This window comes from Sphaerisporangium sp. NPDC051011, from assembly GCF_040653595.1.
GTDB lineage: Bacteria > Actinomycetota > Actinomycetes > Streptosporangiales > Streptosporangiaceae > Sphaerisporangium.
In genome coordinates, this window is record NZ_JBFAGG010000003.1 from 513958 (window position 1) to 571628 (window position 57671).

The following is a 57671-nucleotide window of genomic DNA, read 5'->3' on the forward strand; positions in this document are numbered from 1 at the left end:
GGCTTCGCCACGCAGGCCGGAGCACCAGGATGTGAGAGGTGTTGTGCGATCGTTTCTTTCCGGTAATACCCCAGGTGACCAGGTGCGGGACCATGGCCAGGGTTACGGTAAGTTAACTTAACTCCGACATGCAGCTAAAGAGGAGGACGTTGTGGTCTTTTGGTCCAGGCGTCGCCGTATGACATCAATCGGGGCGGTCGCGGTGGGCGCCGCATGTCTTCTCTCGGCCTGTGGTGGTGGCGGTTCCGACACCAGCGCGAGCAGCAGCGCGGGCGCGCCCGCGGGCGGCACCGACGCCTCGGGGATCAAGCTGATCAACCCTGGCAAGCTCACGACCTGCACGAACCTGCCCTACGAGCCCTTCCAGTTCAAGGAGGGCGACAAGGTCGTCGGGTTCGACGTGGACATCGTCGACCTCGCCGCCAAGAAGCTCGGCGTGACACAGGACGTCGTCGACATCGACTTCGCGGTGATCAAGAGCGGCGCCGCGCTGAACGCCGGCAAGTGCGACGTCGCCGCGGCCGGCATGACGATCACAGACGAGCGCAAGAAGAACATGCTGTTCTCCGACCCGTACTTCGACGCGACGCAGGCGCTGCTCGCCAAGAAGGGTACGGGCGTGAAGTCGCTCGACGACGTGAAGGCGAAGAACCTCAAGCTGGGCGCGCAGGCCTCCACCACCGGCCTCGACTACGTCAAGGGCAAGGGCTTCAACCCGACCGAGTTCGCCGACTCCCCGAAGGAGCTGCTCGGCCTGCAGTCGGGACAGGCGGACGTGATCGTCCAGGACCTGCCGGTCGTGCTCACCTGGCTGAAGAAGCCGGAGATCGCCGACAAGTTCGAGCTGGTCGCCAGCCTCGACACCGGTGAGCAGTACGGCATCGGCATGAAGCTGGGCAACGACGCGCTCGCCAAGACGATCAACGACGAGATCGCCAAGGCCAAGTCGGACGGCACCTACGAGCAGATCTACGTCAAGTGGTTCGGCAAGAAGCCCGGCGAGCTTGGAGTCTCCTGACCTCATGACCGATCAGTCCATGGCGGCCGGTCCCGCCGGTCCTGCCGGGCCCGTACCTGACAGGACAGGGCCCGGCAGGACCCGGATGAGCCCCCGGAAGCGGCAGCGCGTCAGCCGCGGCGTCCAGTACGTCGTGCTGATCGCCGCGGCGGTCGCCATCGCCCTCCTCACCAACTGGGAGGGGCTCGCCCAGAACTTCGCCAAGTGGGACGTGGCGAAGCAGGCGTTCCCCGACGTGTTCACGGTCGCGCTCAAGAACACGATCATCTACTCCGTCGGCGGCTTCGTCTTCGGTTCCCTGGGCGGCCTGCTGCTCGCCCTCATGCGCATGTCCTCCGTGCGGCCCTACCGCTGGATCGCGACGATCTACATCGAGATCTTCCGCGGCCTGCCCGCCCTGCTGATCTTCCTGCTGATCCTGTTCCTGCCGCTGGCCCTGCCCGGCTTCCAGGTGCCCGGCGGCATCTACGGCCAGGGCATCCTCGGTCTCACCGTCGTCAACGCCGCCTATATGGCCGAGACGCTGCGCGCGGGCCTGCAGGCCGTGCCGAGGGGCCAGACCGAGGCGGCCCGCTCGCTCGGCATGTCCCACTCGCGGGCCATGATCTCGGTGGTCATCCCGCAGGCCATCCGCATCGTGATCCCGCCGACGACCAACCAGTTCGTCGCCCTGCTCAAGGACTCCTCGCTCGTGCTGTTCCTCGGCGTGAGCAGTGAGTACGTCGAGCTCACGAAGTTCGGCAACGACCTCGCCTCGACGACGGCGAACGCCACTCCGATCATGGTGGTCGGCCTGACGTACCTGCTCGTCACCATCCCGCTGGGGTACCTGGCGAGACGCCTCGAAAAGCGTCAGGCGAAGGGACGGTGAGCCCGATGGCGCACGCGGTCGAGATCAAGGACCTGCACAAGTCGTTCGGTTCCCTGGAGGTGCTCAAGGGCGTCGACTTCACCGTGGACGAGGGGCAGGTGGTCTGCGTCATCGGCCCCTCGGGCTCGGGCAAGTCGACGTTGCTGCGCTGCGTGAACCTGCTGGAGCAGCCCACCAAGGGCAAGGTCACGGTCGGCGGCGTCGAGCTCACCGACCCCGACGTCGACATCGACGCCGCCCGGCGCAGGCTCGGCATGGTGTTCCAGTCGTTCAACCTGTTCCCGCACATGACGGTGCTGCAGAACGTCATGATCGCCCAGCGCCGCGTGCTCAAGCGCGGCAAGGCGGAGGCGGAGCGGATCGCCCGGGAGAACCTGGACAAGGTGGGCGTCGGCGCGAAGCGCGACAACTACCCGCCGCAGCTGTCCGGTGGCCAGCAGCAGCGCGTGGCCATCGCCCGTGCCCTCGCCATGGACCCCGCGCTGATGCTCTTCGACGAGCCGACGTCCGCGCTCGACCCCGAGCTGGTCGGCGACGTCCTGTCGGTGATGCGCAAGCTGGCCCAGGACGGAATGACGATGCTGGTGGTCACCCACGAGATGAGCTTCGCGCGCGAGGTCGCCGACCGCGTGGTGTTCATGGACGGCGGGGTGATCGTCGAGGAGGGCCCGCCCGAGCAGGTGATCGGCGACCCGCAGCACGCGCGCACCCGCACGTTCCTGCGGCGCGTGCTCGATCCGACGCATTCCGACGACGACGGCGCGGCGGGCGCGGACGGCGGGGGCAGGGCGACGGCGCCCGGGTCCGCCGGAGGCTGAGCCGCGGATCGCGGTCGCGCCGGGGACCTCCGGCGAGGCATGCGAGGCGTTCACGACCCCCGCCGGCATCCCTGCCGCGGGGGTCGTCCCGCGCCGACCGCCCGGCGCGCCAGGCCAGGTCGGCGCGAGGAGCCCGCGGGTGATCTTTGGGGCCATGTAGGGCTTCCCCGGCCGCACACGTTGTCTACTCGATCACCCACGGGCTCTGGCGTCACAACGCTAGCGAGCCGGGACGCCCCCGTGCAAAGAGAGTGCTAAATCGTGCCCCGATACGGGGCGAATTTCACGGCGTGTCACGGATCATGCACGTAAGCCGGGACGTGCACACCAGTCGTCCCTCGTCGTCGGTGATCGAGATGTCGTAGGTCGCCAGGCTCCGCCCGCCGTGCAGCCACGTGGCCACGCCCGTCACGTACCCGGCCCGCGCGGAGCGGTGGTGGGTCGCGTTGATCTCGATCCCCACGGCCACCCGCCCCGGCCCGGCGTGCAGGGCCGCGCCGGTGGAGCCGATCGTCTCGGCCAGGACGCACGAGGCGCCCCCGTGCAGCAGGCCGTACGGCTGGGTGTTCCCCTTGACCGGCATGCGCGCCACCACGCGCTCGGCCGTGACCTCGAGGAACTCGATGCCCATGCTCTCGACCAGCGCCCCGTAGTGGTCGCCGCCGTGCAGGGTGGCCGGCCGGGTCAGGTCCCCGGGGTCCGGCTCCGGGTTCGGCCCGGGGTTCTGCATGGTCAAGGCAAGCCCTCCAGTCGCACATCGAGGGGAGTTCTGTCGTACATGGAGACTAGGCTGCGGGTGTGCCGAAGAAGGAACCGACCCCCACACGTCCCTGCCTGCTCCTGCTCGACGGGCATTCACTGGCGTACCGGGCGTTCTACGCGCTCAAGGAAGCCAACCTGATGACGACCGAGGGCCAGCACACCGAGGCGGTGTACGGCTTCACCTCGATGCTCATCAACGTCCTGCGCGACGAGAAGCCCACCCACGTCGTCGTGTGCTTCGACCGGTCGGAGCCCACCTTCCGGCACGAGGCGTACGAGCACTACAAGGCCAACCGCCAGGAGACCCCGGAGGACTTCCGCGGCCAGGTGAGCCTGATCTTCGAGGTGCTCGACGCGCTGCGCATCCCCTATCTCTCGCTCGCCGGCTACGAGGCCGACGACCTGATCGCCACGCTCGCCCACCGCGCGTCCGAGCAGGGCATGAACGTCCTGATCGTCACCGGCGACCGCGACGCCCTCCAGCTCGTCGACGACCGCGTCACGCTGCTGATGACCCGCCGCGGCATCAGCGACATGACCCGCTTCGACCCCGCCGCCGTCACCGAGAAGTACGGCCTGACCCCGCGGCAGTATCCCGACTTCGCGGCGCTGCGCGGCGACCCGAGCGACAACCTGCCGAGCATCCCCAGCGTGGGCGAGAAGACCGCCACCAAATGGATCCAGGAGTTCGGCTCGCTCACCGAGCTGGTCGACCGCGTCGACGAGGTCAAGGGCAAGGTCGGCGACAAGCTGCGCGAGCACCTCGGCCAGGTCATCCACAACCGCCAGCTCACCGAGCTGCGGCGCGACGTCCCGCTGGAGGCCGACGTCGAGGGCCTGAAGATGGGCCAGTGGGACCGCGACGAGATCCACAAGCTCTTCGACACCCTGCAGTTCCGGGTCCTGCGCGACCGGCTGTACCAGAGCATCGGCACCGCCGAGCCCGAGGCCGAGGAAGGCTTCGACGTCGAGGTCGTGACGCTCGGCCCCGGCGAGGTCGAGGCCTGGCTGGCCGAGATGCCGCAGGGCCGGGCCGGCATCGCCGTCAAGGGCGCCTACGGCAGCGGCACCGGCAGGCTGGACGGCCTGGCGGTCGCGGCCCCCGCCGACTCCGAGGGGCTCCGCCGTGCGGCCTACATCGATCTCACCGAGCTGACCCCCGCCGACGAGGCCGCCCTCGGGCGGTGGCTCGACGACGAGTCCGCCCCGAAGGCCCTGCACGACGCCAAGGGCCCCCTGCTCGCCCTGTGGGCCCAGGGGTTCGACATGCGCGGCCTGACGTGCGACACCGCCCTGGCGGCCTACCTCGCCATGCCCGGCCAGCGCTCCTTCCCCCTGGACGATCTCGTCCTGCGCTACCTGCACCGCGAGCTGCGAGCCGAGGCCGACACCGGCGGCCAGGCCGCCCTGTTCGACGACCCCGAGGAGAACGCCGGCCAGGAGCTCGGGGTCCGCGCCCAGGCCGTCCAGGAACTCGCCGACGCGCTGGAGGCGCACCTGGAGCCCCGGGGCGGCATCCGGCTGATGCGCGAGGTCGAGCTGCCGCTCGTGCGCGTGCTCGCCGAGTTGGAGCGCGCCGGCATCGCCGCCGACCACGCCTACTTCACCGGGCTCGAGGCCGAGTTCGGCGCCGCCGTCAAGCAGGCCGTCGAGGAGGCCCACCGGGTGGTCGGCGAGCAGTTCAACCTCGGCTCGCCCAAGCAGCTCCAGGAGATCCTGTTCGTCAAGCTCGGCCTGCCGAAGACGAAGAAGATCAAGACCGGCTACACGACCGACGCGGACGCGCTGGCGACGCTCGCCACCCAGACCGACAACGAGCTGCCCACCATCCTGCTGCGCCACCGCGACCAGACCAAGCTCCGCGTCACCGTCGAGGGTCTGATCAAAGAGGTCGCCGACGACGGGCGCATCCACACCACCTACAACCAGATCATCGCGGCCACCGGGCGTCTGTCGTCGGAGAAGCCCAACCTGCAGAACATCCCCATCCGTACGGCCGAGGGGCGGCGCATCCGCCAGGGCTTCATCGTGGGGGAGGGGTACGAGAGCCTGCTCACCGCCGACTACAGCCAGATCGAGCTGCGCATCATGGCGCACCTGTCGGGCGACGCGGCGCTGATCGCCGCGTTCGAGTCGGGGCACGACTTCCACCAGGCCACAGCCTCGCGGGTGTTCGACATTCCGCCGGAGCAGGTCGGCGGCGAGTTGCGCGCCCGCATCAAGGCGATGAACTACGGCCTGGCGTACGGCCTGTCCGACTTCGGGCTGTCCGGCCAGCTCAACATCCCGGTCGCCGAGGCCCGCGCGCTCAAGAACGAGTACTTCGAGGAGTTCGGCGGCGTCCGCGACTACCTGGAGGCGATCGTCGCGCAGGCCCGCCACGACGGCTACACCGAGACCATCCTCGGCCGCCGTCGCTACCTGCCCGACCTCACCAGCGACAACCGGCAGCGCCGCGAGATGGCCGAGCGCATGGCGCTCAACGCCCCGATCCAGGGGTCGGCCGCCGACATCATCAAGGTCGCCATGCTGAACGTCCAGCGGGCCCTGCACGAGGGCGGGCTGCGCTCGCGCATGCTGCTGCAGGTCCATGACGAGCTCGTCTTCGAGGTGGCGCCGGGCGAGCTGGAGGCGCTGCGCGAGCTGGTCGTGTCCCAGATGTGCGCGGCGTACGAGCTGCGCGTCCCGCTGGACGTCTCGGTGGGCGTCGGCCGCACCTGGCAGGACGCCGGACACTGACCCGCGCGGCCCGGGTCGCCACGGCCGACCCGGGTCCCGGGGGCGGCGGCTCCACGGGCCGGCGTCGCGCACCCGCTGCCGTGCGGCCGGCGGCTCCACGGGCGGGCGCGCGACGCGGGCGGCGGGTCAGTCCGCCGGGGATGACAGGACGGGGGAGTGGCGGCCGCTGATCGTCTGGTTCAGAGCGGCGGTCTCCACCTCCAGCAGGCTCGTCTCGTGGCGCTCGGCCTCGTGCGCGGCGTGCCCGCCCCGCAGGCCGAACAGGCGTTTCGTCAGCAGGATGTACGCCACCGCCGCCAGGTTGATCATCAAGACGACGATCCTCAGCCAGGTGACCTTCTCGACGATCTCGTAGATCTCGATCGGGACGAACAGCGACGTCGCCACCACGGCGAAGTACTCGCCCCAGCGCTTCAGCAGCCACAGGCCGAAGCCCTCGGCCATCAGCAGCGCCCCGAACACCAGCAGGCCGGTGACGATCCACGTCAGCGTCCGGGTCTCGGCGGCCAGCACCGTGCGCAGCGTGTGCACCACGCCCGACTCCTCCAGGTTCCACCCGATCTTGTCGGCGAGCGGTTGCAGCAGCGGCAGGTCCTCGTTGAACGCCAGGTTGATGGCGTCGTGGTGGGCGCGGAAGCGCCAGACGCCGAACGCCGCCGCCAGCACGAGCAGCCCCTTGCCCCAGCGGAACACCGCCAGCACGCGCAGGATGGTCGCGTCGCGCAGCGCCTTGCCGCGCAGGACGATGGGGGCGTCGGCGGCGGGCCCCGAGCCGTGCGGCGCGCCCAGGGTGAAGTCGCCGCACCGCAGGCACCGCCACGCCTCCCCGAGCGCCGTCTCGGCCCTCAGACGCTCGCGAAGCGCCTCCTCGGCCGGGGCATAGGTTACGTGGCCGTGCCGGCCACAGGCGCGCAGACTCCAGTTCACGGTCAAATTTCAACACATGCTAGACGTGTACGCTGGCTCCAGACGAGGCCGAACGTGCTGTCCTGGCAGAAAAACGACCTGCCGCCGATCCTGGAGATAACTAGTGCGCCCCACGCCCGGCCTGACACCCGTCATCGCCATCGTGAACGTCGGCGTCGTGATCGTCGCCGCCGTGGTGCTGCTGCTGGTGTACCCCCTGGGAGGCGACGACGGCGACGCCCCGGCCACCGACCTCGCCGGGCCCGCCGCTTCGCCCGCCCCGCCCCCGTCCCCATCCCCGTCCGCCCCGCCGCCGGCGACCCCCGAGTCGGCGCGCCAGGCCCGGGCCAACGAGCTCGGCATGATCCCGGTGCTCATGTACCACCGCATCCTGAAGAAGCGGCTCGCCTCGATCGACCGCACACCCGACCAGTTGCGGCACGAGCTGGAGAGACTCGCCCGGAGCGGCTACGTGCCGATCACCGCGGCGGAGTTCGCCGAGGGCGCCATCGACGTCCCGGCGGGCGCGCACCCGGTGGTGCTCACCTTCGACGACGGCCACCCCTCGCACTTCGCCCTCGGTTCCGACGGCCGGCCCAAGCCGGGCACCGCCGTGCGGATCATCTTCGACGTCGCGGAGAAGTTCCCCGGCTTCCGGCCGGTGGCCACCTTCTGGATCAACAGGGCCCCCTTCGGCCTGCGCGACCACGCGCGCCAGGCGGCGGCCGTCCAGTGGCTGGTGGAGCACGGCTTCGAGGTGGGCAACCACACCCACTCCCACCCCGATCTTCACCGGCTGACCGCCAAGAAGGTGAGCGAGGCGATCGTCCGCCAGCAGCGGCTGCTCGACTCCCTGGGAGCTCCCCGCACGCCGACCTTCGCCCTGCCCTACGGCAGTCGGCCGAAGAAGCGCTCGGGTGCGCGCGAGGGGAAGTGGGACGGCACGAAGTACGACTTCGACGCGGTCTTCCTCGCCGGGGCCCAACCCGCGATTTCGCCGTACGCGAAGGACTACGACCCCTATAACATCCCGAGAATCCAGTCCAACGGTAAAAAGGGGGAGTGCCGCAAGTGGTGCTCCGAGTACTGGCTCGGGTGGCTCGACAAGCATCCGGGCAGGCGGTACACCTCGGACGGCGATCTCACACACGTCTCCATGCCCCGTCGATTTCAGGGTAAGATCCAGGCAAAGCTCCGCGGGGTGGCGATCGCTTACTAGGGGTTGACGGGGTTGTGCGGGTGGGCGCCAGATTGACCACGCCCGCGTACTCTCATATGCTGATCGCTGCGCTGTGGGCTCGCGTGCCTCGGACGGAGCGGGCTCGCGCTCGGTCATGTCGACCACGGGTCATCCGACCATCCTCGGCTTGAACGATGAAGGGCCTGCCGCGCGTCCGCCACATCGACACCTGTCCGCGTTCGGAGCAATTCCACACATGACGAGCAGCACCGAGGCCACCTCGAACACCCCGCAGGTAGCGGTCAACGACATCGGTTCCGAGGAGGCCTTCCTCGCCGCGATCGACGAGACCATCAAGTACTTCAACGACGGCGACATCGTCGAAGGCACCGTCGTCAAGGTCGATCGAGACGAGGTCTTGCTCGACATCGGCTACAAGACCGAGGGCGTCATCCCCTCGCGTGAGCTCTCGATCAAGCACGATGTCGACCCGGCCGAGGTCGTCGAGGTCGGGGAGCACGTCGAGGCGCTTGTTCTCCAGAAGGAGGACAAGGAAGGCCGTCTCATCCTGTCCAAGAAGCGCGCCCAGTACGAGCGCGCCTGGGGCACGATCGAGAAGATCAAGGACGAGGACGGCATCGTCACCGGCACGGTCATCGAGGTCGTCAAGGGTGGTCTCATCCTGGACATCGGCCTGCGCGGCTTCCTCCCGGCATCTCTGGTGGAGATGCGGCGGGTCCGCGACCTGCAGCCGTATGTCGGGCGCGAGCTCGAGGCGAAGATCATAGAGCTGGACAAGAACCGCAACAACGTGGTCCTGTCCCGCCGCGCCTGGCTGGAGCAGACCCAGTCCGAGGTTCGCCAGACCTTCCTCAACACCCTCCAGAAGGGGCAGGTCCGCAAGGGCGTCGTCTCTTCGATCGTCAACTTCGGCGCCTTCGTCGACCTCGGCGGTGTGGACGGTCTGGTCCACGTCTCCGAGCTCTCCTGGAAGCACATCGACCACCCCTCCGAGGTCGTCGAGGTCGGCCAGGAGGTCACCGTCGAGGTGCTCGACGTCGACATGGAGCGCGAGCGGGTCTCCCTGTCGCTCAAGGCGACGCAGGAGGACCCCTGGCAGCAGTTCGCCCGCACGCACCAGATCGGCCAGGTCGTCCCCGGCCGGGTCACCAAGCTGGTGCCGTTCGGTGCGTTCGTCCGCGTCGAGGAGGGCATCGAGGGCCTGGTCCACATCTCCGAGCTGGCCGAGCGCCACGTCGAGATCCCCGAGCAGGTCGTCCAGGTCGGCGACGAGATCTTCGTCAAGATCATCGACATCGACCTCGACCGCCGTCGCATCTCCCTGTCGCTGAAGCAGGCGAACGAGGGCGCGATCGGTGCCGACGTCGAGTTCGACCCCACGCTCTACGGCATGGCGGCCACGTACGACGATCAGGGCAACTACATCTACCCCGACGGCTTCGACCCCGAGACCGGCGAGTGGCTGGAAGGCTTCGAGAAGCAGCGCGAGGAGTGGGAGCGGCAGTACGCCGAGGCCCAGACCCGCTTCGAGGCCCACAAGTCGCAGGTCGAGAAGGCCCGTCAGGAAGAGGCTCAGGCGGCCGGCGCGTCCACCTACTCCGGTGAGACGGCTCCGGCGTCGAGCGGTGGCGGCGCGGCCCCGGCCGCGGGCGCCCTGGCGTCCGACGAGGCCCTGGCGGCGCTCCGCGAGAAGCTCGCGGGCGGCCAGAGCTGACGCTCCGACAGCACCACGAGAAGGGCTCCACCGATCGATCCGGTGGGGCCCTTCCCCGTTTCCGCCCTAAAGTGGGCGGGTGACGCGGATCGAGCGGGCCCTGCCCGAGGACGCCGGAGAGATCCTCACCCTCCAGCGCGCCGCCTATGTGACCGAGGCCCAGCTCTACGGCGACCCGTTCATCGCGCCGCTGGTGGAGTCGCTGGATCAGATGCGCGCGACGATCGGCTCCTCGACCGTCCTGAAGGCCCTCGGAGGGGCCCTCGGAGGCGACCGCATCGTCGGCGCGGTGCGCGGGCGGCTCGCCGACCGCACCGGCGTCATCGGGCGGCTGGTGGTCGCCCCCGACCACCAGGGCCGGGGCCTCGGGACGGCGCTGATGGGCGAGATCGAGCGCGAGCTCGGCGCGGAGGCCGAGGCGTTCGGCCTGTTCACCGGCCACCTCTCGGAGGGCAACCTGCGGCTGTACCGCCGCCTCGGCTACCGCGAGACGCGGCGCGAGCGCGTCCACGAGCACCTCACCCTGGTCCACATGAGGAAGCCCGCCTGACGGCACCTCGGGGAGGCCCCGGCCAACCGCGTTGGCTACCCTTCCGTGCATGCTGAAGATCGGGCTCACGGGCGGGATCGGATCGGGGAAGAGCGAGGTGTCCCGGCGCCTGGCCGGCCACGGCGCGGTGGTCATCGACGCCGACAAGATCGCGCGGGAGGTTGTCGAGCCGGGCACGAGCGGCCTGGCCCTCGTCGTCGAGGAGTTCGGCCCGGGTGTGCTGCGCGAGGACGGCACGCTCAACCGGGAGAAACTCGGCCAGATCGTGTTCCCCGACCCCGAGAAGCTCAAGCGGCTCAACGCGATCGTCCACCCGAGGGTGGGGGAGCGCATGGCCGAGCTGCAACGGCGGACCCCGGCGGACGCCGTCGTGGTGTACGACGTGCCGCTGCTCGCCGAGAACGGCCTGGCGCCGATGTACGACCTGGTGATCGTGGTGGACGCCCCCGACGAGGTGCGCCTGGAGCGCCTGGTGTCGCAGCGCGGCATGGCGCGGGAGGACGCCCTGGCGCGGATCAGGGCCCAGGCCTCCCGGGAGGACCGGCTCAAGATCGCCGACATCGTCGTGGCGAACGAGGGCGGCCTCGGCGATCTGGACGCGCGCGTCGCCGAGGTGTGGGAGGACCTCCAGGCCCGCCGCGACCGCCCCGCCTGACGCTAAAACGCGCGGGCCGCACCGGACGGACGCCGGACGGAGGCCGGACCGACACCAGATGGAGGCCGGACGGACGCCGGATGGGCTCACGGCTCGGGCCGGGCTCGGGACTGCGGGCGGCCTCAGAATTCGGCGTCGAGGGGAATCTGGCGCACGTTCGGGAGGTAGGGGTCCAGCTCGCCGGGGTCGAACCGGCACATGCCGGCCACGAACCAGAACTGCCCGGCGACGTCCCCCTCGGTCTTGTACCGGCCGTCGGGGCTGAACGCCGCCCACCCCTCGGGCAGGCCGAGCAGCGTGGCCCGCCGGACCGGCGTCTCGCCGGTGAGGTCCCAGAGGATCACCACGCCGTCGTCGCCCGCGCTGGCCAGCCGGTCGCCCGAGGGACTGAAGGCCACCGAGCCGATCCGGCGGGTGTGGCCGACCAGCGTGTGCAGGTGGGAGCCGGAACCGGCGTCCCACAGCCGGACGACCAGGTCGTCCCCGCCGGTGGCCAGCATGGCGCCGTCGGGGCTGAAGTCCAGCGTCCACAGCCGCCCGGTGTGCCGCCGTAACGTGTGCAGCGGGTCGGCCGACCAGGCCCCGCCCTCGGCGCCGAGCCGCCAGACGCGGGCCGTCCCGTCGTTGCCGGCGCTGGCGAGCAGCCTGCCGGCCGGGTCGAACCGCACGGCGTACACGCGGTCGGAGTGCCCGTCCAGGGTGGCCAGGCGCATGCCGGTCCCGGCGTCCCACAGCCGCACCATGCGGTCGTCGCAGCCGGTGGCGATGGTGGCGCCGTCCGGGCTGAAGGCGATCGCGCGCACGCGCCCGCGGTGCTCGGCGAGGCTGCCGACCTCGCGGCCCGAGGTGCGGTACCACAGGCGGACGCTGTCGTCGTCGTTGGCCGTGGCGAGGATCTCGCCGTCAGGGCTGAACGCCTCGGCCCAGACGTGGTCGGTCTCGACGTCGAGCTCGCGCTCGAAGGCGGGGGAGGACAGGTTCCACAGGTAGATGCCGCCGTCGTTGCTGGCGGTGGCCAGCAGCGGGCCGGCCGGGCTGAAGATGGCGGAGATGAGGCGGTCGGCCGAGCCGGTGAGCTCGCGCAGGCGGCGTCCGGTGCGCGGGTCCCACAACCGGACGTAGCCGTCGTTGCCGCAGGTGGCGAGCATGGTGCCGTCCGCGCTGAACCGCGCGGCGGTGATGCGGCGGCCGTGGCCGCGCAGCGTGTGCCGGCACTGGCCGCTGCCGGGGTCCCAGAGGCGGGCCGTGCCGTCGTTGCTGGCCGTGGCGAGCTGGCGGCCGTCCGGGCGGAAGGCGAACGGCCACACCGACCCGCGGTGCCCGGCCAGTTCGGCGCGCCGGCGGCCTGTCTCCGGGTCCCACATGCGCACGACGCCGTCGCTGTCGCCGGTGGCCAGCACCCCGCCGTCCGGGGAGAACAGGACCTGGTAGACCGCCCCGGAATGCCCGTGCAGCACGCTGACGGCCTGCCCGTGGCGGGGGTCCCACAGCCGCACCCCGCCCGAGGTGTCGCCCGAGGCGAGCAGGTTCCCCGACGGGTGGAAGTCCAGCGCGTACACCCGGCCGGTGTGGCCGCGCAGGTCGTGCAGCGGCTCGCCGGTGAGCGGGTCCCAGACGCGCACGACCCCGGTGTGGTCCCCGGCGGCCAGCATGCGGCCGTCCGGGCTGAGCACCAGCCGGTACACCGTGCCGCGGTGGCCGGTCAGCGCGTGGACCAGGGTGCCGGTGGCGAGGTCCCAGACGCGGATCGCGCCACCCGCGTCGCCGGTGACGAGCCTGCCGGGCAGGAAGACCACGGTGTAGATCGGCGCGGTGTGGCCGGGCAGCGTGGCGACGTGCGCGCCGGTGAGGGCGGACCACACGTTGATCACCCCGTCGGCGCCGCCCGCCGCCACCAGGTCGCCGGCGGGGCTCACCACGACCGGCCAGACCCCCTCGGGGTGCCCGGCGCGCGCGTGGCGCACCTCCCCGGTGAGCGGGTCCCAGACGCGGACGGCGCCGTCGGCCGCGCCGGTCACCAGCACGTCCGGGCCGTACGCCACCGTGTACACCCGGCCGCGGTGGCCGTGCAGGGTGCGCAGCGGCGCGCCGGTGACGGTGTCGCAGATCAGCACGCCGCCGTCCTCGCTGCCGAGGGCGAGCAGCCCGCCGTCGAGGCTGTAGGCGACGGGGCTGGGCAGGCGGCTGCTCTGGTAGTGGTACCCGTAGGGCACGCCGATCTGCGGCGGCGCGAGCTCGGGGGTCACCGGGTGGCCGGGGACGATCGCCGCGCCGTGCAGCGCGGGGTCCGACGCCAGGCCGGGGGAGGCGGTGACGTCGATGAGCGCCGCGCGGTTCCAGCGCCCGCCCTCGACGGAGACGTCGCGCAGGTCGGCGCGCGAGAGCCGGGCCCGGCCGAGGTCGGCGCCGCGCAGGTCGGCCCCGGACAGGACGGCCTCGTCGAGCCGGGCGCCGGCGAGGCGGGCGTCGCGCAGGACCGCCCGGGACAGGTTGGTCCCGACGAGCCGGGCGTCGGTCAGGTCGGCCCCGGTGAGGTCCACCCCGGCGAAGTGGCGGTAGGACAGGTCCTCGCCACTCAGGCGGGCGCCGCGCAGGTCCGTACGGGCGGGGGTGCGCAGCCGGGTGGTGACCTTGATGGCGTTGGCCCGCCCGGTGTCGTCCGCCTCCGGGTCGCTGAGCGTGGCGCCCGCCCACGCCTGCAACCGCGCGGTGTCGGCGAGGTCGCACAGGAAGTCGACGATCAGCGCCGACAGGGGCCGCCGTGACAGGTTCTCGTCCAGGAGGCCGGCCAGGTGCCGGGCGACCAGCCACTCCATCACCGAGGCGTGGATGAAGCCGAACAGCCCCTCGTCGGTGCGGACGAGCAGGCTGCCGGTCCCCATCGCGTGGGCGGTCTGCCCTGCCGACAGGCGGCTGCCGGCGAGCTCGGCCAGCGTCTCGGCGACCTCGGCGAGGTCGGCGGGTTGGAGGTAGGCCTCGCCGCTCTCCCACAGGCGCAGCGCCAGCGTCGTCGCCGCCCGCCACAGCTCGCCGGCGGTCAGGCCGCCCGGCGCCCCGGGCACGTGGGTGCGCAGTTCCTCGAACCGCAGCCAGTGGTCGAGGATCTCGGCGTACAGCCCGGCCGCGCTGAGCGTGTCGCCCGCCTGGGCCGCCGCGCGCAGGCGGTCGTCGGGCAGGTCGGCGATGAAGCTGAGCATGCGCGGGTTCTGGGCCAGGCCGAGCAGGTCGCTGATCCCGTTGATCATGCTCATGCGCTCACCGGCCGCGTCCGCGTCCCCGCCGTACCGGTTGAGCAGGTACGCCCTGACCTGCGCGGGGGTGAACTCCTCCACGCTGAGCACCCGCCGGTGGGGCAGGGTGCCGACCCGCTCGCCGAGCGCCGTCAGCACCTGGGCGTGCGACTTGAAGTGCTGGGTGCGGCTCGCCACCACGATCTTGGCCTTGTCCTCGGCCGCCTGGAGCAGCGTCTCGAGATGGTCGGCGGCGCGCTCGTAGGTGACCCGGGTGACCAGCTCGTCGAAACCGTCGAACAGCAGGACGATGCGGCCCTGGCGCAGCATGTAGTGGAACGCCTTGAGGTCGATCAGCTCCTCGCCGTGGTTGGCGAGGTGGGCCGCGACCAGGCCGTCCACCGAGTGCGCCTTGTCCAGGGCGCGCAGCTCGATGAAGATCGGCGTCAGGTGGGGGAGTTCGGAGGGGATCCTGCGCGCCACCTCGCGCAGCGCGAACGTCTTGCCGCGCCCGAAGTCGCCGAGCAGCAGCACGAACCGGCCGTGGTCGGCCGCCAGCAGCCGCATCAGCTCGCCGGCGAGGTCGTCGCGCACCCCCGCCACCGCGCGGTCGACCTCGCGGAACCGCTGCGGGACGTACAGCGCCGGCGGGTAGCGGCGGTCGTCGCGCAGCCGGGCGCTCTGCTCGGCGACGTGCTCGGACAGGTCGAGCAGCCCCTGGAACTCGGTGAAGCTGCGCAGGCGCACGCCGAGGCGCAGCGCGTCGTCGCGGACCTGCCGGGACGGGGCCGGCCCCTGGTACACCAGCTCGGAACCGTGCTCCAGCCCCGCCGCGTGGACGTGCCGCAGGAAGGACGTGACGTCCTCGCCGGTCAGCGGCCCGGCGTGGGCCCCGATGAGCTGCTGGCGGACGAAACCGTCCTCGGCGAGGGTGACGAGCAGGTGTGGCGGGTCGCCTTGCACCTTGCGGATGCGCGCCCGATCGCTGCGCGTCTCGCACACCTCGGCGATCCTGTCGAGCAGCAGGCCGGCGGGGTCGGCCTCGCGGGCGTGCTCGCCGCCGGTGTCCGGCGGGGCCTCCAGCGGGTCCAGCGCGGCCCGAGGGGCGGCGGCCGGAGGGAACGTCCCCCGGACCGCGCGCCGGTCGTAGGAGAGCTCCTGGGGCGGGGAAAGGGTGGGACGGTCGCGCGCCCAGCGGCGAAGGCCCGCGGGACTCACCTCGATGATCTGGTGGCGCCCCGGCGCCAGGGACGGCACGCACGGCACCTCGCCGATCCAGCCGACCTCGTCGGGGCCGCCGCCGTGCACCAGCAGGTTGAGCCGGGGCCCGAGCAGTTCGGCGAGCGTGTCGGCGTCGCGCAGCGCGGCGGGGGGATGGCCGAGGACGCCCACGCGCAGCCAGCCGGTCTCCTCGAAGGGGCGCAGGCGCTCGGCGAACCACGCGGCCTGGGCCTGGCCGAGCCAGCCGTAGGAGTCCTCCTCGCGATGGCTCATCGCCATGGTGGAGTTCAGCCCGGCGGCGACGACCCGCAGGCCGGGCTCGGCGAACAGGCTCCAGGGCTGGGCGCTGTCGAAGTCGAGGTCGGTGAGCCCCTGGTAGACGTCCTTGAACAGGCCGGAGAAGTGGCGCCATTTGGGCCAGTACGGCGGCTGCGGCGCCACGTCGTCGGCCTCGCAGGTGGCGAAGTAGGCGCGGCTCGCGGCCTTGGTGACGTCGCGCGGCCCCGGGACGATCACCAGGCGCCGCGGTTCGAGCCCGAGCAGCACGCGCAGCCCGGTCAGGAACGCCAGCGCCTCGCCGTACTCGCGGATGCTGCCGGACGCGGTGAGGTCGCCGGTGACCAGCAGCAGGTCGGGACGGGGGACGCCCGCGTCCGCCAGGCGGGTCAGGTCGGCCCAGATGCTCGACTGCAGCTCCCCGGCGCCGAGCGGCTCGTCGGCCTCGGCCAGCCCGCGGCCGAAGCGGGGGCCGGCGACGTGCAACAACGTGATCGCCTCGCGCTCGCCGCTCGCCGGGCCGTCGGAGGGGAACGCGGGCGGCGTCACGGGAGTCCTGCGCGCCGCCCGGACGCCGGCCGGCTCGCCGCGCGGCGCCACCGCCGGGGCCGCGACCCGGCCCGCGCCGTCGCGCACCACGGTGCCCGGGATCGTCCTGGCGGGCACGGCGGGGAAGCCGGGCTGCTCGGCGGGCTTGGCCCGTCCCGCCAGGGTGTGGCGGATGCGGCTGAGCAGCAGCGACCTGGCCTCGGCCGCGTCGGAGACGCCGACCATGTCCACCCAGGTGATCGTGGAGAGCAGGCCCTCCAGCGGGCAGTCCTCGATGCGGATCGTCACCAGCCGGTTGCCGGGATTGTCCGGGTCGGCGCGGAACGCGGTGAGCCATTCCTGCCGCCCGAACCGGGAGCCGAGGTAGTTGCGCGACAGGACCGCGACGATCAGCCCGGCCTCGCTGACCCCGCGGTCCATGAAGTCCACGAAGTTCGTGCCCGGCACGAAGTCCCAGGCCTGGAGCATGGTGCGGTACCCGGCGGACTCGAGCTGCCAGGCGATCCACGACGCCCAGCGCTCGTCGGCGGGCGAGTAGCTCACGAAGATGTCGATCCGCGTGCTTTCCCGGTCGTCCACTGCGCACCCCTCGCCTGGTCCCGCCGTCGCGCCGCCCTCGCCGGCCGCGCGCCCGGCCCTCCGCCCGCCTCCGGTCCGGGGGCCGGCGCCCGCGAACCCGCCCGCGGCGGTCACGAGGCCGTGGTGAGGCCCCTCCCGTATGACATCCACGCCGGCGCGCGGGTTCATCGGCGTCATTATCTCCTCTGCGGCCGGGGCTTTCGAGGGTTCGGATCATTCGAGCGGTGTTGCATCGGTGTGGGATCATGGCACGCGTGAAGTGGCGGCCGAGCGTCCTCGACTGGGTCAGGATCGGCGTGCTCGCCACGGGCCTGCTGTGCGTTGCCACTGGCCTGCTGCCCGCCGCCGAGGCGTCCGCCAACGTCCGGCGCATCGGGCCGTTGCTGCTGTTCCTGGCCGCGGTGATCATCTTGGCCGAGCTGACCAAGGAGGCGAACGTCTTCGACGTGCTCGCCGGGCGGCTGGCGATCATCGGCCGCGGCAACTACGCCGCACTTTTCGTGCTTTGTACGGCTTTCGCGTCATTTGTCACGATATTTCTGAATCTCGACACGACGGCGGTGCTGCTGACGCCCGTCATGCTCGCCCTGGCGCCCCGCGCCCGCATCGCCGCCCTACCGCTCGCCATGACCACGATCTGGCTGGCCAACACCGCGAGCCTGCTGCTGCCGGTCTCCAATCTCACCAACCTGCTCGCCATGGGCCGGGTCGGGCTGTCCACCCAGGACTTCGCCGCGCGCATGTGGGCCCCGCAGGCGGCCTCCATCGCGGTGACCATGCTGCTGCTCTGGATCTTCTACTGGCGGCGCGGGGAACGCGGCGAGGACCGGTACGTCCCGCCGCCGCCCGCCCCCGTGGGGGACCCGGTGCTGTTCGGGGTCGCCGCCGGGGCCTGCCTGCTGTTCATCGCGGCCATCCTCGCCGGCGTCCAGATCGGCGTCGCAGCCGCCGTCGCCGCGGTGATCGTCATCGCCGCCTTCGCCTGGCGCGACCCGTCCAAGCTGACCTGGGCGCTGTTCCCGTGGCAGCTCCTGGTCTTCGTGACCGGGCTGTTCCTGGTGGTCCCCACGCTCAGCCGCTACGGCCTGAGCGACCTGATGCGCGGGCTCATCGGCGACGGCGGCGGGGCCCTCGGCGACTACCGGGCCGCCGCCGCCGGGGCCGGACTGTCCAACGTCGTCAACAACCTGCCCGCCTACGCCGCGGGCGAGGCGGTGGTCCCCTCGGGCGACCACCGCCGGCTCCTGTCCCTGCTCATCGGCACCAACGTCGGCCCGGTCATCACCCCGTGGGCGTCGCTGGCCACGCTGCTGTGGTTCGAGTGGTGCCGCCGCCGCGGGGTCAGGGTGCCGATGCTCAAGTTCGTCCTGACGGGGGTGTGCCTGGCCGTGACCGGGCTCGCCGCCACGATCGGGGCCCTCCTGCTGACCTCCTGACCGGGCTCAGCGGGTGGCCGCCGCCACGAGGTCGAGCAGGTCGTCCACCAGCGCCGGGTGCGCGGCGACGAAGCTGCGCCGCTCCGCCGGCAACCCGGTGCGCCCGTCGAACCGGGACCCGTCGAAGCCGCGCACGGTGAGGCCGGCCTCCTGGGCGATCAGCAGGCCGCCCGGCAGGTCCACCGCCTCGGCGCGGTAGCCGACCACCGCGTCGATGTCCCCGCGCGCCAGCATCACCCAGCCCAGCATCGGCGCCCAGAGCTGCAGCACCCGCCGCGCGCGTACGTCCAGCGCCGACTTCAGCGCGCGCAGGGCGGGGTCGTCGCGGGCCACGCCGTGCCCCTGCGTCCAGGCGAGCACCGGCCCGCGCGGGTCGTCGTCGTAGCGCGGGCAGGCCAGCGGCCCCTTCGGCCCGGACGCGCCCGCCCCCCGGACGGCCGACCACGTGCGCCGTCCCACCGGGTCGTGGACGACGCCGAGCCGCGGCAGGCCCTCGTGGCACAGGGCGACCCCGACCACGTACAGCGGGAGCCCGAGCGCGACGTTGCTGGTGCCGTCCAGCGGATCCACCAGCCACGTCCACGCGCCGTCCGGATCGCCCGACATGCCCGACTCCTCGGCGATCACCCGATGATCGGGGAAGGCGCTCTGGAGGCGTTCGAGCAGCAGCTTCTCCGCCGCCACGTCCAGGTCGGTGACGATGTCCCCCCCGGCCTTGGCACGGACCTCCAGCACGCCCGAGACGCGCTCCCTGAGCAGGTCCCCCGCAGCCTCCACGGCCGCCACCGCCACCCGGCGGGCGTGATCGAGATCCATCGGAACCTCCTAGGTCCGGGGGTCCGGGCCGGCCGGTGCCGGTCCGGGCTGGTCGGCGCTAGGTGCGCGCCAGGTGGTCCGCCGCCAGCCGGGCGGCCCGGGCGGTCTCCTCATCGTCGCAGCGTTCCCTCGTCACGCGGTGCGAGCGCGTGCCGAGCGGGCCCAGGGACAGGTCGGCCGCGCCGGGGCGCCCGTCGCCCAGCGCGATCGTCGCGGTGTCGGTGCCCTCGGGGATCACGCTGCGGTGGAACACCCCCGCGGGCAGCGTGTAGACGTCGCCCGTGCGGTACACCCCCGCGGCGCCCTCGGTGTAGGTGACCGTGCGGCCCGTCGGGTGGATGTCGTCCACACCGCCCGCGCTGACCACCTCCAGCACCCGGTGGGTCGCCCCCGTCTCGCGGTCGGTCACGCCCACCAGCTCGTTGCGCACCTGGCCGTACAGCACGTAGCTCACCAGATCCCAGCTGTGGCAGTGGACCTCGGAGGTCGTGTTGCCCGCGCTCGGCAGGTCGCCCGACCACAGGTGGACGCAGACGCCGCGCGCGCCGCCGCGCTCCACCGGCAGGCAGACGAAGCCGAGCGGGTGCCGGACCGCCCTGACCGCGGAACGGCCCGCGGCGACGTCCTCCAGCAGGCGCGTCGCCCAGCGGAGGATCGACCTGGAGACGACGCCCGAGGTCAGCTCGTCGTGCAGCTCCTGGTACCTCATACCGAATAAGGATTCTTCGCGCGGATGGCCTTGCGGATGATCTCGACGACGTCGCGGTCCCCGTACGACTTCGGCAGGCCGAGGCCGAGCACCTCGAACAGCTTGCGCGTCTCGTCGACGGTGGGCTCGTCGCTGAGGGGGGCGGCCTTCGCCGCCTCGATGGGGACCCGCCGCGTCTGGTCCAGGCTGGACATCAGCTCGGTGGCGCAGTGGTCATAGTAGAAACTGCCCCGCCTGCTCATGAGCGCGCGGTTCGGGTCCTCGACGGTGATGATGACGAAGCCCGCCGACAGGTCCCAGCGGAACGTCGTCATCGTGGACGACAGCCCGAGGTCGATGTCCAGCAGGCTGAACCGCTGGCGGTGCCAGCACGCCGCCAGGATCGTCGCGTACGACTCCTTGCGCGTGCGGTCGACCGTCCAGTACTCGCCGGTGCCGTCGGGGGCCTCGGACACCGACCGGCGGAAGCGCACGTACGCCTCGCACACGCCGATGTGGGTCGGGTCGATGATCTCCAGGCGCATGAGCAGCGCCCGGCGCTCCCTGCGGGCGGCGACGACCAGGTCGGGCAGCGTCACCGCGCGCACGTAGGTGCCCGTGCCGCCCTTGAAGCTCCAGCGGTCGGTGGCGCGGCGAGCCTCGGCGTGCGCCTCGGCGATCTCGTCGGCGCCGTTGAGCACCTGAACGGCCTGCAGGTCGTCCAGCACGCGGCGTGCGCTCTCGACGACCGCCTCCAGGCGGTCCAGGCGGTCCAGCCGCGCGGGGAGGTCGGCGAGGGCGCCCGAGGTGGTGCGGAAGTTCTCCTTGATCGTCTCTTCCATGGGCTCCTGACGCCAGCGGTCGCGCAGGATCGCGGCGGTCAGCAGGCCCAGCACCAGCAGTGTCACGCCGTTGATCAGATCGCTCTTGTCCTGACCCAGGATGCGGTCGCCGGAGGCCAGGCCGAGGAAGGCGATGAACACGGCCAGCAGGAGGGCGATGACGCCGTCGGCGTTCTTGCCCAGCCATGCCACGAACTTCCCCATGCGCCCCACAGCGCCCGCCCCGCCTCGACGATAAGTCAGCCCCGCCGTCATGGTAACGACATGGTCAAAGTTGGACCAGTAGCGCATGGGATAGCCAGTGTTGACGGGTGTCCCGCCGCGCCGGGCGCGCCCGCGCGGGGGACCGGCCGGGGCGGTCCGGCGAGCGCCCCGGAAATGTCGGTGGCTCGGCGTAGGTTATGGAGGTGTGAGGCCGGTAACAGATTTGCAGCGCAGGGTGGCGCCCTTCGAGGTCGTCACCGACATGACCCCCTCCGGTGACCAGCCGACGGCCATCGCCGAGCTGGAGCGCCGCGTCAAGGGCGGAGAGAGGGACAACGTCCTGCTCGGCGCCACGGGCACCGGCAAGACGGCGACGGTGGCGTGGCTGATCGAGCGGCTGCAGCGGCCCGCCCTGGTGATGCAGCCCAACAAGACGCTCGCGGCCCAGTTCGCCAACGAGCTGCGCGAGATGCTGCCCAACAACGCGGTCGAATACTTCGTCTCCTACTACGACTACTACCAGCCGGAGGCGTACGTCCCGCAGACCGACACCTACATCGAGAAGGACTCCTCGATCAACGACGAGGTCGACCGGCTGCGCCACTCGGCGACCAACTCGCTGCTGACGCGCCGCGACACCGTCGTGGTCGCCTCGGTGTCGTGCATCTACGGACTCGGCACGCCGCAGGAGTACGTCGACCGCATGGTCCGGCTCAAGGTCGGGCAGGAGGTCGAGCGCGACCGGCTGCTGCGCCGCCTGGTCGACATGCAGTACGCGCGCAACGACCTGTCGTTCACCCGCGGCACCTTCCGCGTGCGCGGTGACACGATCGAGGTCATCCCGCAGTACGAAGAGCTCGCCGTGCGCATCGAGATGTTCGGCGACGAGATCGAGAAGCTCTCCACGCTCCACCCCCTCACAGGCGAGGTCATCACCGAGGACCAGGAGCTGTACATCTTCCCGGCCTCCCACTACGTCGCCGGCCCCGAGCGCATGGAGCGCGCGATCCGCGACATCGAGACCGAACTCGCCGCCACGCTCGCCACCATGGAGAAGCAGGGCAAGCTGCTGGAGGCCCAGCGGCTGCGCATGCGCACCACCTACGACATCGAGATGATGCGCCAGGTCGGCACCTGCTCCGGTATCGAGAACTACTCGCGGCACATCGACGGCCGCGAGGCCGGCTCCGCGCCGAACACCCTGCTCGACTACTTCCCCGAGGACTTCCTGCTCGTCCTCGACGAGTCCCACCAGACCGTGCCGCAGATCGGCGCGATGTACGAAGGCGACGCCTCACGCAAGCGCACCCTCGTCGACCACGGCTTCCGCCTGCCCTCGGCGATGGACAACCGGCCGCTCAAGTGGGAGGAGTTCCTCGGCCGCATCGGCCAGACCGTCTACCTGTCGGCGACGCCGGGGCCGTACGAGCTCGGCCGCAGCAAGGGCGAGGTCGTCGAGCAGGTCATCCGCCCGACCGGCCTGGTCGACCCCGAGGTCGTCGTCAAGCAGACCAAGGGCCAGATCGACGACCTGGTCCACGAGATCCGCGAGCGCGCCGACAGGGACGAGCGCGTCCTGGTCACCACCCTCACCAAGAAGATGGCCGAAGATCTCACCGACTACCTGCTGGAGCTCGGCATCCGCGTCCGCTACCTCCACAGCGAGGTCGACACGCTGCGCCGCATCGAACTGCTCCGCGAGCTGCGCATGGGTGAGTTCGACGTCCTGGTGGGCATCAACCTGCTCCGCGAGGGCCTCGACCTGCCCGAGGTCTCCCTGGTCGCCATCCTCGACGCCGACAAGGAAGGCTTCTTGCGCAGCGAGACCTCGCTGATCCAGACGATCGGCCGCGCCGCCCGCAACGTCTCGGGCCAGGTCCACATGTACGCCGACCGCGTCACCCCGTCCATGGAGCGCGCGATCGACGAGACCAACCGGCGCCGGGCCAAGCAGATCGCCTACAACGAGGCCAACGGCGTCGATCCCAAGCCGCTGCGCAAGAAGATCGCCGACATCCTCGACTCGCTCGCCCGCGAGGACGCCGACACCGACCGCCTGCTCGGCGCGGGCCGCCAGCAGAGTCGCGGCAAGGCCCCCGTCGCCGGCATGGCCCCCGCCCGCCAGGTCGGCCAGCACGCCAAGACCATCGCGGGCGAGATGCCCCGCGCCCAGCTCGAGTCCCTGGTCCAGTCCCTGACCGAACAGATGCACACGGCCGCCGCTGACCTGCAGTTCGAGGTGGCTGCCCGCCTCCGCGACGAGATCAAGGAACTCAAGCGCGAACTCAGGGACATGCGCGAAGCCGGCGTCCACTGAAAGCCACCCGGTTCCGGCCAGTGAGCACTCGCCTTACAAGCGAGGGGCCACCCGCCCACGTACGCACAAGGACGTCTCTGGGGCAACCCATCTCGGAAATGGTCCTCGCCTCCGGCTCGGGCTGTTTTCCTCGGGCCTCCGGCGCGCGTAGATCTCACCCTGCACTCATCCGGCATCGCGGGCGGACCCGTGCAGAAAGAGACCGTTACGCCGCGCTTCGCCCTGAGATTGCTCATCCAGCCGTACCGCGAGCTCGGCCAGGGTGTCGGCGCCTAGGACGTTACGGATGCCGAACCGCTCGGCGCGAGCCGACCAGGAATGACGCCGGATGGCGATCCACCCGCCGAAGAAGTCCATGATCTGCCAGGTACGCCCGTGACGCTGCTGAAGCTGGTCAAGGCTCGGAGCGCTCACCGCGTCAACTGCCAGTCCTTGGCTCGGCCCAGCACAAAGGCCAGCGCCAAAGCACCCTCAGACACCGGGAACAGGTAGTACCTGTCACCGTCTGCCGGGCGCACCGAGTAGGCCGGCTCACTCGCCCCCCGGACGACCGTCACCGTCGCTCGCACCCGCCCATCGGCCCCGCGTACTTCGAGCACCGGAGGGACGTACTCAGGTGCTGAGTAGTCCTCGAACCGCAGTCGGAGCCGAATGACCCGGACTACCCGGCCGATGATGCCGTGCTTCCGGAGTGCGTCACCGAGCCCGCCCAGCAACGCGCCGTAGTAAGCGGCGGTGGACTGCTCGACAGAGTCGTATGTGGTCGCCATGACACCGACGTCCCTTCAGCCGGGAGGATTGAGATTGAGTTCGTTAAGCCGCTTCACTGCGAGGACCGTGACAGTCAAAGCACTCCACCCGCCGCAGCTCTACCGGCCGGCCGTCCAGCCGAACCGCACCATTTGCGCGATGCGCCCGGATGTAGCGCCAGCCCCTACTTCTGCATGCACGGCACTTTTCTGGTGTTTGCTCCTCGTGAAGAGACATGGCATCAAGAATGTGCAACCGAGTTAGCGCGATACATCCCACAGGGGCATCCACAAGCGGGATGCTGGTATCCCGTCGCGGGATAGCCGTCAGCACATATCGTCGAAATTGCCCAGTAGATGCACCCTCCGACCTGAAAGGAAGTCACCGGATGCCCGCAGGCTCGGCAGACCCCCGCAAGGTCCCCGCATCCGTCTGGCAACTACCTGCGATGATCGCCGCTCTACGCGCCCGCGACATGGGCCATGTCTTGCGGTTGGTGCGGCAGTACGCCGGTATGAGCCAGACAGCTATAGGTATCGCTACCGGCTTCAGTCAGGGCAAAGTCAGCGAAATCATGAAAGGCGCGATACAGGTCAGCCGTCTGGACGTCTTCGAGCGGATCGCCGCTGGTCTGGCCATGCCGGACCCCGCGCGGATCTCCCTCGGGTTGGCGCCCGTCTCCGCAGAGGCAGGCGCCATGACGGGCCGTCCCCTCAGCCCTTCCCCTACGCCCCCATCTGATCAACCGTCCGAAGTGGATGCCGACCCGGGTCTTACGGCGCAGCACATCAGCCTGAGAAGCCTGACCAGCGCCACGAGCGCTCCAATCGTGACGGGACTGCGCCGCATCCTCACCGCGCAGATCGAGGCCGAGGCGATGATGGGCCCTCAGCTCCTCATGCGATCCATCATCGGACAAGTACCGATCATCGAACGCGTCTGCCAAGTGGCCAAAGGCACCGATCGTCATGAAGCACTCAGCTTCGGAAGTGAGTTCCTGGAATTCTTCGGATGGCTATACCAGGACTCCGGAAACTACATCGAAGCCATGAGATGGACGAACAAAGCGCTGGACTACGCGATGGAGATGGGCGATCACCATGTCATCTCCTACATCCTCATGCGCAAGAGCAACATCGCCGCAGAATCAGGCGACCACGCCCACGGCCTTGGTCTGGCAAACGCGGCTCTCACCAACGCGGGCGCGCTCACCCCGCGATTGAGAGCGGTAGTCCTACGCGCCCGCGCGAACGCTCACGCCCACCTCGGCGATCTCAGTAGCTTCGCCGAAGACTCCGAAGCCGCACTCTCCGAAGCCATCGCAGGTGTGAACCAGGAGGAGTCGGACCGCGCCCGCTACTGCACGCCCGCGTACATCGAGATGGAAGCCGGGGCCTCCTGGCTGCTGCTGGGCCGGGCCGCGAACGCTCTACCGATCTTCGAGGACAGCCGATCGCGCTGGATCGAGACCTCGCAGGTACGTGACCAAGCCCTTTGCCTCGCCCGCCTCGCCACTGCCTACGCCGTCGCAGATGAGCCGGAGCGGGCATGTCTGGCCACCGACGACGCCCTCACCTTGACCCACGTCCTCGGTTCAGGCCGGGTATTGTCGCAGCTCAAGACCCTGCGCCGCCGTCTCGCCAAATGGTCGGCACAAGACGATGTGGCAGACTTGCTCACCAGGCTCGACATCGTGACCGCACCCCCGAGTGCGCCCACCACGTCGGAAGGACCCTGGTGAACCACCTGCTGACCACAGCCACCACGACCGATGAGCAAGCACGAAACGCATCGCTTGCCATCCTCCCCGTAGGAAGCTTCGAGCAGCACGGTCACCACCTCCCGCTCATCACGGACACTGTCGTCGCATCCCTGATAGCGCGAGAAATCGCCGACGCCTACAACGTTTTTGTCCTTCCGCCAGTGACCATTTCCTGCTCGCATGAACACAGCAAATGGCGAGGCACCGTCAGCATCTCGTCTCAGACGCTCTACGCCATTGTCAACGACGTATACGACTCGGTCACCCGATCAGGTATCTCAGCCTTGGTGATCGTGAACGGCCATGGCGGAAACTACGTCCTGGGCAACGTCGTACAAGAAGCCAACGCTGCAGGCAAGAACATGGCCCTGTTCCCCGCCAAGGAAGATTGGGCCGAAGCCAGAGACGCGGCCCAGCTCACCACGAGCATGTACGAAGACATGCACGCCGGCGAAATCGAAACTTCCATCCTGCTCTACGCACACCCAGAGCTGGTACGCGAAGGCTACGAGTCCGCCGACTGGACCGCCCCCGACCGCCGGCATCTCCTCATCAGCGGCATGCAGGCCTACACGACCAGCGGAGTCATCGGCCGCCCATCCCTCGGCACCGCCGAAAAAGGCAAAACCGTACTCGATTCCCTCACCCGCAGCTTCGCCGCCGTCTCGCACCTGCTCGACAACCGCTGAGCAATCACCGAGATCACTGCCGAATTGTTCGTGTGAATATCAAGGCGGCAGCGCGGCCCGTCGCCCGCTCGCCGGCCGCGCACGCGGCCTGGGGGCCGCTCCCGGCCGTCAGCAGCTCTGGCCGCTCACCATTCGCTGGCACCGCCTTGGCCCCTATGCCTGGCCACTGGCAGTGACAGGGCATCGCAAAGTGAGCCGCTCTTTCGGCAGCAGCTACGCTCCAGTAGGTGGCTTCCTAAACCAAGGCATGCAGAAGCTGGTACTGCGTTGTGGTGTTGCACAGCACACAGCCTCTGTGTCGCTAGGCCGCGATCCGTGGAGATCGCTGAATCGCAACAAACAGCCCTACCGCCAGTGCTGCGCCCATCATGAGCACGACAAGGCGGCCGGTACCGTGCCAGCTCTCTATAGCCTGCCGTACCGTTTGCCCTACCTCGGCCGCAATCCCTTCCACTACCTCTTCCACCTCCTCCCAATAAACGAAAACGCCAGGTCTCCCTCTTAGGTGACCCGGCGCGCCTGTTGCTCGTAGGCGTTGAACCTGGGGTGTCGCCCGAACGCTGGCCGCGCTCCTCTGCCCAGAGGTGTGCCAGGTCCGATTTGACAAGTGCGACCCTACATGTCGGGTCTTAGCTCGCGGGGCGAGAATCTCGAAATTCATGCCTCCGGCGGGGGCGCTCCGGCTCCGGGATGCCTCCGAGCTGAAGAGCGCGGGCCATAGGTGGCTGATATAGAGCCCGCGCATCCCTCCTGCCATCGACCCGGGCAAGCCCAGCAGGCCAGCTCCTACGGCTCAAGCCCGTCTGTGACCCTTGGCGTCCAATGCCCGTGGAGCGGCGACCGGCTGACGTATGTCAACGGCGGCTGAATGCTGACCCCCTGGCGTCGTCTGAATTCTGACCCCTCCGTTGCGATTGATCGTTACTGGTCGTTGCTGTGGTCGGCCGCGGGCACGCGGCCCAGGTCGCGGTTCTTGAGGCGGTAGCTGTCTCCCTTCAGACTGATGACCTCGGCGTGGTGGACGAGGCGGTCGATCATCGCCGCGGCGACGACGTCGTCGCCGAACACCTCTCCCCAGCGTCCGAACGGTTTGTTGCTGGTGACGATCAGGCTGGCCCGCTCGTAACGGCTGGAGACCAGTTGGAAGAACAGGTTGGCGGCCTGGTGCTCGAACGGGACGTAGCCGACCTCGTCCACGATCAGGACCGGGATCCGCGACAGCCTGGTCAGCTCGTCTTGGAGTGTCCCCCGGATGTGGGCGTCGGCGAGGCGGTCCACCCACTGGCCGGCGGTGGCGAAGGCGACCCGGTGGCCGGCCTGGCAGGCGCGGATACCCAAGCCGATCGACAGGTGGGTCTTTCCGGTGCCCGGCGGGCCGAGGAACACCACGTTCTCACGGGCGGCGACGAAGTCCAGCGTGCCCAGGTGCGCGATGACGTCGCGTTTGAGGCTGCGCTGGTGGTCGTAGTCGAAGTCCTCCAGCGCCTTGCGGGCGGGGAAACGGGCCGAGCGGATCCGTGCTTCACCGCCGTGCGATTCCCGCGCTGCGACCTCCCGCTGCAGGCAGGCGGCCAGGAACCCCTCATGGCTCCAGGACTCGGCCCGGGCCCGCCCGGCGAGCCGTTCCACCGCCGCCGCCAGCGATGGCGCCTTGAGTACCCGGGTGAGATACGCCAGTTCGGCATGGAGGTTGCGTGAGCCACCGGCGGCCGCCGTGGTGGTCGTGGCCGGCGCGCGTGCCATCAGGCCACCCCCTCGGCCGTCAACAGGGCGTCGTAGTCGCTGAGCGGGCGCTGCTCGACCTCGACCTCGGGAGGGCCGGTGGTGGGAGCCCGCAACCGCGCCCCGCCGCGCAACGCGGCGGCGGCCTTGGCATGCGCTGGATCGGTGATGGTCTGATGGGACGCCCAGCAACGCCGGTGCCGGGCCACCGGCCGGCCACCGCAGGTCACGCTGACCTGCTCCAGATCGGCGATGACCTCCACCAGCCGGCCGATCGCCGAGGGATGCACCGAGTAATCGTTGGAGGCGATCCGCACGTAATGATCGCGCGGGAGCCGGGTCGAGGTCCGCCACCCGACCGTCGGCGCGACCGGCGGCAACGCCACCATCGCCGCCAGATCGGCGTGCAGCCGGTCGGCCGGGCGGCACTCCAGACGGCGATGACGGCGCGCGTTGGCCTTGCCCAGCCACTCGGCCAGCTGCGCGTTGAAGTCGTGCGGGGAGCCGAAACCACGCCCCGGCAGGAACGAGGTCTCCAGATAGCCGTTGGCCCGCTCCACCAGCCCCTTGGCCTCCGGATCGCCCGGGCGGCATTGCCAGATCGCGATCCCCAGTACTCCGCGGAACGCCTGCGCCTGCGCGGTCAGCTGCGCACGGCCCGCCTTCCACTGACCGATCGCGCTCTCGTTGTCCCACACCAGCGTCCTGGGCACGGCGCCAAGCCCCGACAGCAGCGCCCAGTGGCCGGCAAACAGGTCCCCGGCCTTCCGGGAGGGCAGCATTCGAGCCATCAGCCACCGCGAATACCCCAAGACCATGACCAGCACCGGCGGGCTGCCGCGATGCCCGGCTCCCAGCGGCACCTTCACCGGCGGGAACCACAGATCGCATTGCGCCAGCTCGCCGGGCTGGTACGTCGTCCGCGACGCAGGATCCACCGGCTGGTAGACCGGCCGCAGCAGCCGGATCCGATCCTTGAGCACGGTCATCGAACGTTCCCAGCCGATCCGCTCGGCGATCACCGTCGCCGGCATGCGCGGGAAGTCGGCCAGCAGCGCCCGGATCTGCGGTTCCACCGCGTCGACGATCGACCCCTTACCCGCCCGCCGGTACTTGGGCACCTCATCGGCCGCCAGCGCCCGCTTGACGGTGTTCTTCGACATGCCCAGCCGCCGAGCTATCGCCTTGATCGGCATCTGCTCGGCCCGGTGCAACCGGCGGATCTCCGCCCAGTCCTCCACCTTGATCACCCTCCAGAGTGGACTGAAGGGGGTCAGTTTTCGGCCGTCGCCACAGGGTCAGTTTTCACCCGTCGTCGACAGGCGGACAAGCCGTTCTATCGGGGCTCCGCTTCCCATGTCCGGCGGTCCATCAGATCGAGACCGTCCCTTGCCACCAGCCCTAAGGCCTTAACTTCACGGCCTTGCCCTAAGGGGTTATTTCCGGATTTTCACGGAGATCGGCAGTGATGCGGCCAGTCCAAGCAGGCCCTCGCCCTGATTCAGTGGACAGGAAGGAGGGGCGCCGTGCATGATGGCGCCGCCCGGCGCCGAAGTGCCCTCCGTCCGGCCGGCTGTTCTGGGGTCGGTATTCGTTTGCCCGATGGGTGCCAGAGCCGAGATGCTCGCCGCATGGGATGGTGGGCATGCGGTTGAGGTTGCGGCGGTTTCAGGGGCGGATCGGCGCGTCGGAGTGCCGGGTGGTGCGGCCCTGGGCGCCGCTGCGGCATACCGCGCTTGCGGATCCGGCCGGGTACGGCTGGTTGGTCGGTGACCACGACGGGCTGTCGCGTCTGGCTGGCCTGTTCTCCTTGGCCGCCTACTCGCGTCACACGGTCGTGCACGTTCCCCTGCGCGACGGCGTGCCCATCGACGGGGAAGAGGATTTCCTGCTGGGCTGCGGCGGGCGGGTCGACCTGGTGCTGATACACCATTCGCTGGGGCTGCGGGTCACGAAGTGGCCGTCGCTGCGGCGGGGACTGACCGGGGGCACGGCGCTCACGGTGCGCACGGACGAGGGGCGGACCGCCCGGGACGCCGCCGCGTGGGAGAAACGCGCCGGTCACGCGGATATGAGGGACTGGCTCAAGCCCGTTACCCACGAACGCACGCTGTTCCTCGTCGGGAGCATGGGCGTCTTCGCGGCCGCCGCCATGGAACTCGCGGTCGCGGCGGGATGGGGGCCGATGGAGAAGGGCGTGGCCAAGGGCCAGCCCGCCCTGATCACGACGCTCACCGGTCACCTGAGAGCCGACCCCGCCGCACGCGGGCCGGAGATCGACATCTCCTTCAAGGCGTATCCGCCCTACAGGCACTTCAGAAGGCCACGTTAGTCCCCCTGACACGATTGGTCCCCGTGCTCGACGACCTGAGCGCTCGGCGATTCCGTGCGTGGCAGAACTTGGTCGCACGCGGCCACTGCCCAAGCCTTTGGACGCGGCCGTGAACCGGACGGTCCCTGAGGCCAGGTCCTTGATCAGCCGTGCCTATTTGGGCCGCGCCGCCCCGCGGCGTGCCGCTCGAATCGCCGGGCGGAATGCATTCCGCCCGGCGATATGTCCCGGCCGTCCGGCGCTATGCCCGCTCGGCCGATCGGGTGTCGCTCATCGAATGGTGACGCGGTCGCCGCTCGGCGCGTGGACCGGGGAATTCTTCACCAGGTAGGACGCCAGCGCTCCCTGGTCGTCCTGCCCCCCGAGGTAGACGGTGGTGCTTCCCTGCCATCTCGGGAAGCCCTGCCAGCCGCCCATCAGGATGTAGGTGGCGGCGATTTTGATCACCTGGATGTCGGTCACCGGCGCGCCGTTCAGCGTGATCTCGGTGACCACACCGCCCTCCACCGTGTAGCGAAGTGAGGACGAGGGAGTGAGTACCCAGCCCGAGGGATTCTGGTACGCCAGCAACTGCTTGAGCTGCGCGCCGGTCATCGCGTTCACGTCCACGGCGAGCCCGGACGACTGGGTGGCACACACCTCCTCGTAGGTGACCGGCCCCGCGTTCAGGTCCGCGTGGATCCCGTACTTAGTGACCAGGGCGACCTCCGCGCCGGACATGTCCTTGACCGCGTCCAGGTAGGCATCGGCGACCAGCTCGGCCAGCGGGCCGCCACTGGCGGTCAGCGGGATGGTCTCGGCGGTCTCGCCGAACGTCTCCTCCTCGCCGGGCATCCCGCACTTGAAGTAGTAGAGGCTGTTGGATCTGAGGCCGTCCGGCTGCCTGATCTCGATCTGCACCGAGTACTTGCCCGGCCTCTCCCAGTCCCACTCCCAGTAGAGCGTCTCCAGTACGGTGCTGAACACGGCGCCGTGGTCGGCCGGCACGTTGACGGTCTTCCACCCATCGGTGCCGACGAGGCGGTACTGGACGACCTGCGCGCCGTCGGGAAGCCCCTCGAACGAGCCGTGGACCTTGAAGGTCACCGGGCACTTCGACGGGTTGGTCCGCTCGAAGAGGATGGTGACCTTCCCGACGAGGTTCTGCGCCGGCTCGTCACCCTCCCCGGGCGGCGGCGTGACGTCCTCCGCCACGGAGGCGGACACGGCGTTCCGGATGTCGCCCTTTTCGAGCGCACCTGCGGCATCCGCCGCCGGAACAAACACACCCGACATCAGGGCGATGACCGCCACCAGACCCGTGATTCGGCGGCCGTTTCCACGTAACAATCCCACTGTTTTCCTCTCCGGTGACCTGCGACAAGGAATAACGGTTCGGCCCGCTCCTTGGATGACCAGAGGCTAGCCTGGCCGACCGACAATTCCGCAGGAGCCGCAAGATGTGGAAGACGTGGGAGTAGGGGCGGCAAGCGGCGGCGGTTTTGTCGTACTCGGCTGCTATAGGGCAGTCGCGTCCTATGCGTCAGATGACATCACCGGCACGCATACAAGAGATTTTCCGCGGCGAGGGGCGAGCAGCCCCTCGCGGTGGAGGCGCGGGCAGGGTGGGCGGGAACCTCCTGCACCGATGATCCCTCGCACTGACCAGCCTGGCGTCCTTTTAGCGTGCATGAGAGCGGCAACATCGGCGCATACTGATAATGGCCCTGCGAACTTCGCGGCGGGCACATCGAAAAGCAGTACGAGTGACGCTTCCGCAAATCGGCAGGGCCCGCTAGAGGGACGCCGTGCGCGACGCGTATGCGCCCCGATGTTCATCCGAAAGTGTGCATCCAACAGGGAATGTCGCCGCGGACGCGAAATAGCCCGGCACCCGGCCACTGTTCCGGGCGGCTCCCGCCAGAGAGCGGCGGCGCGCACAGGGCTATGGGCCGGACGTGGCGTGCGGTGGTTCGGACGTGGGGGACGCGGCGGTGAGCTTGGCCGGATTCATCATCCACAGCACCTGGTCGATGCCCTGCGCCGAGGCGGTGACCGTGAGGACTGCGAGCACCTCTCCGTCGCGGCTCAGCAGCGCGGAGGTCTGCCCGTTCGTGCTCGCCCACGTCACCTCGACGCCGGCCCAGAAGCGGTCCGCGAACGCCCTGACGTACCTCGCCACCCGCGACGCCCCCACCACGGGGAAACGGGAGGCGCGCACGGCGCCGCCGCCGTCGGAGTAGCTGATCACGTCCGCGGCGAAGAGCTCTTCCAGCGCGGCTAGATCCCCGGCCCGGGCGGCGGTGACGAACGCCGTCAGCAGCCTGCGTTGGTCGGCCCTGGCCACGGGCGTGCGTCGTTCGACCAGTACGCGCTTGCGGGCCCTGCTGACGAGTTGGCGTACGGCCGCCTCGTTGAGCCGGGTGATGTCGGCGATCTGCCGGTAGGGGTACTCGAACGCCTCCCGTAGCACGTAGGCCGCCCGTTCCGTGGGCGTCAGCCTCTCCAGCAGAAGCAGGACCGCGAACTCCAGAGCCTCACCACGCTCCGCGCCGAGGTACGGATCCGCGGCGGTGTCGACCGGCTCGGGCAGCCATGGGCCGACGTAGGTCTCGCGGCGGGCGCGAGCGGACTGCGCGGCGTTGATCGCCAGCCGCGTGATCGTCGTCGCCAGGAACGCGGCCGGATTGTCCACCGTGGCGCGGTCGTAGGCCTGCCAGCGCAGCCAGGCGTCCTGCACCAGGTCCTCGGCCTCGGTGGCGCTGCCCAGCATCCGGTAGGCGATCCCGAACAGGCGCGGCCGTACTCCGGCGAAGACCTCCGCGGCCTGTTCGAGACCTTCCGGCCCGCCCGATCCGGCGTCCGCCACCGCCATCGCCCCCTGTCCCGCCGCCGCGCGCTCTCCGTCGATGGTCCCACCGGCGGGACCCCGTCCTGGACGGGCCCCGCCGCTGCGCGGTGCGTGGCGCGGGAGGATCAGCTTTGGATGGACTTGGTCTCGAGGTACTCCTCCAGGCCGTACCGGCCGAACTCGCGGCCGTTGCCGGACTGCTTGTACCCGCCGAACGGGGCGAGAACGTTCCAGTGGGCGCCGTTGACGTCGACCTGGCCGGTGCGCAGCCGGCGGGCGATCGCCATCGCGCGGTCGTGGCCGCCGAACACGGCGCCGGTGAGCCCGTACATCGTGCCGTTGGCGATCTCCACGGCCTGGTCGTCGGAGGTGTACGGGATGATGGTCAGGACGGGGCCGAAGATCTCCTCCTGCGCGATCACGGCGTCCGGCGCGACGCCGGCGAAGATGGTCGGCCGTGCGTACGCGCCTTCGGGGAGCCCGTCCGGCCGTCCGGGACCGCCGAAGACCAGTCGGGCGCCGTCGGCGACGCCCCGCCCGATGTACTCGTCGACGCGCCGCCGGTGCTGCTCGGAGGCCATGGGGCCGACCTGTGTGGCCTCGTCGGTGGGGTCGCCGACGACGTAGGTGGCGGCGGCGGCCACGGCCAGTTCGACCGCCTCGTCCTGCCGCGCGGCCGGGACCAGCATGCGCGGCCACCCACCGCAGACCTGGCCCCCGTTGGAGAAGGCCATGGCCACGCCACGGGTGACCGCCTCGGTGAGGTCGGCGTCGTCGAGGATGACGTTGGCGGACTTGCCGCCGAGTTCGAGCGCGACCCGCTTGACCGTGTGCGAGGCGGCGGCGGAGACCTGCCTGCCCGCACGGGTCGAGCCGGTGAACGACACCATGTCGATGCCGGGATGAGCCGCGATGGCGGCGCCGACGGTCGCACCCCTGCCATGGACGATGTTGAGCACGCCGGCGGGCAGCCCCGCCCCGGCGGTGATCTCGGCCAGGATCGCCGCCGTCAGCGGCGCGATCTCCGACGGCTTGAGGACCATGGTGTTGCCGGCCAGCAGGGCGGGCGCCATCTTGGCGACGACCTGCTGGAGCGGGAAGTTCCATGGCGTGATGGCTCCGACGACTCCGATCGGCTCGCGTACCACGAGCGAATGGCCGATCTGTTCCGTCCAGTCGAAAGTGGGGGCGAGCGCGGCGAAGGACTCCGCCACCGCGACCGGGAACGCCGCCTGTGCCATCCGGGACAGGGCGATGGGGGCGCCCATCTCGCTGGTGATCGTGGTGGCGATCTCGTCGGCCCGGCTTCGCAGCCCGTCCGCGACGCGGCCGACGATCCGTGCGCGTTCGGCGGGGTCGGTGGCGGCCCAGCCGGGGAAGGCCGCGGTCGCCGCGGCCACGGCCCGGTCGACGTCGGCCGCGGTGCCCTCGGGCACCTGGGCGATGACCTCATCGGTCGCCGGGTTCACCACGTCGATCATGAGGGTGGACCCGGCCACGGCCCGGCCACCGATCCAGTGGGCTTCTGCGTTCAGCGTTGATGTGCTCATGCGACGACCGTGGCAGCGGGGCGCGGCCGGAGGAATGTTCCCCCGGTCCGGGGCTCCGGCCGGGCTCCGGCCCCGCTTCGCCGATCCAGGGATCGGCGGAACATGGCTACGGGCTGCCTGCCCCGTGATATTCGATGGGGAAACATTCCTGGTCAGAGGGTGTTCTCCGAGCAGGAACGCCCGGGCGGTTCCGTGGCGCTCGCGCGGACCGCCGCCCGGGTGCCGGCGGTCGTACGGGTGGCCTCCCGCAGGCAGGTCCGTGTCCCGTTCGCCCGCTTCGACCACGCCAGAGGAGAACGACCATCGTGGACAGGATTCGACTCGCCGAGTTCCTGCGAAGCCGCCGGGAGGAGTTGCAGCCCGAGGACGTGGGGCTCCCTCGTGGCGGGCGGCGGCGTACGGGCGGGCTACGCCGGGAGGAGGTCGCCGTGCTATCCGACATGTCGGTCGACTACTACAGCAGGCTGGAGCAGCGACGCGGGCCCCACCCGTCGGAGCAGATGCTCGCCGCCCTCGCCCGCGGACTGCGCCTGTCCCTCGAGGAACGCGACCATCTGTTCCGGCTCGCCGGCTACGCCACCCCGCGGCGAATCCCGAGCGCCGATCACATCAACCCCGGCATGATGCGCATCTTCGACGGCCTGGAGGACGCCGCCGCCCAGGTCGTGAACCACCTCGGAGAGACGCTGAGGCAGACCCGGCTGTCGAAGGCGCTGATCGGCGATGAGACCCTCCGTACCGGGATGGCCCGCAGCGCGCACTACCGGTGGTTCACCGACCCCGCCGCGCGATCCATCTATCCCGACGACGACCACCCGGCGCACAGCAGGCTGATCGCGGCGAACCTGCACGGCATGTACACACGCGACCGCGAGGACCCGCGAGTGGCGGCGATCGTCGAGGCACTGCTCGCCGAGAGCGCCGAGTTCGCCGCGCTGTGGCGCGAGCACCCAGTCGCCGGCCTGTACTGCCCGCCCAAACGTGTCCGGCACCCGCGGCTCGGCCTGCTCGAACTGCACTGTCAGACCCTGGTCGATCCCGACCAGTCCCAGTCGCTCGTCGTCTACACCGCGCCCGCGGGCAGTGAGAGCCACGAGAAACTGCGCCTGCTGTCCGTCATCGGCGAGTACCCCGTTCAGGCAGGTCGGGGGAGTGATTTCGCCGGGCCTGTCACAGGCCGGAGGGCCGTCCTGCCTTAGTCGGCGGCCGAGGGCGACCAGGCGCCCCGGCGGGCGGGAAGGCTCGTCACGAAGATCGTGACAGTCGGCGGGACCGGCCTGATCGGGTCGAAGGTCGTGGCGAAGCCGACAGAGCAGGGTCACGAGGTCCACGTCCCGGGTGTCGGCGAAGGGCACGGCCGCGGTGGCGCTCTGCCGGATCCGCAGCGGCGATCGGCCGCGAGCCACGGGCAGGCGGGGGTGCTGGTTGCAGATTTTCTTAATTCTCTATAATCGCAACAACGGTGACGTGTCGGTGAGGAGGCGATGCCGGGTGGGACGTGGTCGTGCCAAGGCCAAGCAGGTGAAGGTCGCCCGTGCGTTGAAGTACAGCGGTGGCGGTGATCTGGAAGCGCTGCGGCGGGAGCTGGGCGTCGATGCGATGCCCGCCGCACACGCGGAGCCGGACGACGGCGTGAGCGAAGCGGACGCGGACCTGGACGCGGACGTCAACTTCGGCCTGGACGCGGAGCCGGGCCCGGATCGTGGAGGGAAGCCGGGCGCATGAGTGCCTTCGAGGAGAGCCTCCGGCAGCGGCTGGCGGCGGCGCGCCAGGCATCGGCCGCGGCGGAACGGGACGGCGATGACTTCGGCGTGCGGACGCATGCCGCGGAGGTGGAGGAACTGGAACGGCTGGCCGCCGCCCATGGTGTCGTCTTGGCACCCGAACCGGCGGCCGAACCCGCCGGCGAGAACGTCGAGGGCGTCGAGGGCGTCGAGGGCAGGGCCGTGTGATGCCGGTCCCGCTCTACCAGGCCAAGGCCGAGCTGTTCAAAACGCTCGGCCATCCGCTGCGCATCCGGGTGCTGGAACTGCTGTGTGAGGGACCGAAGCAGGTCCGGGAGCTGCTGGCCGCGATCGACGTGGAGGCGCCGAATCTGTCACAGCAGCTGGCGGTGCTGCGACGGGCGGGCCTGGTCACCGCCCGGCGGGACGGGACGACCGTCGTCTACGAGCTGGCCGGGGCGGACGTGTCGGAGATGATGCGGGCGGCCCGGCGGATCCTCACCGAGTTGCTGGCCGACCAGCATGAACTGCTCGCCGAGCTGGAGCAGGCGACGTGAGGCCGCAGGAAGTCGTGCGGCGGCTGCCGGACCTGCTGCCTGGACGGTCGGATTGGACCGCCGCGCGCCGCTCACCGGGTCGGGACCTGGTGGCGGGGCTGATCGTCGCGGTGGTGGCGTTGCCGCTGGCGCTGGCGTTCGGGGTCTCCTCCGGGCTCGGCGCCCAGGCCGGCTTGGTGACCGCCATCGTCGCCGGCGCGCTCGCGGCCATTTTCGGCGGCAGCAACCTGCAGGTGTCCGGCCCGACCGGTGCGATGACCGTCGTACTCGTCCCGATCGTGCACACCTACGGCACCAACGGCGTGCTGATGGTCGGGCTGCTGGCCGGGCTGCTGTTACTGGCCTTGGCCGCGCTGCGGGTGGGGCGCTTCGCCCAGCTCCTGCCGACCTCGGTGATCGAGGGGTTCACGGCCGGAATCGCCGTGGTCATCGCGCTGCAGCAGGTCCCCGCCGCGCTCGGCGTGGCGGCCGGAGGCGGTGAGAAGGTGTGGCAGGTCGCGGCCTCGGCCTTCGCGCGCTTCGCGGCCGATCCGACGCCGGTCGCGCCCGTCATGGCGTTGTCGGTGGCCGCTTTGATGCTGGCCGGCGCCCGGCTGCGCCCGGGTGTGCCGTTCTCTCTGCTCGGGGTCGCCGCCGCGACGCTGGGCGCTCAGGTGTTCTCGCTCGACGTCGCCCGGATCGGGACGCTGCCGGCCGGGCTGCCCGCCCCCTCGCTCGGTTTCCTCGATCCCGGCATGGTGGGAACGCTTCTGCCGTCCGCGCTGGCGGTGGCCGCGCTGGCGGCGCTGGAGAGCCTGTTGTGCGCCACCGTCGCCGACGGCATGAGCGTCGGCGAGAAACACGACCCCGACCGGGAACTGTTCGGGCAGGGCATCGCCAACCTCGCCACGCCCATCCTGGGCGGCGTGCCGGCGACCGCCGCGATCGCCCGAACCGCGGTGAACGTGCGCGCCGGGGCCCGGTCCCGGCTGGCCGCGCTCACCCACGCCGCCGTCCTCGCCGGCATCGTGCTCGCCGCCGGACCCCTGGTCGGCCGGATCCCGCTCGCGGCGCTCGCCGGGGTGTTGCTGGCCACCACCGTCCGCATGATCGAGGTCGGCTCGTTGCGCGCGCTGGCCCGCGCGACCCGCGGCGACGCCGTCGTGCTCGCCTTGACCTTCATCGTGACCGTCGTATTCGACCTCATCACCGCGGTGGCCGTCGGTCTCGGCCTGGCCGTGGTGCTCGCGCTCCGCGCGGTCGTCCGGACGTCCCGGCTCGAGCAGGTCCCGCTCGAGGCCGGTGACCACAGCGCGGAGGAACAGCGGCTGCTGAGCGAGCACATCGTCGCCTACCGGTTCGACGGGCCGCTGTTCTTCGCAGCCGCCCACCGCTTCCTGCTGGAGCTCTCCGAAGTCGCCGACGTCCGCGTGGTCATCTTGCGGATGTCACGGATCACCACCTTGGACGCCACCGGCGCCCAGATCCTCGGCGACGCCATCACCCGCATGGAACGCCGCGGCATCACCGTCCTGATCTCCGGCATCAAACCCGGGCACACCCAGGTCCTGGCCGCCCTCGGCATCGCCGACCACCTTCACCGCGACGGTCTGGTCTTCCCCGACACCCCCACCGCCATCACCCACGCCCGCACCCTCCTGCACCACCACGGATTGCTCCCCGCCTCCACCCCGGGAACCGATCGGACGGCCGTCAAGGCCGATCTCGGCCCGTAGGCGAGGCAAGGCCCGCCCGTGGCACTCAGTCCGGGGGCTCAACAGGGCGTCTCCTGGCCGATGTAGGCCAGGACGAGGAGGTGTCGCAGGTCGAGGGCGAGGTCGTACGGCCCCCAGATGGCGACCAGGATGAGCAGCGCGATCCCCACCGGCATGGCCGGCCACAAGCGCCGCCGCGGCCACCAGAGGCTGGTCTGCGCTCCCTCGCGGAACCGCTCCAGCGGCAATCCGGCGTAGGCGGCGAAGCCCCGCGAGCTGTGGCCGAAGACCTTCCGGCCACGGGCACGCTTGCCGCGCCATTCTTGCTTAGGTTAGGCTCAGCTAACTTCTACAGCACTGTAGTCGGAGTCGTGGCCAGGCTCCTCTTCTTTACTTTTATCAGGAGATCAGAAATGCGCAGGATTGGCCGGGCTCTGCTGGTCGCACTCGCCGCAACGCTCGGCGTGGCGGGCTGCGGAGGAACGGACGGCTCCAGCACGGCGAGTGCGCCCGCCTCCCCGGAAAAGGCCACGATCACGCTCTACAACGCCCAGCATGAGGACCTGATGAAGCTCATGGTGGACGCGTTCACCAAGGAGAGCGGGATCAAGGTGGACATGCGGTCGGGGGAGGACCCCGACATGGCCAACCAGATCGTCCAGGAGGGCTCGGCGTCCCCGGCCGACGTCTTCGTCACCGAGAACTCGCCGGCGATGACGCTGGTCGCGAGCAAGGGCGGCTTCGCCAAGGTCGACCCGGCGACGCTGGCGCAGGTCGGCAAGCAGTACGCCCCCTCGACCGGCGACTGGGTCGGGTTCGCGGCACGCTCGACGGTGTTCGCCTACAACTCCCAGCAGCTCAAGCAGGACGAGCTGCCCGCGTCGATCATGGATCTGGCCGATCCGAAGTGGAAGGGCAGGTTCGGCGTCGCCGCGGGCGGCGCGGACTTCCAGGCCATCGTCAGCGCCGTCCTCGCGGTCAAGGGCGAGGCCGCGACCGCTGAGTGGCTCAAGGGACTGAAGGCGAACGCGAAGATCTACCAGGGCAACGGGGCGGCGATGCGGGCCGTCAACGCCGGTGAGATCCAGGCGGCCGTTATCTACCACTACTACTGGTACCAGGACCGCGCCGAGGCCGGCACCAACAGCAAGAACGTCGAGCTGCACTTCTTCCCGGCCAAGGACGCCGGGGCGTTCGTGGGCGTCTCCGGCGCCGGCGTGCTCAAGTCCAGCAAGCACCCGGCCGAGGCGCAGGCCCTGGTGAAGTTCCTCACCGGCAAGAACGGCCAGCAGGTGCTGGCGGACAGCGACGCGCTGGAGTACTCGATCTCCTCCGAGGTGCCCACCAACCCGAAGCTCAAGCCGCTCGGCGAGCTCAGCCCGCCCGACATCGAGCTGTCCGCGCTCAACGGGCCCAAGGTGATCGAGCTGATGCAGCAGGCGGGCCTGCTCTGACCCGCACCGCCCTACGCGGGATCGCACGACGGAGGGTACGCCACGACGGGCCGTGCCCTCCGCTCCTGCTCGCCCTGTGCGCCTGGCGGCGTGTGCCATCGTTCTGGGCTTAGCCGACCAATTGGTCGTGGCGGCCTCATACCCGGCGATGCGGCATGCCCGAGCCGGAGGCCCTCACCCTCTCCAGGCGGACGGCCGAACGGGTGGTGCCTCGGGAACGCCCTTGGAACTTCTCACGCGATGAGGTGAGGGTCCGCGCATTACGTCGGGAGGCCGGTGAGCAGGAACGTCCGCCGGCCGCCCGGACCCCGACCGGCGAGGTGCCCGGGGGCACCTCGCCGGTGTGACCATCGACGCCGGCTCAGGTCAGGACGGTCTCGCCGATCCAGCCGTCCGGCCCGCATCCCGGCGGGATGACGAAGACGGCCGAGCCGATCGGCGTCGCCCAGGCGTTGAGCAGGTCGGCCTCGGCCAGGCGGCGCTGGATCGGGACGAACTGGCGGGCGACGTCGGCCTGAAAGGACGCGAACACCAGCCCGGAGTCCGCCACGCCGTCCCGGGTGACGCCCTCGTCGTAGTTGTAGACACGGCGCAGGATGCGTACGGCCGGATCCTCGGGACGGGCGCGGCGGATGTGGGCGTACTCCGAGATGACGGGGAACCCCGCTGGGCTGAGCCGCGTGAAGTCCGGTTCGTCGTGTTCGAGCCGCCCGGTCAGCGGAGCGCCGTCGGCCAGCTTGCGGCCGATGGTGAACTCCTTGGCGACGGTGTCGGCCTCGTCCCACTTCTCGAGGTTCGTACGGATCCGCCGGAGGACGAGGGTGGTGCCGCCGTCCGGTGCCCACACGATTCTCTCGAACTCCGGTGTGCCGGGGACCGGGTTGCCCGTCCCGTCGAGCTGGCCCATCACGTTGCGCTGGGTCAGGCCCGGTTTCTGGGAGTGCGCCGCCTGGCGGAAACCCCGCTGGGTCCAGCGGACCGTCGCGAACGAGCGGGCGTCCTTGACGATCATCCGCAGGGTGTGCGCGACGGTCAGCGGATCGTCCGCGCAGATCTGCACGAGCAGGTCGCCGCCGCTCCAGCGGGGTTCCAGCCGGTCGACGACGAACGCCGGCAAGCTGGCGGGCCGTCCGTCCACTTTCGCCGCCCCGTACAGGCCGGGGCCGAAGCCGAAGGTGACGGTCAGCCGCGCGGGCAGCAGCGCCAGGTGCGGCTCGGTGTCCGCCAGCGCCGGTCGGCCCTGGGTGAGCCGCCGGGCGTCGTCGGTGAGCAGCCGCAACAGCCGTGAGATCCCGTCCCGGTCCACTCCCTTCCGCAGGTCGAACCCGGCGAAGACGGCGTGCGCCTGGGGCAGGGTGGAGATCCCGGCCTGCCGAGGGCCGTGGAACGGCTCGGTGGCGGTGCCGTCGGTGACAGGGGTGCCCTCGGCGGCGTGCGCCCTGGACGTGGTGCCCGCGGCGACCGCGCCCGCCGCCATCGCGGCACCTCCGGTGAACAGGCGACGTCGCGTCAGCGCGGCCGTGGGGGTGATCCGGGCCGGTTGGTCAGCCATTGCCGCCGCCCATGTCCATGCCGCCCTGGTAGTCCTCGTTCCCGCCGGCGAAGTCCTTGCCGATGGCGGTGAAGGCGAAGGTGCCGCCGTCGGCGAGGGTGAGGGTGAAGGGGATCTCCGCGCCCGGCTTCACCTCTTCTGCGACGTCCATGAGCATGATGTGGTCGCCGCCGGGCTCCAGGACGTGGGTGCCGTGCGCGGGGATGACGAACCCGCCCTTCTTCGGCTGCATGACCATCTTGCCTTTGGACTCGACGACCTCGTGCAGTTCGATCTTGGGGGAGAGCGGCGTCGCGCCGGAGAGGACCGTGATGTCGGCGCCGGTGTTGTTGACGATGGTGCCGAACGCGGCGCTCATCCCCTTCTTGGCGGTCTTCACCCAGGGATCGGTGATGCTGAGCGCCGCGGTCGCCGAAGGGGAGGGGGCCGGGGTCGAGGAGGCGGCCACGGCGGGCGTCGTCGTCTCTGGGGAGGCGGTCTGGTCGGTTCCGCAGGCGGCGAGGACCACCAGACCGGCGATGACGACGATGGTACGGGAGAACATGGAAAAGGCCTTTCTGGTGCTGTGACACGATGTCGGGTCGGCGCGCACGCCGACGGCACCCCGCGGGCAGGCAGGGTGAGAGGAATCGTGAGTACCGCGCCGGAGCAGGCCGGAACAGGAAAGATCGGTAGGATCTCGCCGGATCTGGCAGGCTCAGGCGGAAGCGGTACGGACAGCGCCAGGCGGGCCGCGCCGGCCCATCTCATGGCCGAGCAGAACCGAGCGCACGACGATGCGCCGCTCGACTGGACGGACGACGACCGCGCTGTGGACGGGGTCGGGCGGAGCCGCGAAAGCGACGAGCAGCCGGACGGCGAGCCGCCGCAGCAGCGCCCACAGGACCGCCTCGCCGCGGGACAGCCACAGGGCCGTCAGCGCGACGGCCCATCCGTGCATGAGCAGCATGCCGAAGCCGGGCATCAACCCCGAGTGGGCATGGCCGTGATCGTGGGAGAGGACGGGGTCGACGGTGTGCGCCAGGGAGAACAGGGCGTGCAGCGCCGCCTGCGTCACGGCCAACGCTGAGATGATCACGACCTGCGTCCGCTCACGCCCGGCGAGGAACCACGCGGGCAGGAAGGACGTCCCCCAGGCGGCGAGCATCGCAAGGCTCGAGACGGATCCCCCCGCGAACCTGTGCGCGCCGATGCCGAGCATGATCGAGACCATCGCGAAGACGGCCGCCCTGAGGGCGCGAAGCGGGATCATGGCTGACATGGCGCCGCAATCATCCCATGCGACGATACCGCCCCCGATTCCGGTGTGGCCCGACCGTGAAGTCCGCGCGGGCCGACAGATGGCCGAGGCGGACATTTCGACGAGATTCGGCCCCGCGCCCGCGTACCGCGCGGCCTGAACGCCACACGTGGTGACCGCCCGCGGGCGCGTTCGTCGCTACAACGCGCGAAGCGCAGGGTCAGCCGGTCAGTTTGCGTAGGTCGAGGTCGATGTCCACCTCGAAGCCGATGTCGGTGCGCAGGTGGCCGCGGTGGATGCCTGTGGGGACGTACGCCCTGATGGCGGGGTCCAGCTCATAGGTGTACGCCACAGCGTCGCGCTCTTCCAGTTCGATGCGCCAGAGGAACTTGATCCCAGCATTCGAATACTTGATCGGTTTGGCGCTTCGATCCCGCTCTTCGGAGTCCGGCGAGACGACCTCGACGACGAGGTGAACCTCGTTGGGAGAGTACGAGGTCTTCGAGAGGTCTTCCAGCGCCTCCCTCTTGACCACCAGCACGTCGGGCTCGGGGCGCTGCCTCAACCCGAGGGTCACCGACATCTCGCGGGCGACGGCCAGGTCTTCCGGAGGCCGGATGCCGAACTCTCGGTCGATGAGCAAGTTGATCATCAGCATATGGAACTGCGTCTGGGGGGACATCACGATGAGGGACCCGTCGATCAGTTCGACGCGCCGGGGGGCGTCTGGGGGAAGGTGATCCAGCATGTCGGCGGTCCACCCGTCCTTCGGCCCCGGGTAGAACCACTCGGGGAAAGCCGTGGTCATCCGGTGATCTCCTTCCTGCTGACGATCGGACCTTACGCGACACCCCTATCTTGCCACTCTCTGTAGTCTCACCGTGACGACCGGGATGCCCCACGTTCCCACGATCAACCGCGCAGGCCCGCAAGGCGGTCGTCCATGGGAAGAAGGGCCCGGAACGGGGAGGGCTGATAGGGGCAGGCTCCTCCGAAACGTGGACCGGTCCTTCCGCACTTCAGAGAGGTGCCGGGTGAAGTGTTGAGCTCTAAGGTGCGGGTGCGCAGGTGAGGGCTCGGGAGGTTCTGTCGCTGCTTCGGGAAGTGGGGGTGCGGGCGGGGTGGGGTCAGGCGCCGGGGCGGAGGGCTCTGAGGGGGCCGGGGTCGGTTATCAGCGGGGGGTGCCAGCCCATGTCGGGGGTGTGGCGGCGGACGATCTTGGCAGGGACGCCCGCGATGACGCAGTGGTCGGGGAACTCGCTGTTCACGACGGCGCCGGCCGCGACCACCGACTGCCGTCCGATGCGCGTGCCGGGCAGGATGATGGCGCCGGTGCCGAGCCATGAGCCGGCCCCGATGGCCACCGGCTTGTTGCGTGGCCACTGCCGTCCGATGGGCGTGTCGGGGTCGTCGTAGACGTGGTTCTGGTCGGTGATGTAGACGTACGGGCCGGCGAAGACGTCGTCGCCGATGTCGATGGAGTGGTGGCCGACGATGTGGCTGCCCCGCCCGATCGAGCAGCCGCCGCCGATGCGGACGATCGAGTCCGGGCCGAGGTCGACGCCCGGACCCATGCCCGCCGAGATGGAGACGCGCTCGCCGATCAGCGTGTGGTCGCCGATCTCGATCCACGCCTCGCCGAAGATCGCCCCGGGGGGAAAGGAGATGCACGCGCCCTCGCCGAGCCGGCGGAACCGATACCCGGCGGGGGTGCTGGGGGTGATCGTGCCGGAGACCCGTACGGCGGCCCACGCGCGGTGGACGAGACCGCCGAAGATCCGGCGTACAGCATCACGGGGTGACATAACCGGAAAAGTTACCGCTTGGTTAGCATGCTGGGAACGGACGCCCGGGTGATGTTCGGGCACTTCGCAAGCGCGCTTTGATATTCTGAGAGCCCGTGGACACGCGGTCGCCCGTCGGACGGCCACGCCTACAACGGACCCACGGGAGAACCTCCTTGCGCAGCGCCGCAAACACCAAGCATCTGTTCGTCACGGGAGGCGTCGCCTCCAGTCTCGGCAAAGGGCTCACTGCCTCGAGTCTGGGGCGTCTGCTGAAGCTTCGCGGCCTGCGGGTCACCATGCAGAAGCTGGATCCCTACCTCAACGTCGACCCCGGAACGATGAACCCGTTCCAGCACGGTGAGGTGTTCGTCACAGACGACGGCGCCGAGACCGACCTCGACGTAGGCCACTACGAGCGATTCCTCGACACCGAGCTGCACGGCTCGGCCAACGTCACCACCGGCCAGGTGTACTCGAACGTCATCGCCAAGGAGCGCCGCGGCGAGTACCTCGGCGACACCGTCCAGGTGATCCCCCACATCACCAACGAGATCAAGGACCGTATCCGCGGCATGGCCGGCCCTGACGTCGACGTGGTGATCACCGAGGTCGGCGGCACCGTCGGCGACATCGAGTCGCTGCCGTTCCTGGAGGCCGTGCGCCAGGTCCGCCACGAGGTCGGCCGCGACAACGTCTTCTTCCTGCACGTCTCGCTCCTGCCGTACATCGGGCCGAGCGGCGAACTGAAGACCAAGCCCACCCAGCACTCCGTCGCGGCGCTGCGCAGCATCGGCATCCAGCCCGACGCGATCGTCTGCCGCTCCGACCGTCCCATCACCACCTCGCTCAAGCGCAAGATCAGCCTGATGTGCGACGTGGACGAGGACGCGGTGGTGTCGGCCGTGGACGCGCCGAGCATCTACGACATCCCCAAGGTGCTCCACTCCGAGGGCCTGGACGCCTATGTCATCCGCCGTCTCGGCCTGCCCTTCCGCGACGTCGACTGGCACGAGTGGGACCAGCTCCTGCGCCGGGTCCACCGCCCGGCCAAGGAGGTCACGGTCGCGCTGGTCGGCAAGTACATCGACCTGCCGGACGCCTACCTGTCGGTGACCGAGGCGCTGCGGGCGGGCGGGTTCGCGTGCGACGCGCGGGTCAACATCCGCTGGGTCCAGAGCGACGACTGCGAGACCCCCGAGGGCGCCGCGCGCGAGCTGGACGGCGTGGACGGGGTGCTGATCCCCGGAGGGTTCGGCGTGCGCGGCATCGAGGGCAAGGTCGGGGCGATCCGGCACGCCCGCGAGCGGCTGATCCCGCTGCTCGGCCTGTGTCTGGGCATGCAGTGCATGGTCATCGAGGCGGCCCGCAACCTCGCGGGCATCGAGGGCGCCAACAGCGCCGAGTTCGACCCGGAGACCCCGCACCCGGTGATCTCCACGATGGCCGACCAGCAGGACGTCGTCGCCGGTGAGCGCGACATGGGCGGCACCATGCGGCTCGGCCTGTACCCGGCCAGGCTGGCGGAGGGGTCGATCGTCCGCGGCCTGTACGGCACGGCCGTCGCCGACGAGCGCCACCGGCACCGCTACGAGGTCGGCAACGCCTACCGGGAGCCGCTGGAGCGGGTCGGGATGGTCTTCTCGGGGCTGTCGCCCGACGGCCGCCTGGTCGAGTACGCCGAGCTGGACGCGGAGACGCACCCGTTCTTCGTGGGCACCCAGGCGCACCCGGAGTTCCGCTCGCGCCCGACCCGCCCGCACCCGCTGTTCCGCGGCCTGATCGAGGCGGCTTTGACGTACGCCGACGTGCGCGAGAGGGTCACCAAGGTCGGCCGTACGGCGTGAGCGGCGGCCACGCCCCGGCGGGAAACCGGGGCACCATCGACGGCGGAACTCGATCATGGGGGATGGCAGCGTGAGCGCAGTGGACGGCGAGACCTCGCGACCCACCGCCGAGGACGTGCGGGACGTCCCGGCGTCGTGGGAGGTCGTCGAGGGCACGGAGCACTTCAGGGCACGGGTGATCACCGTGCGCACCGACCGGGTGCGCATGCCCGGAGACCAGATCGCCGACCGCGACTACATCGTGCACCCCGGCTCGGTGGCCGTGGTCGCCCTGGACGAGCAGGACCGGGTGCTGCTGCTGCGGCAGTACCGCCACCCCGCCCGGCGGCTGCTGTGGGAGCTGCCGGCGGGCATCCGCGACGTCCAGGGCGAGCCGCTGGTCGACTGCGCCGCCCGGGAGCTGGCCGAGGAGGCCGGCTACCGCGCCAAGAACTGGCACACCCTGATCGACATCTACACCTCGCCCGGCTGCAGCGACGAGCGCATCCGCGTCTTCCTCGCCCGTGACCTGGAGGAGATCCCCGAGGAGGAGAACGGGTTCGTCCGCATGCACGAGGAGGTCGACATGCCGGTCGTCTGGGTGCCGCTGGCGGACGCGGTCCACCGGGCACTGACCGGAATGATCCACAACGCACCGGCCGTCGCGGGTATTCTCGCCGCGTACGCCGCTTTGCCGGACGGCTTCGCCTCCTTGCGTCCCGCCGACGCCGAGGAGGCCTGACAGGAGGTTCCGTCCTGCGCCCCCACGCCGACCCCGAGGCCGTGATCGCCGGTTACCTCGCCCACCTCGCGGCCGAGCGGGGGCTGGCGGTCAACACGCTGGCCTCCTATCGGCGTGACCTGCGGCGCTACCGGGACCACCTGCGGTCGCGCGCCCGCGCGTCCGTCTCCGAGGTGGACGAGGCGGACGTGCTGGCCTTCCTGACCGCGCTGCGGGAGGGCGACGGCGACCACTCCGCCCTCGGGGCCGGCTCGGCCGCCAGGGCCGTCTCGGCGGTGCGCGGCCTGCACCGCTTCGCCGTCCGCGAGGGGTTCGCGGCCCACGACCCCGCGCGGGGCGTGCATCCGCCGAGCAGGCTGCGCCACCTGCCGAAGGCGATCGGCGTGGCCGAGGTCGAGCGGCTGATCGCGGCCGCCGGGCCGGACGACGGGCCGCTGGCCCACCGCAACCGCGCCCTGCTGGAGGTGTTGTACGGCACGGGCGCGCGGATCTCCGAGGCCGTCGGGCTGGCGGTGGACGATGTCGAGGCCGGGGTCGGGGGCGGGGTCGAGGGCGGCCAGGTGTGGCTGCGCGGCAAGGGCGGCCGGGCGCGGGTCGTCCCGCTCGGCAGGTTCGCGGGGGAGGCCCTGCGCGCCTACCTGCACCGGGGCCGCCCGCTGCTCTGCCCGCGCGGGCGCGACACCCCGGCACTGTTCCTGAACGCCCGGGGCGGTCGCCTCACCCGCCAGGGGGCCTGGGAGGTCCTGCGGTCGGCGGCGGAGCGCGCCGGACTCGACGGCGTGTCCCCGCATATGTTGCGTCATTCGTTCGCAACTCACCTCCTTGACGGAGGAGCGGACGTTAGGGTTGTCCAGGAACTGCTCGGCCACGCCTCGGTGACGACCACCCAGGTCTACACCCTGGTCGGGGTCGACAGGCTCCGAGAGGCGTACGCGGCGGCCCGTCCGGGGGCTCGGCAGCCAACTTCATAGCTCTAGGGCGCGTCGCCTTGCCGCATACGTGCCGACCCCATAGTGTCCGTCCGGACGGTCCGGTTCGGGGCCGTCAGGGAGGTTCAACTGGTGACGACCACAGACGCTTCAATCCGGGGGATCGCCGCCCCTGCCGTCCCCGACGGCTCCTGGGGCGACACCAGGAACGAGGGGCTCCTCGGTCCCACCGGGCGTCCGCGTCCCGTCTTCCCGGAGCCGGTCCCGTCGGCCACGCACGGTCCCGCGCGGGTCGTGGCGATGGTCAACCAGAAGGGCGGGGTCGGCAAGACCACCACGACGATCAACCTCGGCGCCTCGCTCGCCGAGTGCGGCCAGCGCGTGCTGCTCGTCGACTTCGACCCCCAGGGCGCCCTGTCGGTCGGGCTGGGCATCGACCCGCGCCCGCTGGAGGCCACGGTCTACGACCTGATCATGGAGGAGCCCGACGTCACCGCCGAGGACGTCCTCCTGGCGACCAGCGTCGAGGGCATGGATCTCCTGCCGAGCAACATCTTCCTGTCCGGCGCCGAGATCCGGCTCGTCAACGAGGTCGCCCGCGAGTACGCGCTGGGCCGGGCCCTGGAGCCGCTGCTCCCGCACTACGACATCTGCCTCATCGACTGCCAGCCGTCGCTCGGCCTGCTCGCGGTGAACGCGCTGACCTGCGCCCACAGCGTGATGGTGCCGCTGGAGTGCGAGTTCTTCGCGCTGCGCGGCGTCGCCCTGCTGATGGAGTCGATCACCAAGGTCCAGGAGCGCCTCAACAAGGACCTGGAGATCGACGGCATCCTGGCCACGATGTACGACCCGCGCACGCTGCACGCGCGTGAGGTGCTGCAGACGATTATGCAAGGTTTCGGGGACAAGGTCTTCCACACCGTGATCAACCGGACCGTCCGCTTCCCGGACGCCACGCTCGCCGGCGAGCCGATCACCCAGTTCGACCCCGCGTCGATGGGCGCGACCGCCTACCGCGAGCTGGCCCGCGAGGTCCTCTCCCGCTGGTCCCAGGACGCCTGAGCCGCGCACGGCCGGCGGGGCGCCGGGCGCGTCCGCCTCGCGTGCCGGCGGCCCGCGGGATCCCGCGACATGCGTGACCGTCCGCTCGCGTGACGTGCGCGGCGGCCCGTGTGCGGGACAATGGAACGGTGACCGAACAGCCCGCGACCGGCCAGGCAGCCAGGCCCGACGCCTTCCAGGTGCACCTGGAGGTCTTCGAGGGGCCGTTCGACCTGCTGCTCGGGCTGATCGCCAAGCACAAGCTGGACATCACCGAGGTGTCCCTGCACCAGGTGACCGACGAGTTCATCGCCCACATCCGCTCGCGCGGCCGCGAATGGGATCTCGACCAGGCGAGCCACTTCCTGCTGGTGGCCGCCACCCTGCTCGACCTGAAGGCCGCGAGGCTCCTGCCCACCGGCGAGGTCGAGGACGAGGAGGACCTGGCGCTGCTGGAGGCCCGCGACCTGCTGTTCGCCCGCCTGCTGCAGTACCGCGCGTACAAGGAGGTCGCCAAGGTCTTCTCCGGCCGCATGGCCGAGGAGGCCCTGCGCTTCCCCCGGGTGGTGCCGATGGAGGCCCGGTTCGCCGGCCTGCTGCCCGAGCTCGTGCTCGGCGTCGGGCCGGAGCGGCTCGCCAAGATCGCGATGAGGGCCTTCACGCCCAAGCTGCCGCCCTCGGTGTCGACCGCGCACATCTATCAACCGGTCGCCAACGTCCGCGAGCAAGCGGCTATCCTGGTCGCACGGCTCCGGCGCGTGCGCAGGGCGACGTTCCGGGCTCTGACCGCCGATTGCGCGGGCACGTTCGAGGTCATCGCGCGCTTCCTCGCCATCCTGGAGCTGTTCCGGGAGGCCGCGGTCTCCTTCGAGCAGATAGAACCGCTCGGAGATCTGCACGTGATCTGGACGGGCGCCGACGACGGGGACATCGCGGTGGCCGACGACTACGACGAGGGCGCTCCGCGCGCGGAGGGCCCGGAAGGCCATGAGGGCGAGGCGGGCGGCGAGCGCGCCGGCCGGGAGAGCGAAGATGCAGCCGATGAATCCTGAGGACGCCGAGCGCGTCCGGGACGACCAGGACGACCAGGACGGTCAGGACGCCGCGCACGCCGCGGAGCCGGGGCCGGGCCTGCGCGCGGCCCTGGAGGCGATCCTGCTCGTCGTGGACGAGCCGGTCGCCGAGGTGACGCTCGCGCAGGTGCTGGAACGCCCCTCGCGCGAGGTCGCCGAGGCCCTGCGGGAGCTGTCGGCGGAATACACCCGGGACGGCCGGGGTTTCGATCTTCGAGAGGTGGCCGGAGGCTGGCGTTTCTACACGCGGGCCGACTACGCCGCCCACGTGGAGCGGTTCGTCCGCGACGGCCAGCAGACGCGGCTGACGCAGGCCGCCCTGGAGACCCTCGCGGTCGTGGCCTACCGCCAGCCGGTGAACCGCGCCCGCGTCGCCGCCATCCGAGGCGTCAACAGCGACGGTGTCATGCGCACGCTCGTGGCGCGCGGCCTCGTGGAAGAGGCCGGCACCGATCCCGAGAGCCAGGCGGTGCTGTACCGCACGAGCTCGTACTTCCTGGAGAGGCTGGGCTTGCGGAGTCTCGACGAGCTCCCCGCGATCGCCCCGTTTCTCCCCGACGACGTGGAAACCTTAGAGGAGCAACAGAAGTGAACAACAGGCGTGGTACCCCGTCCGGTGATGGACGCGGTCGAGGACGCGGCGACGCCCCCGGGGCCCGGGGAGGTGCCGGGCCGCGCGGTGGCTCCGGTGGCTCCGGTGGCTTCCGCGGAGGATCTTCCCGGGGAGGCGCCCGGGGCGGGTTCCGTGGCGCGGGCGACCGTCGCGACGCCTTCCGCTCGGACGAGCGGCGCGGCACCGGCGACCGGGGTGCGGCCAGAGGGGGACGCGGCGCGGCCGGGTCCTCCCGTGACGATGACCGTGACTTCCGCTCGCGCGACGACTCCCGGTCCTTCGAGGGCGGTCCGCGCAGCGGGTCGTCCGGGTTCGGCGGGCCCCGTGGCGGTTCTTCGGGATACGGAGGCTCGCGGGGCGGGTCGCCCTCCGGCGGCTCGCGTGGCGGGTCGTCCGGGTTCGGCGGGTCCCGTGGTGGCTCATCCTCCTACGGCGGGGCACGGGGAGGTTCCCCGGGCGCGTCCCGCAGCCGGTACGGCAGGCCGGACGAGGGGCGTGGCCCCTCCATCCGCGCAGGCCGGGGTGGCTCGTCCGGCGACGACCGTCGTCCGGGCTCTTACGGCGACGACCGCAGGGGCGGGTTCCGCGCGGACCGCGAGGGTTCCTCGGGCGGATTCCGCGGTGGCCGCGAGGGTTCCTCGGGGGGGTTCCGCGCGGACCGCGAGGGTTCCTCCGGCGGGTACCGCGGTGGTCGCGAGGGCACGTCCGGCGACCGCCGTGGCGGGTTCCCCGGTGGTAGCGAGGGCGCGTCCCGCGAGGGACGCGGCGGCTACGGCGGCGACCGCGGTGAGAGCCGTGGCGGGTACGGCGGCGACCGCGGTGATGGGCGGAGGTTCGGCGGGGCGCGGGAGTCGTCCTACGGTGGGCGCCCGGCGTTCCGCGGTCGGGACGACGAGCGCCCACCCTTCCGGGCAGACCGGGGCGGCTCGCGCGAGCGGTACGGCCGCGACGAGACCGTCCGCGACAGGCCCGTCCGCGACCGTTTCGAGTCCCGCTCCGAGTCCCGCTCAGAGTCGCGTTACGAGGACGCGTCCCGTGGCGGATCCGGCGGGCGCTACGAGCGCGGCGACCGGCGTGACGAGGTGCAGACCATCGGAGGCGCCCCCGGCGGCTCACGCGGGCGGTACGGCCGCTCCGAGCAGGGTCGTGGAGCCGCGGCGGCCGGGCGCGCGGGTTCGGGCCGGACGGGGGCCGGAGCGCGGCGCCCCGGCGCGGGCGGCGCGGGTGGCGAGGGCCGCGGCGGGCGTCCCCAGGCGCCCCGGGCCGGGCGCGGTGGCGCGTTCAAGAACGCGCGCCAGCCGCTGCGCGACCCCGCCTTCTTCCCCGCCGACTACACAGACGAGCGCGACACCACCGAGGTGCCGGACGGCGTGCGGCTGCAGAAGGTCCTCGCCGCCGCCGGCGTCGCGGCCCGGCGCACCTGCGAGGAGATGATCGGCGAGGGCCGCGTCACCGTGGACGGCCAGGTCGTGCGCCGCTTCGGCGCCCGGGTGGACCCCGCCAAGCAGGTCATCCACGTCGACGGCAAGCGCATCCCCACCGCCCCCGACCAGGTCTACTTCGCGATCAACAAGCCCATCGGCGTCATCAGCACGATGTCCGACCCCGAGGGTCGCCCGTCCCTGGCCGACTACGTGGCCGACCGCACCGAGCGGCTCTTCCACGTCGGCCGGCTGGACACCGAGACCGAGGGCCTGATCATCCTCACCAACGACGGCGAGCTGGCCCACCGGCTGACGCACCCGAGCTTCGGGGTGCAGAAGAAGTACTGGGCGAAGGTTCCGGGCCCGATCCCGCGCGATCTCGGCCGGCGGCTGAAGAACGGCGTCGAGCTGGAGGACGGCCTCGTCAAGGCGGACGAGTTCAAGATCGTCCAGGAGCACGGGCAGCAGGCGCTGGTGGAGGTCGTCCTGCACGAGGGCCGCAAGCACGTCGTGCGCCGCATGCTGGAGGCAGAGGGGCACCCGGTGATCGACCTGGCCCGCATCGAGTTCGGGCCGGTCAAGCTCGGGAGGCTCAAGGCGGGCACGATGCGCGCACTCACGCTCAAGGAGGTCGGCGACCTTTACGCGGTCGTGGGACTGTAACCTGATCGGAAAGATGAAGCCGGTCCGGACACGCCGGGGCACACCCGGCGTGCCCGGCCAGGCTCGGGCACATCTGGACACACACCATGGCATTGCCGAAGGGTGTGTCCTGTGCCGAGGGCCGGGCCGGGGCTCGCCTGGGCCGCCGGGCGGTGATTCACGAAGGGGAATGACATGGTGCGTGCGATCCGGGGCGCCGTCCAGATCGACGCCGACACCCGGGAGGCGGTGCTGGCCGGAGTGACCGAGCTGGTCACCGAGGTCATGGAGCGCAACCGGCTGACGACCGACGACGTGATCAGCGTGATCTTCACCTCGACGCCCGACCTCACCTCCGAGTTCCCCGCGCTCGCCGCCCGCAAGCTTGGCTTCCACGACGTCCCGCTGATCTGCGCCAGCGAGATCGACGTGCCGGGGGCGCTGCCCCGCGTGGTGCGCCTCATGGCCCACGTGGAGACCGACAAGCCGCGCCAGGAGATCCAGCACGTCTACCTGAAGGGCGCGATGGCGTTGAGGGTGGACATCGCCCAGTGAACAACGAGACCAGGCCCGTCGAGACCGTGCTGATCGTCGGCACGGGCCTCATCGGCACGTCCGTCGCCCTCGCGCTGAGGGAGCACGGCGTGACCGTCCTGCTCGCCGACCAGAACCCGGGGGCCGTCCGGGTGGCGAGCGAGCTCGGCGCGGGGGCCGAATGGGTTCCTGGCGGGCATCCGGCCGACCTCGCGGTGATCGCGGTACCGCCGCAGTTCGTGGCCGAGTGGCTGCTGGACCTGCAGAAGACCGGCGCCGCCCGCTTCTACACCGATGTGGCCAGCGTCAAGGCCCTGCCGATCGCGCAGGCCGCCCAGCTCGGCTGCGACATGACCACATTCGTGGCCGGCCACCCGCTGGCGGGCCGCGAGCGCTCGGGCCCGGCCGCGGCGCGGGCCGACATCTTCCTCGGCCGCCCGTGGGCGTACTGCCCGGGGCCCGAGGCGTCGGGCGACGCGGTCGCGGCCGTGCTGGCGCTGATCGAGCTGTGCGGGGCCAACCCCGTCCAGGTCGACCCGGCCGCGCACGACGAGGCGGTCGCCCTGGTGTCCCATGCCCCGCACGTCGCCGCCTCGGCGGTGGCGGCGCGCCTGGCCGAGGCGTCGGAGACGGCGCTCGGCCTCGCCGGGCCCGGGGTGCGCGACGTGACCCGCGTGGCCGGGGGCGATCCCCGGCTGTGGACGGTCATCCTGTCGGGCAACGCCCGCCCGGTGGCCGAGGTGCTGGAGGCCGTGGCGGCCGACCTGAACGCGGCGGCGGCGGCCCTGCGCGCCGTGTCGGCGCGGGACGGTCACGCGGCGATCGGCCGGGTCACCGAACTGCTGGAGCGGGGCAACGCCGGCCAGAGCAGGATCCCGGGCAAGCACGGCGGTCCGCCGCGGTCGTACGCGGTGGTCCAGGTGTTGGTCGGAGACCGTCCCGGCGAGCTCGCCCGCCTGTTCCAGGCGGCCAAGGACGTCGGGGTCAACATCGAGGACGTCCGCCTGGAGCACGCTCCCGGGCTGCCGCTCGGAGCCGCCGAGCTGTCCGTGCAGCCCGAAGCGGCCGGGGTTCTCGCCGACGCCCTGCGCGCGCACGGCTGGCACGTGCCCTGAGCCGTTGATGCCAGGGTCGGGGAGGATTCCCGGTACCCTCTTTGCGGACAACTCAATCGCGAGTGCGGAGGGAGATGCCGTGACCGCACTGGTCGTCGCCATGGACGGTCCTTCGGGGTCGGGCAAGTCGAGCGCGTCGCGCGGGGTCGCGCGGGCGCTGGGGCTTCGCTATCTCGACACCGGGGCGATGTACCGCGCGATCACCTGGTGGATGCTGGAGCACGGCGTCGACGTCGGCGACCCTGCGGCCGTGGCCGCCCAGGCGGGCGCCCCCAAGCTGGCCGTCGCCGCCGACCCCGAGGCCCCGGGCATCACGGTGGACGGGCGCGACGTGTCCGCCGAGATCCGCACCCAGGAGGTCACCTCCGCCGTCTCCGCCGTGAGCGCCGTGCCCGAGGTCCGCGCCCGGCTCGTCGCCGAGCAGCGGGCGATCATCGGTGACGGCGACATCGTCGTGGAGGGCCGTGACATCGGCTCGGTCGTGGCCCCCGGAGCGCCGGTCAAGGTCTACCTGACCGCGAGCCCCGAGGCCCGCGCGCGCCGCCGTACGGCCGAGCTCACCGGCACCACGCTGGAGGCGCAGCGTGTGGCCATGGCCCGCCGCGACACCCTGGACTCCACCCGTAAGGCCGACCCGCTCGTGATGGCGGCCGACGCGATCGAACTGGACACCACGGAGCTGAACCTGGAAGAGGTCATCTCCGAGGTTCTGAGACTTGTGAAGGAGCGCACCTGACGCGGTGACGCCACGCGGGCCCCGGCGAGTGCCGCCGTCCCGCGCCGGGCCGCCGAGAGGGTTGCGCATCGATAGGAAACGGACGTGACGTGACGGGGGAGTACGGCGACGAGGGCGGCTGGATCGAAGCGCACCTCGCCGAATTCGAGGAAGACGGAGTGTCCCCGGAGGCCGAGCCGGATTCCGGCCCGCTACCGGTGGTCGCCGTGGTGGGCCGCCCCAACGTGGGCAAGTCCACGCTGGTCAACCGCATCATCGGCCGCCGCGAGGCGGTGGTCGAGGATGTCCCCGGCGTCACCCGTGACCGCGTGACCTACGAGGGCCTCTGGCGGGGCCGCCGGTTCACGCTGGTCGACACCGGCGGGTGGGATCCGGACGCGACCGGCATGGCGCTGCGCATCGCCGAGCAGGCGCAGGTCGCGGTCGAGCTGGCCGACGTGATCCTCTTCGTCGTGGACGCGACGGTCGGGGTGACCGACTCCGACGAGGCCGTGGCGGGCGTGCTGCGGCGGTCGGGCAAGCCGATCATCCTGGCCGCGAACAAGGTGGACGACCAGCGGCAGGAGCTGGAGGCGTCCACGCTGTGGTCGCTGGGCCTCGGTGAGCCGCAGCCGGTCTCGGCGCTGCACGGCCGCTCCAGCGGCGACCTGCTGGACGTCATGCTCGACGTCATGCCCGAGGCGCCGCCGCAGCGGTTCGGCGTCGAGCGCGGGCCGCGCCGGGTGGCGCTGGTCGGCAAGCCCAACGTCGGCAAGTCCTCGCTGCTCAACAAGCTCGCCGGTGAGGAGCGCGTGCTGGTCGACCCGATGGCGGGCACCACCCGTGACCCGGTCGACGAGCTCGTCGAGCTGGGCGGCAAGACCTGGCGCTTCGTCGACACCGCGGGCATCCGCCGCCGGGAGCGCCAGCTCCAGGGCGCCGACTTCTACGCGGGCATGCGCACCAAGGCCGCGCTGGAGCGCTCGGAGGTCGCCGTCGTGCTGATCGACGCCTCCGACGTCCTCACCGAGCAGGACCTACGCATCATCAGCATGGTGATCGAGTCCGGCCGGGCCATGGTGGTGGCGTTCAACAAGTGGGACCTCGTCGACGAGGACCGCCGCTACTACCTCGAGAAGGAGATCGACCGCCAGCTCATCCGCGTGCCGTGGGCGCTGCGGGTGAACATCTCCGCCAAGACCGGGCGGCACATCGACCGGCTGGTGCCCGCGATCGAGCGCGCCCTGGAGTCGTGGACGACCCGCGTACCCACCGCGCAGCTCAACACCTTCCTGTCGGAGCTGCTCCAGGCGACGCCTCCGCCGGTGCGCAGCGGCAAGCAGCCGAAGATCCTCTTCGCGACGCAGGCGTCCACCGAGCCGCCCAAGTTCGTGCTGTTCACCTCGGGCTTCCTGGAGGAGACCTACCGCCGCTTCCTGGAGCGCCGCATCCGTGAGGAGTTCGGCTTCGCCGGCTCCCCGGTCGAGCTGACCATGAAGATCCGCGAGAAGCGCGGCGCGCCCAAGAAGAAGTGACCCGCCCCGCCGCCCCGGCTCGCGTGCCCGGGGCGGCGGTCAGGCGTGGTCCGCGGGGGCACGTCCGGGCAGGGTCAGGGCCGCCAGGGCGCCCGCGGCGCAGACGATCGCCGTCAGCAGGAAGATCTCGGTGTACTCCTGGTGCAGGGCGGCGGTCACCTTGCCGGTGTACTCGGCCAGGCGGCGGGCGTACTCGGCGGGCTCCACCCCGAACGGCAGCGGCGTGTCCAGGCGGGCCGTCAGCGACTGGAAGCGGTGGAATCCCCACGCCGACAGGGCGGCGACGCCGAGCAGCATGCCCATCATGCGGGCGACGACCACCGAGGCCGAGGCCAGCCCGTGCCGGTCCGCCGGGGTGACCCGCAGGACGGCCGAGGAGACCGGCGCGATCACCAGCCCGAGCCCGAGGCCCGCGACGACCAGGTCCACGTCCACCCGGGCGAGCCCGAG

Annotated in this window: 49 protein-coding genes (1 of these 49 running past the window's edge); 30 read left to right on the top strand and 19 right to left on the bottom strand. The window is 70.8% G+C overall.

The annotated features are described in order from the left end of the window. The first annotated feature begins 178 nt into the window (after window positions 1-178). The 3 genes from AB0H21_RS09605 to AB0H21_RS09615 all read left to right on the top strand — a co-directional run bounded on the left by AB0H21_RS09605 (window position 179) and on the right by AB0H21_RS09615 (window position 2707). Entirely contained in the window at window positions 179-1018 is an 840-nt protein-coding gene (locus tag AB0H21_RS09605; RefSeq protein ID WP_358513905.1) for a transporter substrate-binding domain-containing protein, read from the top strand. Window positions 1019-1103: 85 nt separating this feature from the next. Beyond that, the gene (locus tag AB0H21_RS09610; protein ID WP_358513907.1) at window positions 1104-1889 is read left to right on the top strand and encodes an amino acid ABC transporter permease; all 786 of its coding nucleotides are present in this window, start codon (window positions 1104-1106) and stop codon (window positions 1887-1889) included. A gap of 5 nt (window positions 1890-1894) precedes the next feature. Next, complete coding sequence (locus AB0H21_RS09615; protein WP_358513909.1) at window positions 1895-2707, top strand: amino acid ABC transporter ATP-binding protein; 813 nt, start codon at window positions 1895-1897, stop codon at window positions 2705-2707. Window positions 2708-2990: 283 nt separating this feature from the next. On the opposite strand, the gene AB0H21_RS09620 is transcribed toward AB0H21_RS09615, so the two are convergent. Continuing rightward, complete coding sequence (locus AB0H21_RS09620; RefSeq protein ID WP_358514240.1) at window positions 2991-3338, bottom strand: hotdog fold thioesterase; 348 nt, start codon at window positions 3336-3338, stop codon at window positions 2991-2993. Window positions 3339-3505: 167 nt separating this feature from the next. On the opposite strand from AB0H21_RS09620, the gene polA reads away from it, so the two are divergent. Then, window positions 3506-6208, top strand: coding sequence for a DNA polymerase I (gene polA, locus AB0H21_RS09625; protein WP_358513911.1), 2703 nt, complete (start codon window positions 3506-3508; stop codon window positions 6206-6208). A 126-nt stretch (window positions 6209-6334) separates the two neighbouring features. Here polA and AB0H21_RS09630 read toward each other — a convergent pair whose 3' ends face one another. Further along, window positions 6335-7135 (bottom strand): DUF2127 domain-containing protein, encoded by an 801-nt coding sequence (locus AB0H21_RS09630; RefSeq protein ID WP_358513913.1) that lies wholly within the window; start codon window positions 7133-7135, stop codon window positions 6335-6337. 103 nt (window positions 7136-7238) lie between these two features. Between AB0H21_RS09630 and AB0H21_RS09635 the strand changes: the two genes are divergently transcribed. The 4 genes from AB0H21_RS09635 (at window position 7239) to coaE (ending at window position 11234) form a co-directional block, all read left to right on the top strand. Beyond that, a complete protein-coding gene (locus tag AB0H21_RS09635) occupies window positions 7239-8333 on the top strand; it encodes a polysaccharide deacetylase family protein (protein WP_358513915.1) in 1095 nt (364 codons plus the stop codon). A gap of 217 nt (window positions 8334-8550) precedes the next feature. Beyond that, entirely contained in the window at window positions 8551-10029 is a 1479-nt protein-coding gene (rpsA, locus tag AB0H21_RS09640; RefSeq protein WP_358513917.1) for a 30S ribosomal protein S1, read from the top strand. 79 nt (window positions 10030-10108) lie between these two features. Continuing rightward, a complete protein-coding gene (locus AB0H21_RS09645) occupies window positions 10109-10579 on the top strand; it encodes a GNAT family N-acetyltransferase (RefSeq protein WP_358513919.1) in 471 nt (156 codons plus the stop codon). Window positions 10580-10628: 49 nt separating this feature from the next. Continuing rightward, complete coding sequence (gene coaE, locus AB0H21_RS09650; RefSeq protein WP_358513921.1) at window positions 10629-11234, top strand: dephospho-CoA kinase; 606 nt, start codon at window positions 10629-10631, stop codon at window positions 11232-11234. 122 nt (window positions 11235-11356) lie between these two features. On the opposite strand, the gene AB0H21_RS09655 is transcribed toward coaE, so the two are convergent. Beyond that, window positions 11357-17257: a TIR domain-containing protein gene (locus AB0H21_RS09655; RefSeq protein ID WP_358513923.1), complete on the bottom strand. Its 5901-nt coding sequence runs from the start codon at window positions 17255-17257 to the stop codon at window positions 11357-11359. A 77-nt stretch (window positions 17258-17334) separates the two neighbouring features. Here AB0H21_RS09655 and AB0H21_RS09660 point away from each other — a divergent pair, with 77 nt between their 5' ends. Continuing rightward, window positions 17335-18525, top strand: coding sequence for an SLC13 family permease (locus AB0H21_RS09660; protein WP_358513925.1), 1191 nt, complete (start codon window positions 17335-17337; stop codon window positions 18523-18525). A 6-nt stretch (window positions 18526-18531) separates the two neighbouring features. On the opposite strand, the gene AB0H21_RS09665 is transcribed toward AB0H21_RS09660, so the two are convergent. From AB0H21_RS09665 to AB0H21_RS09675, 3 genes are read right to left on the bottom strand one after another with little or no spacing between them, the layout of a single operon-like run. Further along, window positions 18532-19341 carry an inositol monophosphatase gene (locus AB0H21_RS09665; protein WP_358513927.1) on the bottom strand — a complete coding sequence of 270 codons (810 nt, stop codon included), beginning with the start codon at window positions 19339-19341 and terminating at the stop codon, window positions 18532-18534. A 58-nt stretch (window positions 19342-19399) separates the two neighbouring features. Next, the gene (locus AB0H21_RS09670) at window positions 19400-20050 is read right to left on the bottom strand and encodes a hypothetical protein (protein ID WP_358513929.1); all 651 of its coding nucleotides are present in this window, start codon (window positions 20048-20050) and stop codon (window positions 19400-19402) included. Then, window positions 20047-21075 carry a hypothetical protein gene (locus tag AB0H21_RS09675; RefSeq protein WP_358513931.1) on the bottom strand — a complete coding sequence of 343 codons (1029 nt, stop codon included), beginning with the start codon at window positions 21073-21075 and terminating at the stop codon, window positions 20047-20049. Before AB0H21_RS09675 ends, AB0H21_RS09670 begins: the two co-directional genes overlap by 4 nt. 205 nt (window positions 21076-21280) lie before the next feature. Between AB0H21_RS09675 and uvrB the strand changes: the two genes are divergently transcribed. Then, on the top strand, window positions 21281-23392 hold the full coding sequence (gene uvrB / locus AB0H21_RS09680) for an excinuclease ABC subunit UvrB (RefSeq protein WP_358513933.1): 2112 nt from the start codon (window positions 21281-21283) through the stop codon (window positions 23390-23392). Between the two features lie 165 nt (window positions 23393-23557). Here uvrB and AB0H21_RS09685 read toward each other — a convergent pair whose 3' ends face one another. Both AB0H21_RS09685 and AB0H21_RS09690 read right to left on the bottom strand, forming a co-directional pair. Next, window positions 23558-23806, bottom strand: coding sequence for a hypothetical protein (locus AB0H21_RS09685; RefSeq protein ID WP_358513935.1), 249 nt, complete (start codon window positions 23804-23806; stop codon window positions 23558-23560). Further along, entirely contained in the window at window positions 23803-24162 is a 360-nt protein-coding gene (locus AB0H21_RS09690) for a hypothetical protein (protein WP_358513937.1), read from the bottom strand. Before AB0H21_RS09690 ends, AB0H21_RS09685 begins: the two co-directional genes overlap by 4 nt. A gap of 368 nt (window positions 24163-24530) precedes the next feature. Between AB0H21_RS09690 and AB0H21_RS09695 the strand changes: the two genes are divergently transcribed. Then, window positions 24531-25883, top strand: coding sequence for a helix-turn-helix transcriptional regulator (locus tag AB0H21_RS09695; RefSeq protein WP_358513939.1), 1353 nt, complete (start codon window positions 24531-24533; stop codon window positions 25881-25883). Next, window positions 25880-26593: a creatininase family protein gene (locus tag AB0H21_RS09700; protein WP_358513941.1), complete on the top strand. Its 714-nt coding sequence runs from the start codon at window positions 25880-25882 to the stop codon at window positions 26591-26593. Before AB0H21_RS09695 ends, AB0H21_RS09700 begins: the two co-directional genes overlap by 4 nt. Before the next feature lie 921 nt (window positions 26594-27514). On the opposite strand, the gene istB is transcribed toward AB0H21_RS09700, so the two are convergent. Beyond that, window positions 27515-28336 (bottom strand): IS21-like element helper ATPase IstB, encoded by an 822-nt coding sequence (istB, locus tag AB0H21_RS09705; RefSeq protein WP_358513943.1) that lies wholly within the window; start codon window positions 28334-28336, stop codon window positions 27515-27517. Next, complete coding sequence (istA, locus tag AB0H21_RS09710; RefSeq protein ID WP_358513945.1) at window positions 28336-29565, bottom strand: IS21 family transposase; 1230 nt, start codon at window positions 29563-29565, stop codon at window positions 28336-28338. The genes istB and istA overlap by 1 nt, the downstream gene beginning before the upstream one ends. A gap of 395 nt (window positions 29566-29960) precedes the next feature. Here istA and AB0H21_RS09715 point away from each other — a divergent pair, with 395 nt between their 5' ends. Next, complete coding sequence (locus AB0H21_RS09715; RefSeq protein ID WP_358513947.1) at window positions 29961-30647, top strand: hypothetical protein; 687 nt, start codon at window positions 29961-29963, stop codon at window positions 30645-30647. Between the two features lie 270 nt (window positions 30648-30917). On the opposite strand, the gene AB0H21_RS09720 is transcribed toward AB0H21_RS09715, so the two are convergent. From AB0H21_RS09720 to AB0H21_RS09730, 3 genes are all read right to left on the bottom strand, one after another. Further along, a complete protein-coding gene (locus tag AB0H21_RS09720; RefSeq protein WP_358513949.1) occupies window positions 30918-31853 on the bottom strand; it encodes a 5'-nucleotidase in 936 nt (311 codons plus the stop codon). A 718-nt stretch (window positions 31854-32571) separates the two neighbouring features. Further along, complete coding sequence (locus AB0H21_RS09725; RefSeq protein ID WP_358513951.1) at window positions 32572-33501, bottom strand: RNA polymerase sigma-70 factor; 930 nt, start codon at window positions 33499-33501, stop codon at window positions 32572-32574. Between the two features lie 101 nt (window positions 33502-33602). Beyond that, window positions 33603-35027, bottom strand: coding sequence for an aldehyde dehydrogenase family protein (locus tag AB0H21_RS09730; protein ID WP_358513953.1), 1425 nt, complete (start codon window positions 35025-35027; stop codon window positions 33603-33605). A 305-nt stretch (window positions 35028-35332) separates the two neighbouring features. Between AB0H21_RS09730 and AB0H21_RS09735 the strand changes: the two genes are divergently transcribed. The 6 genes from AB0H21_RS09735 to AB0H21_RS09760 all read left to right on the top strand — a co-directional run bounded on the left by AB0H21_RS09735 (window position 35333) and on the right by AB0H21_RS09760 (window position 40456). Continuing rightward, window positions 35333-36226, top strand: coding sequence for a helix-turn-helix transcriptional regulator (locus AB0H21_RS09735; RefSeq protein ID WP_358513955.1), 894 nt, complete (start codon window positions 35333-35335; stop codon window positions 36224-36226). Between the two features lie 292 nt (window positions 36227-36518). Then, window positions 36519-36752 (top strand): DUF3073 family protein, encoded by a 234-nt coding sequence (locus tag AB0H21_RS09740; RefSeq protein WP_358513957.1) that lies wholly within the window; start codon window positions 36519-36521, stop codon window positions 36750-36752. Beyond that, window positions 36749-36979: a hypothetical protein gene (locus tag AB0H21_RS09745; protein ID WP_358513959.1), complete on the top strand. Its 231-nt coding sequence runs from the start codon at window positions 36749-36751 to the stop codon at window positions 36977-36979. Before AB0H21_RS09740 ends, AB0H21_RS09745 begins: the two co-directional genes overlap by 4 nt. Further along, window positions 36979-37308 (top strand): metalloregulator ArsR/SmtB family transcription factor, encoded by a 330-nt coding sequence (locus AB0H21_RS09750; protein ID WP_358513961.1) that lies wholly within the window; start codon window positions 36979-36981, stop codon window positions 37306-37308. Before AB0H21_RS09745 ends, AB0H21_RS09750 begins: the two co-directional genes overlap by 1 nt. Further along, window positions 37305-39023 (top strand): SulP family inorganic anion transporter, encoded by a 1719-nt coding sequence (locus AB0H21_RS09755; protein ID WP_358513963.1) that lies wholly within the window; start codon window positions 37305-37307, stop codon window positions 39021-39023. Before AB0H21_RS09750 ends, AB0H21_RS09755 begins: the two co-directional genes overlap by 4 nt. A 392-nt stretch (window positions 39024-39415) precedes the next feature. Continuing rightward, complete coding sequence (locus tag AB0H21_RS09760) at window positions 39416-40456, top strand: iron ABC transporter substrate-binding protein (protein ID WP_358513965.1); 1041 nt, start codon at window positions 39416-39418, stop codon at window positions 40454-40456. 361 nt (window positions 40457-40817) lie between these two features. Here the strand turns inward: AB0H21_RS09760 and AB0H21_RS09765 are convergent, their stop codons facing one another. The 5 genes from AB0H21_RS09765 to AB0H21_RS09785 form a co-directional block, all read right to left on the bottom strand. Further along, entirely contained in the window at window positions 40818-42008 is a 1191-nt protein-coding gene (locus tag AB0H21_RS09765; RefSeq protein ID WP_358513967.1) for a Dyp-type peroxidase, read from the bottom strand. Then, a complete protein-coding gene (locus AB0H21_RS09770; protein ID WP_358513969.1) occupies window positions 42001-42552 on the bottom strand; it encodes a copper chaperone PCu(A)C in 552 nt (183 codons plus the stop codon). Before AB0H21_RS09770 ends, AB0H21_RS09765 begins: the two co-directional genes overlap by 8 nt. Before the next feature lie 153 nt (window positions 42553-42705). Continuing rightward, entirely contained in the window at window positions 42706-43260 is a 555-nt protein-coding gene (locus AB0H21_RS09775) for an MFS transporter (RefSeq protein WP_358513971.1), read from the bottom strand. Between the two features lie 208 nt (window positions 43261-43468). Then, window positions 43469-44056, bottom strand: a complete 588-nt coding sequence (locus AB0H21_RS09780) for a Uma2 family endonuclease (RefSeq protein WP_358513973.1) — start codon at window positions 44054-44056, stop codon at window positions 43469-43471. Window positions 44057-44375: 319 nt separating this feature from the next. Continuing rightward, window positions 44376-45053, bottom strand: coding sequence for an acyltransferase (locus AB0H21_RS09785; RefSeq protein WP_358513975.1), 678 nt, complete (start codon window positions 45051-45053; stop codon window positions 44376-44378). A gap of 155 nt (window positions 45054-45208) precedes the next feature. Between AB0H21_RS09785 and AB0H21_RS09790 the strand changes: the two genes are divergently transcribed. From AB0H21_RS09790 to der, 11 genes are all read left to right on the top strand, one after another. Beyond that, on the top strand, window positions 45209-46879 hold the full coding sequence (locus tag AB0H21_RS09790; protein WP_358513977.1) for a CTP synthase: 1671 nt from the start codon (window positions 45209-45211) through the stop codon (window positions 46877-46879). Between the two features lie 79 nt (window positions 46880-46958). Then, window positions 46959-47600, top strand: a complete 642-nt coding sequence (locus AB0H21_RS09795; protein ID WP_358514242.1) for an NUDIX hydrolase — start codon at window positions 46959-46961, stop codon at window positions 47598-47600. Window positions 47601-47641: 41 nt separating this feature from the next. Further along, window positions 47642-48571, top strand: a complete 930-nt coding sequence (locus AB0H21_RS09800; RefSeq protein WP_358513979.1) for a tyrosine recombinase — start codon at window positions 47642-47644, stop codon at window positions 48569-48571. Window positions 48572-48661: 90 nt separating this feature from the next. Then, a complete protein-coding gene (locus AB0H21_RS09805) occupies window positions 48662-49591 on the top strand; it encodes an AAA family ATPase (RefSeq protein ID WP_358513981.1) in 930 nt (309 codons plus the stop codon). A 128-nt stretch (window positions 49592-49719) separates the two neighbouring features. Continuing rightward, entirely contained in the window at window positions 49720-50622 is a 903-nt protein-coding gene (locus AB0H21_RS09810; RefSeq protein ID WP_358513983.1) for a segregation/condensation protein A, read from the top strand. Then, the gene (scpB, locus tag AB0H21_RS09815) at window positions 50612-51235 is read left to right on the top strand and encodes an SMC-Scp complex subunit ScpB (protein WP_358513985.1); all 624 of its coding nucleotides are present in this window, start codon (window positions 50612-50614) and stop codon (window positions 51233-51235) included. Before AB0H21_RS09810 ends, scpB begins: the two co-directional genes overlap by 11 nt. Next, window positions 51232-53343, top strand: a complete 2112-nt coding sequence (locus AB0H21_RS09820; protein ID WP_358513987.1) for a pseudouridine synthase — start codon at window positions 51232-51234, stop codon at window positions 53341-53343. The genes scpB and AB0H21_RS09820 overlap by 4 nt, the downstream gene beginning before the upstream one ends. Before the next feature lie 174 nt (window positions 53344-53517). Then, window positions 53518-53877: a chorismate mutase gene (gene aroH / locus AB0H21_RS09825; protein WP_358513989.1), complete on the top strand. Its 360-nt coding sequence runs from the start codon at window positions 53518-53520 to the stop codon at window positions 53875-53877. Further along, entirely contained in the window at window positions 53874-54971 is a 1098-nt protein-coding gene (locus tag AB0H21_RS09830) for a prephenate dehydrogenase (protein ID WP_358513991.1), read from the top strand. The genes aroH and AB0H21_RS09830 overlap by 4 nt, the downstream gene beginning before the upstream one ends. 100 nt (window positions 54972-55071) lie before the next feature. Then, window positions 55072-55707 (top strand): (d)CMP kinase, encoded by a 636-nt coding sequence (gene cmk, locus AB0H21_RS09835; RefSeq protein ID WP_358514244.1) that lies wholly within the window; start codon window positions 55072-55074, stop codon window positions 55705-55707. A gap of 89 nt (window positions 55708-55796) precedes the next feature. Next, window positions 55797-57221 (top strand): ribosome biogenesis GTPase Der, encoded by a 1425-nt coding sequence (gene der, locus AB0H21_RS09840; RefSeq protein ID WP_358513993.1) that lies wholly within the window; start codon window positions 55797-55799, stop codon window positions 57219-57221. A gap of 39 nt (window positions 57222-57260) precedes the next feature. Here the strand turns inward: der and AB0H21_RS09845 are convergent, their stop codons facing one another. After that, window positions 57261-57671: the 3' portion of an MFS transporter gene (locus AB0H21_RS09845; protein WP_358513995.1), read on the bottom strand. Its footprint extends 1188 nt past the window's final position; only the last 411 of its 1599 coding nucleotides appear in the window; the start codon falls outside the window, past its right edge — the gene reads right to left on this strand; it ends in the stop codon at window positions 57261-57263.

Bases quoted from the DNA above. Each gene is read 5' to 3' on its own strand.
- scpB (WP_358513985.1), top strand. From the start codon at position 50,612: ATGAATCCTGAGGACGCCGAGCGCGTCCGGGACGACCAGGACGACCAG.
- AB0H21_RS09715 (WP_358513947.1), top strand. From the start codon at position 29,961: ATGCGGTTGAGGTTGCGGCGGTTTCAGGGGCGGATCGGCGCGTCGGAG.
- AB0H21_RS09665 (WP_358513927.1), bottom strand. From the start codon at position 19,341: ATGGATCTCGATCACGCCCGCCGGGTGGCGGTGGCGGCCGTGGAGGCT.
- AB0H21_RS09620 (WP_358514240.1), bottom strand. From the start codon at position 3,338: ATGGGCATCGAGTTCCTCGAGGTCACGGCCGAGCGCGTGGTGGCGCGC.
- AB0H21_RS09605 (WP_358513905.1), top strand. From the start codon at position 179: ATGACATCAATCGGGGCGGTCGCGGTGGGCGCCGCATGTCTTCTCTCG.
- AB0H21_RS09765 (WP_358513967.1), bottom strand. From the start codon at position 42,008: ATGGCTGACCAACCGGCCCGGATCACCCCCACGGCCGCGCTGACGCGA.
- AB0H21_RS09615 (WP_358513909.1), top strand. From the start codon at position 1,895: ATGGCGCACGCGGTCGAGATCAAGGACCTGCACAAGTCGTTCGGTTCC.
- AB0H21_RS09695 (WP_358513939.1), top strand. From the start codon at position 24,531: ATGCCCGCAGGCTCGGCAGACCCCCGCAAGGTCCCCGCATCCGTCTGG.
- AB0H21_RS09785 (WP_358513975.1), bottom strand. From the start codon at position 45,053: ATGTCACCCCGTGATGCTGTACGCCGGATCTTCGGCGGTCTCGTCCAC.
- AB0H21_RS09725 (WP_358513951.1), bottom strand. From the start codon at position 33,501: ATGGCGGTGGCGGACGCCGGATCGGGCGGGCCGGAAGGTCTCGAACAG.
- AB0H21_RS09760 (WP_358513965.1), top strand. From the start codon at position 39,416: ATGCGCAGGATTGGCCGGGCTCTGCTGGTCGCACTCGCCGCAACGCTC.
- AB0H21_RS09655 (WP_358513923.1), bottom strand. From the start codon at position 17,257: ATGAACCCGCGCGCCGGCGTGGATGTCATACGGGAGGGGCCTCACCAC.
- AB0H21_RS09610 (WP_358513907.1), top strand. From the start codon at position 1,104: ATGAGCCCCCGGAAGCGGCAGCGCGTCAGCCGCGGCGTCCAGTACGTC.
- AB0H21_RS09775 (WP_358513971.1), bottom strand. From the start codon at position 43,260: ATGATCCCGCTTCGCGCCCTCAGGGCGGCCGTCTTCGCGATGGTCTCG.
- aroH (WP_358513989.1), top strand. From the start codon at position 53,518: ATGGTGCGTGCGATCCGGGGCGCCGTCCAGATCGACGCCGACACCCGG.
- cmk (WP_358514244.1), top strand. From the start codon at position 55,072: ATGGACGGTCCTTCGGGGTCGGGCAAGTCGAGCGCGTCGCGCGGGGTC.
- AB0H21_RS09675 (WP_358513931.1), bottom strand. From the start codon at position 21,075: ATGGGGAAGTTCGTGGCATGGCTGGGCAAGAACGCCGACGGCGTCATC.
- AB0H21_RS09690 (WP_358513937.1), bottom strand. From the start codon at position 24,162: ATGGCGACCACATACGACTCTGTCGAGCAGTCCACCGCCGCTTACTAC.
- AB0H21_RS09770 (WP_358513969.1), bottom strand. From the start codon at position 42,552: ATGTTCTCCCGTACCATCGTCGTCATCGCCGGTCTGGTGGTCCTCGCC.
- AB0H21_RS09745 (WP_358513959.1), top strand. From the start codon at position 36,749: ATGAGTGCCTTCGAGGAGAGCCTCCGGCAGCGGCTGGCGGCGGCGCGC.
- coaE (WP_358513921.1), top strand. From the start codon at position 10,629: ATGCTGAAGATCGGGCTCACGGGCGGGATCGGATCGGGGAAGAGCGAG.
- AB0H21_RS09670 (WP_358513929.1), bottom strand. From the start codon at position 20,050: ATGAGGTACCAGGAGCTGCACGACGAGCTGACCTCGGGCGTCGTCTCC.
- AB0H21_RS09730 (WP_358513953.1), bottom strand. From the start codon at position 35,027: ATGAGCACATCAACGCTGAACGCAGAAGCCCACTGGATCGGTGGCCGG.
- AB0H21_RS09750 (WP_358513961.1), top strand. From the start codon at position 36,979: ATGCCGGTCCCGCTCTACCAGGCCAAGGCCGAGCTGTTCAAAACGCTC.
- AB0H21_RS09780 (WP_358513973.1), bottom strand. From the start codon at position 44,056: ATGACCACGGCTTTCCCCGAGTGGTTCTACCCGGGGCCGAAGGACGGG.
- istB (WP_358513943.1), bottom strand. From the start codon at position 28,336: ATGGCACGCGCGCCGGCCACGACCACCACGGCGGCCGCCGGTGGCTCA.
- rpsA (WP_358513917.1), top strand. From the start codon at position 8,551: ATGACGAGCAGCACCGAGGCCACCTCGAACACCCCGCAGGTAGCGGTC.
- AB0H21_RS09660 (WP_358513925.1), top strand. From the start codon at position 17,335: ATGGCACGCGTGAAGTGGCGGCCGAGCGTCCTCGACTGGGTCAGGATC.